Raw genomic sequence first — 55,534 nt, forward strand, 5'->3', positions numbered from 1 at the left:
AGTGCAGAGACTGGTTGGGCGAATTCTGCCGGCTCGCTGGGGTCACACGAATAGGACGGCAGCGATCAGGCACGCACTGGGGCTGGCATGAGCCCAGCAGCGCTAGCAGGCTGGCGGTGACGCACCCGGGTCGTGGCATGTGACTGCACCACCTGCTCAGCTTCGGTGACGACGTCGGCGACTGCCTGGTCGTGCATGTCGAATGCATCCGTCGCGACGTAACACCGGCTGCGAGCCGTTCCGTTGAGCGGTCCACCCGAACGTTGATTGGGGCGCATCAGCATGGCTCTCCTGTTCGTGGAAGCGTTCCTGCCGATCTTCCTCGCCGCTCGGGCGGTCGGCAACGGAGATTCGGTTGTGACCACACAACGGCGTGTTGTGTGCGGCGGCGGTTGCGACGCGCAGCGGGCGACTTCCATGCCACCGAGCATCATCGGCACGGTGCACTGGTCGGCACGGTGCACTGGTCCGTGTCGTGGTGTCAGCTCGGCGGAACCGGGCCGGGGTTCACTCGAGCGAACCTGCGTCGGGAGGAAGGGGCGGCGGCGGACTGAGTTTCCTCTGTGCCGGCTGCCGGTGCCGCGCGGGATTTCCGGGTGTCAGCGTGGTCGCGTGGGGCGGGTTGCAACGGGAGCGAGCCAGGCGGTGAGTGCGGTGGCCACGATGCTGCCAGCGCCGATGATGACGGCGAGGACGACGATCTGGAATCGTCCGGCCTCGATGGGCGAAACCCCACCGAAGACCGCGCCGACGAACGCTCCGGGAAGCGTGACCAGCCCGGTCGTTTTCGTCTGGTCCACTGTTGGCACCAATGCTGCGCCGATCGCTCGGCGGACCTGGTCGACGGTGGCCTGCCGTGGCTGCGCTCCAAGGGCGAGCCACCCTTCGACTTCGTCCCATCGGTCATCGACGAGTTCGACGAATCGCCTTCCGGATAAGGTCGAGATCGTCATTGTGTTCCCGATCACGATGCCTCCGATCGCGAGAACGTATCGCGGGGTGAGCGCGATGGCCCCGGTTCCGAAGACGAGTACGCCGGCGACCATGATTCCTGCAGCCATGCACGTCGCGACTGGGACAATGCGAGCGCGGAGCGTGCCGAGCCGTCGAGCTGAGGTAATGGCCGCGACCGTGAACATCACCAAGAGCGCGATGGTGATCAGCGCCGGCGAGCGGATGATCCCTGTCAGCAGCACGCTGATCGCAGCCAACTGCAACACCCCCCGCCCAACTGCGAATGCTGGAGCCCACGGTGAGGGTGCGCGCACTGCCAGCAACACCGCCGCCGTAACACCGACGAGAGTGACCACGCCGACGAGAGTGCGGACGGCTTCATCGGAATTGATCAACTCGCTCCTTCCACCGGCGGCCGCCACGCGCTCAGGTTGCAGGCGTACCCAGATCGGGAAGAAAAGAAGGTGTGTCCGGCCAAGGCGCGCGTCCCCTTGCCCTCGGGCAGGACCGCCCGCCTGAGCATCGTTGATTCGGTCCGCCGGATCGCCGGGAGCATGCCGACTATTGGTCACCGCCCTGTCTGCCAAAGTCGACGAGAAAGATGAAGATGCGTTGCCCATCACGCATCTCGTGCGTCATCTCCCGGATCGTACCGATCTGACCATCGCGCGTGAGCGCCTGCTGCAGCGCCGGGACCTGCACAAGATGGTTCACGTCTACGTCGAACCACTCCACATGGTGCGCGTCAACATCGGATGCCATCCAGTCATCTGCTGGTGCGCTTCGGTCCCACCCGTACTGATGCGTCTCCACTGGAGACCATTTCACGATGCGCTGCATTGTCGCTCACCGCTGCCCGATCAAGCCGTAGGGCAGTCCCGGGTGCTGCTCGGCGATTTCGGTGAGCCGGTTGTACTTTGCGACCCGTTCCCCGCGGGCGGGTGCGCCCGACTTGATCTGCCCAGTACCGGTTCCGACGACGAGGTCGGCGATGAACGTGTCCGTGGTCTCCCCGGAACGGTGGGAGACCATGCTGGCCATCCCGATGCTGGTGGCGGTGGCGATCGCACCGAGGGTCTGGGAGACCGTACCGATCTGGTTCGGCTTGATCAGTGCCGCGTTCGTCAGGTGTTGCTCGCCGCCGTCGCGGATGCGCTGGGGGTCGGTGACGTAGAGGTCGTCGCCGACGGTCTGGATCCGGTCACCGAGCGCCGCTTGCATGCGGCGGAACCCCTCATGGTCGTCCTCAGCGAACCCGTCTTCGATGCTGCGGATCGGGTACGTGTCGATGAGCTGCCGGTAGTAGTCGACCAGCCCGTCCCGGTCGAGGCTGTCGTCGAGCATCCGGTACGAGCCGTCTCCGAGGGAGAACTCGTTCGCGGCCGGATCGAGGGCGATCGCCACCTGGTCGACGCCCGGCTCGTAGCCTGCGGCGCGGATCGCGGTGACCAGCAGGTCGAGCGCTTCCTCGGGTGCAGCGATCGATGGTGCGAAGCCGCCCTCGTCGCCGAGGCCGAGGCTACCGAACCGGTCCCGTACCAGGCCCGCGAGGGCGTGGTAGACGTCCGCGCCGATGCGGACAGCGTCGGCCATCGTTGAGGCGTTGACGGGGGCGATCATGAACTCCTGGAAGTCCAGCTTGTTCGCTGCGTGCGCGCCGCCGTTGAGGACGTTGAAGTGCGGGACCGGCATCCGCGGCGTCGAGCCGGTGATCTCGGCGATCCACTGCCAGAGTGGGAGGTCCGCGGCGTGTGCGAGGGCCCGGGAGGCGGCGATGGAGGTTGCGACGACGCTGTTCGCGCCGAGCCGGCGGTACCCGGTGGTGCCGTCGAGTTCGGCGAGGGCGGCGTCGACCTGTCCGATCGCGGACCAGGACCGGCCGGTGAGCAGGCCCGCGATGTCGGTGTTGATCAGGTGGAGCGCCTGGGTGATGTCGCGGCCACCGAACGCTGTTCCGCCGTCGCGGAGCTCGACGGCTTCGTGGGCGCCGGTGGATGCGCCCGCGGGGGCGTCGCCGGTGACGGTGCGGCCGTCGTCGAGTTCGAGCAGGACGCGGACGGTCGGGTAGCCGCGGGAGTCGAGGATGCGGGTGCCGTGGACGGCGTCGATGGTGACGGGGTGGTCGCGGTGGGTGACGTACTCGCCCTGGTGGGCTCCGTGGTGGTGGATGCCGCTGATGTAGTCGTTCATGGTGACGCTCCTTCTGGTCGGGTCATGCGTCGTGGTCGTGCGGATGGAAGGGAAAGCCGCGGGGAGGCGGAGGGGACGACCTGCTGGCGATCACTCAGCGCCAGTGCCTCCCCGCGGCGGTCAAGGGGCCCGTGGATCACGGGTGTCGGGTGTGGGCTTCCTGTGCGGTGCGGATGACGGCTTCGGCAGCAGGACGGTTGGCCCACCCGTTGGTGGTGACGTGCTTGCCGTGTTCGATCTCCTTGTAGTGGGAGAAGAAGTGCTCGATCTCGATGAGGGTGTGCTCCGGGACGTCGCTGATGTCCTGCAGGTCTTCGAACCGGTCGTCGCCGGCGGGGACGGCGAGGATCTTGTCGTCGCCGCCGTTCTCGTCGACCATGCGGAGCATCCCGATCGGCCGGACCGTGATGACGACGCCCGGGAACGTCGGTCGGGGCAGCAGCACGAGCGCGTCGAGGGGGTCGCCGTCATCGCCGAGCGTGTCATCGATGGAGCCGTAGTCCTGGGGGAACACCATGCTGGTGAACACGGCCCGGTCGAGCCGGATCCGGCCGGTGGTGTGGTCGACTTCGTACTTGTTGCCGCTGCCGCGGGGAACCTCGATCGTGACGTCGAACAGCATGGGAAGGCCCGTTCCAGGATGTGGGGTGGCGGTCACAGCAGACCGCCAAGGAGGATGCCGGCGATGGCTGCCGCGACCGAGAGGACGAGCATCCCGAGACCGTTGACGGCTGCGGCGGTGATCCGGCCGCTGCGGGCGAGGCGGACCGTTTCGAAGTTGGCGGTACTGAACGTGGTGTAGCCGCCCATCACCCCGGTGCCGAGCACCGCCACGGGGGCTGCGCCGAGGTGACTGGCGGCGCCGACGATGAGCCCGAGCAGCAGCGACCCGGTGATGTTGATCGTCAACGTGCCGACGGGGAGCCGGAACTCCCGGCCGGTGTTGATCAGCCCGTCGAGGAGGAACCGGCCGGCAGCGCCCACGCCGCCACCGGCCGCGACCGCGAGGAGGATGCCGGCGTTCATGCGGACACCGTCCGGGGGCGGAACCAGCCGGCGACCACCAGTCCGACCGCGGTCGCGATCGCACCGGCTATGACGGTCAGTAGCGCGTACCCGGTGCCGGCGAGACCGTGGCCGGTGAGGAACAGTGCGGCGGTGGACTCAGCGAGGGTGCTGTAGGTGGTGAAGCCGCCGAGCACTCCCGTGCCGAGCAGCAGACGCAGGACACGGCGGCGGCCCGCGTCGGGACCGCGATGCGCCAACGCTTCCAGGAGCACCCCGAGCAGCAGCGCTCCGCTGATGTTGATCCAGAAGATCGACCAGCTCACCCCGCCGTCTGCTGGGAGCAGCGCACTGATCACGTCGCGCAGGAGTGTGCCGACCGTGCCACCGACCGCGACGAGGCCGACGTACCGCCACCGCAGGTGCACGGGCCGCATGGCCGTTGCGGGGTCGGAGACGTCCACATCCGGGTCGGAGGGGAGCTGATCATCGGGCATCGGGGTGTCCGTTCGGGTGGTCATGTTCCGCCTTCTGCCGCGACCAGCGCCGCGGCGTGGTGCGCTGCTACCGGATCCAGGAACGCCCCACCACGCGGGACGAGAGCACCCGTCGGCGTAAGCTCATACTGCAGCGGCTGCCCCGTGGGCAGGTTCAGTGCGTGCAGTTCCGGCTCCGTGAGGTCGTCGATGCACGCGCACATGGCGCGGAGCGAGTTGCCGTGCGCGACGACGAGGACGCTCCGACCCGACCGCACCATCGGTAGAAGTCGGTCCTGCAGCACGGGTCGGACCCGATCGATGACATCGGAGAGGGCCTCGGTGCGTCGGAGGGCAGCGTCTGACAGGTCGCGCAGCGCGGAACTTGACCGCAGCGCCGTCCACACTTGCAGGGACATCGCCGGTGGTGCGCCGTTCCGGGACCTGCGGATTCGGGTGTATTCGTCGTCGCCGAGCGTTCGGCGGGCATCGGTCTTGGTCATCCCGGTGAGTGCGCCGTAGTTGCGTTCGTTGAGCTGCCAGACCTTCTCCGTCGGGATGGCGATGCCGAGGGTGTCGAGGACCAGTTCCGCAGTGTGCACGGTGCGTTGCAGCGTCGACGTGAGCACCTGGTCCGGCAAGATGCCTGCTGCCTGCAGGAGCCGCCCCGCGGTCACGGCTTGCTGGACACCCTCGACGGTCAACGGTTCGTCGCGGAGGCCGGTGAAGGTGCCGGCCCGGTTCGCGGTGCTTTCCCCGTGGCGCAGCAGCACCAGCCGGCCCGTCACGACGCATCCCACGGCAGGGCGCTCTCGAACCCGACCGGAGCGTGTGGGACGACCACGACGGGACGGTGCTGCTGGTGCGTCAGGCGGGCGGCGACGGAACCGTTCAAGAACTCCGCAACCCGGCGTCGGCCCGTCTGCGACCCGACGACGATCATTACCGCGTCACGTTGCTCCGCCACCGCCGCCAACGCCCGGCTTGGATCTCCAACCCGAGTGAGGATCTCCACCCGGACCGACCGTGCTGCAGCGAGATCGTGGATGACGGCGACGTCGCGGTCGGGCAGCTGCTGCGGTTCGGTGTCCGCCGTGTCCGGATCGATCGGTTCGATGATCTCCGAACCGTCCCGACGAGTTCCTGCGTTCAGCAGCGCCGGATCCACCGCAACACACACTACCGACGCACCGAAATGCTTCGCGATCAGCGTGGCAACGCCGACAACGCTCTCTACCTGCCCGGACTGTACGCCGGCAACGATCGTGCGGGCGGAGTCTGCCTCGACCATGTCTTCTCCCTATCTCGGGCACGCTGACGCGCGCCGTGCTGAGATAGGGACTGTTGTCGACAGGTGTCGAGGTTGGGTCCGGCAAGCCCCACTACCGGGTCCGAAGACACCACCAGTATGCACCCACCACCACGCACCACGACAGGAAAGTCCCTCCGGCTTCTGCGGAAGGGGTACGGCCTCTGAACGGTACGGCCACGCGACGCATACCCCTGTGCTGATCAATCACCCAGCCGCCACAGACAGCACATACCCCCAGGGGGTACAGTGCCATTAAATCTACCTTGCACTGTGACGTGCTCAACGCTGCAGCTCGACACTCCGACACTCACCGACCTGATCGAAAGACTGATGCTCACCACCACCGCCTCCCCGCGTCGCCGGCTGCTGTTGCAGGCCGTAGCGACGTTGGCGCTGCTGCTGCTGGTCGGGTTCACGGTCCTGATGCACACGATGGCCGGCCACGAGCACCCGATGGCAGCTCCCGCCGCCACCACCGAGCACGTCCATGCCGTCGCAAACCGCCACGGGGAGCATGCCGCTCCCGCGGCCGCGGTGCTGACGGTCCTCACCGACGCCGGCTGTGACAGCGGCCTGTGCGCGCTGATGTGCTCGCTGATGGGGATGGCGTGCGCGCTGACGATCGCCCTGTTCGCATGGGCGCTAGTGCGCGCACGGACCGGCGGCGTCCTCGCGCTGCTGTCGCGACTGCTTGCGCTGGCTGACCGGCTGCCGCGCCACATCGCAGCACCGAAACCACCGTCACTGACGGCACTGCAGATCATCCGCATCTGATCCTCCCCCTGCGGGACCACACCGCCGCAGGGCGGCTCCCGCATGCCCAGAACCGGGAGGCATCCGCCTGCCCGGACCAATTGACGCATACACGGGAACGGACCTTCCATGCACACCACCACGACCACGCGCATCCTCGCGATCGCCGCCTCGCTCACCCTCGGCCTGACCCTCGCGAGCTGCTCCACCAACAACAGCAGCTCCGACGCGGGCTCGTCCGCCTCGTCGAGATCGGCCGCGTCGGCGCACAACGACCAGGACGTGATGTTCGCGCAGATGATGCTGCCGCACCACGAGCAGGCCGTCGAGATGAGCGACGTGCTCCTCGCCAAGGGCGACGGTGTTGACCCCAACGTCGCCACCCTGGCGAAGCAGATCAAGGCCGAGCAGGGTCCGGAGATCACTCAGCTCACCAGCTGGCTGCAGGGCTGGGGTGAGCCCACGGAGTCGGAGCACCCTGGGTCGGGGCACTCCATGTCCGGGATGATGTCCGATTCCGACATGACCGACCTTGACCAGGCATCCGCGAAGGACGCCGGGAAGCTGTTCCTGCAGCAGATGGTCCAGCACCACGAGGGCGCCGTCGATATGGCCAGGAGCGAAGTCGACAAGGGCAAGAACACCGACGCGGTCGCGATGGCGAAGTCAATCGTGTCGAGCCAGACCGAGCAGATCACGCAGATGAAGGACATGCTCGCGTCCAAGTGACCGGTTCTTCCCCGTTCGTGACCACCCTGTCGCGGCAGAATATGCCCGCGACGTGAAGAAGCAGGTGTATATGTTCGTGATCAACGCAGTCGGTGACGCCCTAGTAGCAGCCGGCTCGATGGGGTGGGAGATCCTCTGGCCCCTCATCCTCGGCTTCACCCTCTCCGGCATCATCCAAGCCGTCGTCCGCACCGACCAGATCACCAAGCTCATGCGCGACGACTCCCCCCGAGCGATCAGCGTCGCAACCGGCCTGGGCGCACTGTCCTCGTCCTGCTCCTACGCCGCCGTCGCCCTCGCACGGGCGCTCTTCCGCAAGGGCGCGAGCCTGTCGTCGGCCATGGCGTTCGAGGTCGCCTCCACGAACCTCGTCGTCGAGCTCGGTCTGATCCTCGCGTTCGTCATGGGCTGGCAGTTCACCGCAGCGGAGTTCGTCGGCGGACCGCTGATGATCATCCTCATCGCCCTCGGGTTCCGGCTCTGGATGCGCGGGAAGATCGTCGACGCCGCCCGCGAACAGGCCGACAAGGGCCTCGCCGGCGCGATGGAGGGCCACGCAGCCATGGACATGTCCGTGCAGGGCGACCAGGGCTTCTGGCGGCGACTGTTCTCGAGGCCCGGGCTCACGAGCGTGTCGCAGTACTTCGTCATGGACTGGGCATCCGTCATCCGCGACATCGTCATCGGCCTACTCATCGCCGGCGCCTTCGACGCCTGGGTCCCGAAGGCGTGGCTGCAAGCACTGTTCCTCGAGGGACACCCGACGCTCGCGTTCCTGATCGACCCGCTCATCGGACCGATCCTGGCGATGGTGAGCTTCGTCTGCTCCGTCGGCAACGTCCCCCTCGCAGCGGTCCTCTGGAACGGTGGGATCAGCTTCGGCGGTGTGATCAGCTTCATCTTCGCCGACCTGATCATCATCCCGATCATCATCATCTACCGGAAGTACTACGGCTGGAAAGCAGCCCTCCGCATCACCGGGATCTTCTACGGCGCCATGGTCCTCGCCGGCTACGCCGTCGAACTGCTCTTCACCCCGCTGCACCTTATCCCCACGAACCGGCACCTCACCATCGTGACGACCTCGATCAGCTGGAACTACACCACCTGGCTCAACATCGTGTTCCTGCTCGTCGCGGCGTTCCTGCTCGTCGTCTTCACCCGCAGCGGCTCATGGCCCATGCTCCGCATGATGAGTGACCACCCCGATACCCACGACCAGGCAAACGCCAAGCACAGCCAGCCCTGACCCGACCGGCCACGCCGACAGGGCAAGCTAGGCCACACAGCATTGTCGGAATCACGCCACAAAGCGTTCCCAGCCACATGCGAACCCCCGCGGCGTCCTGTCCTTCATGCCCTTCTCCGCCAAGGAGCAGGAGATCATGCGTTCGCGAGGGGTACAGTTCATCGCATCTTCCCCGATCAACACGGACAGCGGAGCCAATCAAGAGATCGGCAGGCTTCAGGTGCGTCACCTTGTCGAGAGAGGGCATCGCACCATCGCCTTCGCCCGCCTCCGCGACGCACGCCAGGACGTCTTCGGCGACGAGCGCGAGTCGGGGATTCGCGACGAGTGTCGAGACCAGGGCTTGCCTGAACCGACGATCGTGCGCCTCGGCGTGGACCGAGATGAGGCGTTGGTCGCCCTGGACGCTCTCCCGTCGGCTCCCGTCGGGATCGCCTGTTACAACGATGACGTTGCGACCGCACTTCTGTCGGCGGCAACCACTCGGGGCCGCCAGGTTCCGCAGGATATCGCTCTGATCGGCATGGATAACACGCCGATCTCGCAAGTCATCGTGCCCCGCCTGACGACGATCGACTACCCAGCATCCGAGGCCGCCCACCTCACGGTCGCCGGGTTCCTAGCCGCGCTGACGGGCGAGCCGATGCAGGAATCGGATCTCCACCTCGACATCAGGGTCGTAGAGGGCGCAACCACATAGCTGCGGCATCGGCGGTGACCTCGCCCCGCGGCACGTCGCACGCTGCCCGACGCTCGGACCCTTGACGCATCATCATCGGCCCGTCAACGTCGGTCTCGCCGACGCTTCAGTTCGGCTGCTACTTCCGATCCTCGAACGACTCGGTCCCCTCCGCCGAGACGAACGGCCTCCGCCGATCAGACCGACCCCTAGGCGGGCAGACCAACTGGGGAGGACGCCGACGAAAGTCCCACCCTCAAACGAGGCGGTTGCGCGCAGAGCCTGTCGCCGAACGGTCCTCGCGACATCCTCGGTGAGCAGGCGACCGTTTCCGCGAACAATCACGGTTGCTCGGCGGACGACAATCAAGACCATCGCGGCTGGAGTATTAAACACTGTCACGAAGCTCGTCGCCGGGGCAAGAAACGACATGATCTGGTGCAGGGAGACACGATCTGGACTCGACCGACAACACGATCGAGTAACGAGGTAGCGGCGAACCGCGAGAACATCCCGTGGAACGCCACCGTGATGGTGTTGAGCTCCACGAAGCTCCCGTGCTCACTCAAGGTGGAAGTGGCTCCGGCCGAGAACGGACTAGCGCGTCAGTGGTGCAACAAGTCGGATGCACGCCGTTGACCTACTTCCGCTTCGTCTTCGAACGGCCTGCCCTTCGGGCAAGGCGATGGCAGTCTTTGCAGCCGACCGAGCCCTCCGCCACATGATTGTCGGGGCGTTCCTGGAAGTCCCCATGGAGCGGGCAGATCACCGTGACGTAAGTCTTCTGGTCGATGAAGACGACCTTCGCGTAGTCGTACTTGTCGCCGTGCCGGTTGGTTGCACATTGGATGAAACGCTGCGTGCGCAACTCCTGGTTGGCGTTGCGGAAGCCCTTGCAGTCCCGGCATCCCTGGCCACGCTGCGGGCCCCAGGGCGTTTCGCGGACTCGGCGGTGCTCGCGCGGGGTTTGCTCGAAGGGCCCGTGGTCGGGGCAGATGATGGTGACCTTGGTATCGCCGTTGACGTAGCTGCGTTCGACGTGCGCGTAGTCGTATCGGCCTTTGTGCAGCTTCGTCGCGAAGTCGATGAACTCGGCGGCTCGTTCTTCACGGGTGGCGGTGCGGTAGTCCAAGGGGCCCTCCAGGAGTCGTAGTCCTGGAGCTATGCCGGCACGCCCGAACCAGCCGGGAAAGGCGCCGAGCACCCGTCCCTCGAGACCTGGTCGATCTTCTTCTCGGCGTTCCTTACGTCAGGGTGAGGCCGTCAGGCATAGCCGTGGCATGCCTTCGCTCCCTGCCGCCGTTCGAGCGGCGCTCCGCTCACCGAGTTCAACCGAGCACCTTGTCATGCCGAACCAGGAGTCTGTCGCGTCCGCGACCGCCCTGGGGCGACCGATGGGCGCCGCCTTCGGTCGTCCGTTCCCACGTCAAGGTCCCGTCGAGCACTGCTCGCACATCCAATGTTGGGAACGCGAGCCGCTCAGCCTCGGGGACTCAACGCTCGGGGCCAGAAGCTCGAACGCAGACAAGGGGACTCTTGTCGCGCAGCTTCGCCCGGAGCCCCTTCACGCGATGCGGAAGTATCGGAGCCAGTCGGTTCCCGCCGACAGGTGGGCCAGCATCGAGCCGTTCGTACTGGACGCTGTCGCACTCGTCGCGCCCGCGTGCGCGTACCTTGCTGAACGGCTCATGGTCGCGGTGACTCCATACGTCGACTGGGTCGTGCACGTCAACGGGATGCAGAAGGTCGCCAACGTGTTCCACCCGGTGCTGATCCGCCGGTACATCTCCCGCGACGACCTCAACCTCAAGGACAAGACACGCCGCGATTACCGGTCCTTCCTGCTCCGGATCTCGGAGGTCGTCCTCCCCCACGAAGGTCCGATCGAGTTTGCGCCGTTGAACGGGCAGTCCGTCACAGCCCCGTACACCGACCTCGAACTGAACCTGCTCGAGTCCTGGGCGCGGGGGCAGTCAACGGCACTGCGACGTCGAGGTGCTGGCGCGGTCCTTGCCCTAGGTGCAGGTGCTGGGCTGGACCCGTGGGAGATGCAGCACCTTCGACGCAGCGACGTGCACGTTGACCGTGACGGAGCGCTCGTCAACGTACAGGGCGGAACGCCGAGGTTGGTGCCCGTGCTCGAACGATGGGAGCAGCTCCTCATCGACTCCCTCACGGACGTGCCGGACAACGCATGGGTACTCGGCGGGTCGAACAAGAAAACGACCTACAACTTCGTCACACCGTTCATCAACCACACCGACTTCGGCAACGAACCGAAGCCAGTCCCGACGCGAATGCGCGCTACCTGGATCACCACGCACCTTGCTGCCGGCACGCACGCCGCCGAACTCATGGCTGCCGGCGGACTGCGCAAGCCCGAGCACTTGGTCACGTCCCTCCGGCACATTCCGACGATGAACGCTTCCGAGCACCGTCGACGGATCCTCGCCGAGGCCCGCGAAGTTCGGTAACGCCTTCAGAGGACACGGAACCGAGCCGCCCGGAGCTGCTGCTCGCGTTCCGGCAGCAGGCGGCCGCGGGCGTGCTGGGCTCGTTGCTGGGCGACCCACCGTCCGATCGTCACCTCCGTCTGGTCGGCCGCGCGACGACGCGGCGGTCGCTGATGATCAGCCCAGAACTGCTGGTGCGCGGCGAGCATCGCGGACCACTGCGCGTCCCGGGGGTTCCAGGCGAACCCCGGCACCGCTTCAAGTCGTCGAACCTGGTACGAGCAGTAGCCACCCGCAGCGCCGACCTGCCGGAAGTAGGTGAGGGCGTCGACGAGGCTCTGCTCGGCGGTGGCAGGGCGCGGACGGGTCGAGTCGGCGCGGGGCATCCGTCCGCGCCTGCCGACGAAGTCGTCAAGGTCGTGCACTCGGTCGATCCAGCGTCGCACGAAAGGTTCGACCTCGACGGCGTCATCGGTGTCGGCCAGGTAGAACGCAACGCCGCGCCGCTGGTCGAGGGTGAGCGTCAGGGCTGGCTGCGCTGCGTGGTCGGCATACTCGCCGTGGAGCGCTGCGAGCGCCGTGGTCGGGGTGGGCATGTGGTCCTCTCCGAGGCCGGCGGTCGGCCTCGGAGGGGGTATGCGCGGAACGGGCGTGATCTTGGAGGACGCGCGGGTCGCAGACGAGCGGGGTCCGCAAACAGGACCAATCCGGCCGCGAAGATCACTACGTTTTCTGAGTCCCCGAAGCAGAGAGCCGCCCGGATCGCATGCACATGGCCAGCGTCACGCGTACGACGCCGACGCTGACGCCGCATGCGCTGGCAAGCGGCGACACGCCCGGGGTGACGCGACCGTTCGCATGCGCGGCAACCCCGGCAGATCCGCGCGGGCATGCGGATCGGACGGCAGCGAGATCAAAATCTGGGACGCGTTCCCACAGCTCATCCCACTTCGCCTGCATAGGCCGGGCATGCCTAGCCAGATCCCCCGGTCACCGCGTCAGTACATCACCGCGATGCTGCGCGCCCTCCTGTCGTTCCTCACGCGCGGAGGAACACCGGTGAAGTACGTTCCGACGTTCGCGGAGGACCGATGGGACGTTGTCCGGGAATTCGTGGTCAGCGCAGTCGCCGAGGCGGCAGCGTCCATTGCTCAGCCCGCCGACCGACTCATCGTCATTGCGGCACCGTTCGTCGACTGGGTCGTTAACGTCAACGGATACCCGGCGAAGACCGCCGTCGTGTTCCACCCCGTCATCATCCGGCGCTACATCACCCGCACCGACGTCACCTGGTCGGACACCACGCGTCGCACATACCGGTCCTCTCTGATGCGCATGTCCGAGGTCCTCGTCGGCGAGGTGCCGCTGAAGTTCGCACCGACGACTCCGCAGAACACCGCAGCACCCTACGACGACCTAGACCTGCACCTCCTCGAGAGCTGGGCGACGGGCCAGTCGACCGCGGCGCGGCGCCGCAGCGCCGGCGTCGTCCTCGCACTCTGCACTGGAGCGGGGCTCAAAGCGAACGAGCTCCTCCAGACCCGCCGCCGCGACATCCTCGCTGACGCCGGCGGTGTCCTCGTCACTGTCAACCCGGGAGCCCGGACCGTTCCGCTCCTGGCCCGCTTCGAAACGCTCCTGCTCAACTCCATCGCCGAGGTCGAGCCGGAGCACTGGGTGTTCGGATCCCCGAAGCGCGTCAAGCACGGCATCAGCACGCTCACCACGTTTCTCTACGACACCGATCGTGGCAACGAGCCAGACCCCGTCACCACCCGCATGCGGAACACGTGGCTCATCACCCACCTCATCGCCGGCACCAACATGCGTGCCCTGATGACCGCCGCCGGTGTCACGAAGTTCGAGCACCTCGACCAGCTCGTCGCCCACGTTCCCGCGCCCGACACTGCTTCCTACCGTCGTCAGCTCCGTGCGGAGGTCGCACGATGACCGCGCCGAAGCCGAAGCATCACGACTTCGACGACGCCGAACGGTGGATGCAGGACGACTTCGGCATGAAGATGTCGACATACATCCGCATCGGTCAGGCCTTCCCCCTTGAGCTGGCGACGTTCGAGACCGTCCGCCTGTTCGACAGAGCGTGCATTCGAGCGCGCATCGAGCGCTGGAAAGCGGAAGACCGGACATCCGACCGAGGCCGGAAGGCGTTGATGTCGGAGACCTCCGTGCTCATGCTGATGTTCATCACGATGCGAGCTCGGCGGAGCGTCAGCATCCAGCAGATGACGGAAGTCGCGATGTCCCTGACGACGTCACAGCGTGAAGCAATCGGCATCCTGAAGTTCACCCCACACCAGGACACCCTCTACCGCCGCATCTGGGAGGCAATCAAGCGGCTCCGGAAGCTCATCGACCGACACCCCGGCCCTCGCCGCAACACTATGACCGACGCAGAACGCGCGGCGGCCATTGCGGAGCTGCGCGACCCGGTGGAGATGGCGAAGCGCGCAGCCCGCATGCTCGAACTCACGAACCAGCTGATCGAAGGATCTGTCCAGTTCCTCAACCGTGAAGTTCGCCGGCGATTCAAGGGCGCGATTGCCATCGATGCCACATTCGCGGAAGTCTCGGGCAAGCAGAAGAGTGCCAAAAACATCAAGCCGGGCGACAAGGTCTCCACGAACTACGACTGCGGTTGGTACGGCCGCCAGGGCAGCCACGACCCTGACCATGACGGTGGCGATAAGTACGCGTTCGGATGGGAGCTCGAGTACGCGGTCATGACCCGCGACCCGAACGAGACTGAGGCGAGCTATCCCCTGCTCTTTCTCTCGACCAGCGGTCACAAGCCTGGCGCTCTCACAGGGCACGGCTTGTTCCTCTACCAGTCTGCCGTCGAACGCGGTCACCCCATCAAGACCGTTGTCGGCGACCGCGCCTACTTCCCAGGAGCGAAGCCCGAGGACTTGCAGCGCCCTCTCGCGCAAGCAGGCGTCAAGGTCGTCATGGACTACAAGAACGAGGAAGAAGAGCTCGGTCAGCAAGCGTTCTACGCAAGCGCCGATGGCCGGCACAACCTGGTCATGGTCACGGGTAGCTGGCACCTGCGGTTCATGCCAGCCGCCCTCATCGACGCCGAGAAGACCTACCTCGACTACCTCAAGACCATCACGAGCAAGCCCGAGGCCGAGCGTTCCATACTTCGAGACGAAGCCCATGCGCTTCTCCGTCAGCGCCGCAAGGAGCGCTCCCGCTACCGGCTCATCCCCCGTAGCGGTTACGACGCCACCGGCGCGCGCCAGTACTCCTACCCGGAGTTCACCGACCCGAAGGTCTACGACGCAGAGTCCGACACCTGGATCGACGTTGTCATCCCGGGCAAGACCGTGAAAGTCCCTGGGGTTCTCAGCGACAAGAACGGCGACAAGAACCAGAACCACCTCAAGTACGGTCAGGAGTACGAGTACAAGTCCGATGTGTGGCGCGCCTGGTTCGGCAAGCGTAACAACGTCGAGAACGGCAATTCGTGTCTCAAGGACGCGGACCGCGAGGCGCTCGGGGTTCCGATGAAGCGACGCATGCGTGGCCCCTGGATCGTCGAGATGGCCGGCGCCATGGCAGCAGCGAGCGCCAACATCTCCCGCATCATCGACTGGCTCAAGGCCCGCCTCGCTCTCCGTGGGATGAACCGCATGAACCGCTCGAGCGCCGCGCTCTTCGAGCCCGGCCTCGAAAGCCTCACGGTCGAAGAGCACGATCGTCGCAACCCGTTCAACCGACTTGCAGAGATAGAGCAACTCAGACTCATCGCGTAGCGCACTGCTCGCTCCGAACTGAACATCGGCCCTCCTGACGGCCGCCCCGGCCGCGGTACCCCCTGCCCGTTTGTCGGGCAGGGGGTGCTGTCGTTGGCACAGAGCACCTTGGGCCAAGGGGTGCAGTCGCATTCGACGTCTCGCAGTTCGTCCCCGGGGTGCTCAATCCGGTTTTCACGGCACCAAGCTCCCCCAGCCGCGAAAAGTCTCAAACCGAACGCCGAAAACTCGGATCACCCCTCGGCTCCGCCTCCAGGATTCGAACCCGGACCTAACGGCACCAAAGGCCGTCGTGCTGCCATTACACCAAGGCGGAACGCACCCGTGGGTGCACGTCCATCCTCCCATGACCGACGAGGCTGGCCGTCCGCCCCGGCATCGGCCAAGATGGAGGGATGCCGCACCAGGACGAGGTCGACCGGATCGTCGCGGCGTGGGGTCGTGAGCGTGCCGACCTCGACTTCGGCCCGCTCGAGGTCCTGTCCCGCGTCGACCGGCTCGCGCGGCACCTGGACCGCGCGCGGCGAGCAGCGTTCGACGCGGGTGACATGGAGCCGTGGGAGTTCGACGTCCTCTCGGCCCTGCGGCGGGCGGGTGAGCCGTACGAGCTGAGCCCGAAGACCCTGCTGCAGCAAACCCTGGTGTCGAGCGGCACGATGACGAACCGTGTTGACCGGCTCACGGCGCGGGGCTTCGTGGGGCGACGGACCGACCCGAGGGACGGCCGCGGCATCCTCGTGTCGCTGACGGGCAAGGGCCGGGTGGCGGTGGACGCGGCGATCGCGGACCTGCTGGCCGCCGAACGCGACATCCTGTCCGGGGTCTCCGCCGACGAGCAGGGCCAGTTGGCCGGGCTGCTCCGCCGACTCATCCTGGGTCTCGGGGACTAGTCTCCGGCCCATGCACGCGATCACCCTGGCCGTCGCCGACGTCGCACGATCGGCGGACTTCTACCGCGCCCTGCTCGGGATCGAGGGCAGCGGCGTCATCGGCACCGAGTACCCGCCGACCGAGACCGAAGCGGGCGGCACCACGGCGATGTTCACCCTGGACGACGGTCTGATCGTCAGCGTCTACGGGCGGGACGACATGGCGAAGGACTCTGGTGTTGCCCTCGCCGACGGCCCCGCGGCGACGATCGGGCACTTCGTCGACAGTCAGGCCGACGCCGAAGCGTTCCTCGACCGGGCCCGGATCGCCGGCGCGACGATGCTCGCTCCCCCGTACACGCGGCCCTGGGGCATGTGGTCCGGGTTCTTCCAGGACCCGGACGGGCACCTGTGGGAGGTCGTCGCGAACCCCGGCGGCGGGGCTCCCGAGGACGCGAAGCCAGCGGAGTAGACCCACTCAGACCCCGAGCAGCTCCGCGACCTCGAGCCAGCGCTCTTCGAGCTGCTCGATCTCGGCCTCGTGCGCCGCGAGCTTCGCCTGCAACTCCCCGAGCCCGGCGTAGTCCGACTGGTCGTGGGTGGCGAAGTCGTCGAGCAGCTTCTTCCGCTCCCCACCGACGCGCGCGATCTTGCGGTCCAGCGCCGACATCTCCTTCTCGGCGGTGCGCCTGTCCGCACCCGACAAACCGGGCGCGGCAGGGGCAGTCGACCCGGCCACGGCACCGGCCGAGCCGGTCCCGCCAGCGGTGTCGGGCCTCCCGGCAGACGCGGCGGCAGCCGCAGAAGCGGTCCCGCCACCGGTGCCGGCCGCACGCAGCCGCATGTACTCGTCGACGCCGCCGGGCAGGTGCCGCAGGTGGCCGCCGAGCACGGCGTACTGCTGGTCGGTGACGCGCTCGAGCAGGTACCGGTCGTGGGAGACGACCAGCAGGGTGCCCGGCCAGGTGTCGAGCAGGTCCTCCATGGCCGCGAGCATGTCCGTGTCGAGGTCGTTCGTGGGCTCGTCGAGGATCAGCACGTTCGGCTCGTCGAGCAGGATGAGCATGAGCTGCAGGCGGCGCTTCTGGCCACCGGACAGGTCCTTGACCGGCGTGGAGAGCTGCTCCGCCGTGAAGCCGAGGCGTTCGAGCAGCTGCGCCGGCGTCATCTCCTTGCCGTCGGCGACGTAGCTCGTCTTCTTGCGGGCGACGACCTCGCGCACGCGGTCGTTCGCGAACTGCGCCAGGTCGGCGAGCTGCTGGTCGAGGATCGCGACCTGCACAGTCTTGCCGGTCTTCACCCGGCCGCTCGTCGGCGCGAGCGTGCCGGAGACGAGGTTGAGCAGCGTCGACTTGCCGGCGCCGTTCGGGCCGAGGATGCCGGTCCGCTCCCCCGGTGCGATGCGCCACTCGATGCGGTCGAGGATCTGGGTGCCGTCGAACGAGACGCTGACGTCGAGCAGGTCGACGACGTCCTTGCCCAGGCGAGCGGTCGCCGTCTTCGCCAGCGCGACCGTGTCGCGGATCGGCGGGACGTCGTCGATCAGGGCGTTCGCGGCGTCGATGCGGAACTTCGGCTTGCTCGTCCGGGCCGGTGCGCCGCGGCGCAGCCACGCGAGCTCCTTGCGGGCCAGGTTCTGGCGGCGCTGCTCGCTGGCGGCTGCCTGACGGTCGCGCTCGACGCGCTGCAGGATGTACGCCGCGTAGCCGCCCTCGAACGGGTCGACGACGCCGTCGTGCACCTCCCACGTGTCGGTCGACACCGCGTCGAGGAACCACCGGTCGTGCGTCACCACCACCATGCCGCCCTGGTTCGACGACCAGCGACGGTTGATGTGCTCGGCCAGCCACTGGATGCCCTCGACGTCCAGGTGGTTCGTGGGCTCGTCGAGGAACAGGACGTCCCAGTCGCCGACGAGCAGGCGCGCGAGCGCCACGCGGCGGCGCTGGCCACCGGACAGCTCGTCGACGCTGACGTCCCACGGGATGTCCGACACGAGGCCGCCGATGACGTCGCGGATCTTGGGGTCGCCGGCCCACTCGTGCTCTTCGAGGTCGCCGACGACGGTGCTGCCGACGGTCGCGCCCTCGGGCAGGATGTCGCGCTGGTCGAGGTAGCCGACGGTCAGCCCGCGGCGGTGTGTGACGCGGCCGTCGTCGGGTTCGAGGCGCTGGGACAGCAGCGCGAGGAGGGTCGACTTGCCGTCGCCGTTGCGTCCGACCACGCCGATCCGGTCCCCCTCGTCGATGCCGAGGGTGACGTTGTCGAAGACGACCTTGGTGGGGAACTCGAGATGCAGGTTCTCGGCGCCGAGGAGATGAGCCACGCGTCAAGGGTAGGCGGCGTGGCGGGGTGGTCGGTGCGGGGTGGTCGGTGCGGGCTTCGGCGGGCGGGGCGAGCTTGACTGGTCGGTGCGGGCTTCGGCAGGTGGTGCGAGCTTGACCGCTCGGTGCGAGGTTGTAGCGGCGCACGCAGCGCACAACCTCGCACCAGCCGACCGACCGCGCACGGTGCGCCGGGTGCGACGGCGCGTCGGCGCCGGCGCGTCGGCCTGGACGCGCGGGTCAGCTCGGTCGCACGGTGCGGGCTTCGGCAGGTGGTGCGAGGTTGACCGCTCGGTGCGAGGTTGTAGCGGCGCACGGAGTGGGCAACCTCGCACCAGCCGACCGACCGCGCACGGCGCGACGGTGCGCCGGCGCGTCGGCCTGGAGGCGCGGGTCAGCTCACCGGGGCCGGTCCGGCTCCGGCAGTCGGGTACGTCAGCTCGCGGGAGCGGCGTCGCCCTCGCCGGCGGCTTCCTTCGCGCGCTTCAGGCGAGCCTGCGCCTCCCAGTACTCGATCTCGCGCTCGAGTTCGGCGAGCTCCTGCTCCGTGCCGCTGATGCGCTTGGCCCCGTGGGCGCTCCGGGCATCACCGAGGGTGGCGTACCGGTCCTCGTGACGGGCGGGTTCGATGTAGCGGCCGTGGTTCCGCTCGCCCGGGGCCCAGTCGTGGCCGATGGCGAACCAGACGATGCTGCCGACGACGGGGACCAGGATCACGAGGATCACCCACGCGATCTTCGGGAGTCCGCGGATCTGGTCGTCGTTCTTGGTCAGGATGTCGATCAGGGCGAAGACCAGCAGGATGACGGTGATCCCGGGCAGCAGAACGCTCATGTTCGCGATTCTATGGAGAACCTGAGGGCTGTCGCCACGCCCCGAACGCGTGCCGGTGTTGCGATCCGGCCACGGTCAGCTGCGGGGCCGTACAGGGTCGACGTCCATGCGGTGCGGGGCTACGAGACAGCGCCGGGCAAGGACGGTGCGACGCACCGACCACGCGAACTGGGCGACCGTGAACAGACTTCCGGTCAGGTAGACCGGCCAGAAGGCCGTCTCCGCGACGGCGACCGACGACCAGACGACGAGCACCCCGGCCTGCATCGGGAGTGCGGCACCGCTCGCCAGGTCGGTCGCGACAGCGTCGACCACGATCCGTCGATCAGCCGGCGCGTCCGCCTGGCCGACCGCCGCACGGGAGACCGCACGCTGCTCACGCTGCAACAGCGACGCGACGACTTGCTCACGGACGACGGTGCGTCCTGCACGGCGTCGGAACCGGACCGCACGGATTATCTCCACCACCAGGATGAGCACCGCGATGCTGAGTCCGACGGTCGAGAGCATCAGCCGTGCGTCGGAGTCCGGGGGCAGCGCGACGCCGACGAGCACCAGCAGCGCGATCACCAGGGCCACCGCCAGGACGAACCCTCGAATGGGCACGACACGACGATCACGCGGCTGCGCGAGGTACGCGTGCGCCCGGATCTCCGCGTCGGCCCACCGCCGGTCGGCGGCCGTCTGTGCTTCGGTCACCGATCTGAGTGAACCACCTCGACCTGAGCATCCGTCACAGGGCCGCGACCCACTCGTCCGTGCCGTCGGTGAACCGCTGGTGCTTCCAGATCGGCACCCGCTCCTTCACCAGGTCGACCAGCTCCCCGCACGCTGCGAACGCCTGCGCCCGGTGCGACGACGCCACCGCCGCGGCGAGCGCGACGTCCCCGATGCCGAGCGACCCGACGCGGTGCAGCACGGCGATCCGGACGTCAGGGTGCGCGTCGGCGACGGTGCGGGCGACCTCGGCGATGACGTCGCCGGCGCTGGGGTGCCCCTCGTAGTCGAGCGCGGTGACGCCCTTGCCGCCGTCGTGGTCGCGGACGACGCCGGCGAAGGTGACGACGGCGCCGTCCTGGTCGGTGGCGACGACGGCGGAGACCTCGTCGACGGTGATCCCCCGGTCGACGACGTCAGCGAGGACGACGCGCGCACCCGGGGCCGGCGCCGACGCCGGCGCCGCGGTCATGACGCGCTCCGGGGCGCGTGGCCCTCGCCGTGCACCTGCGCGAGCACGTGGTCGACCAGCCCGTCGAGCACGGCCAGTCCGTCCGCCACCCCGCCGCGCGACCCGGGCAGCGTGACGATGAGGGATCCGCCGGTGCTGATGCCGGCGATGCCGCGGCTCAGCAGTGCGGTCGGACCGGCCCCCGCGAGCCCGCGACGACGGACCTCTTCGAGGACACCGGGCAGCTCCAGGTCGATGAGGGGCGCGACGGCCTCGGGCGTCCGGTCGGTCGGGGTGACTCCGGTGCCGCCGGTCGTGATGACGATCCGGGCCCCGGCCAGCAGTTCGGCGGTCACGGTCTCGGTGATCGCCCCGCCGTCGGGGACGATCACGGGCTCGGCGACGGTGAAGTCCCGCTCGCGCAGCCACCCCGCGATGACGGGTCCGGTGCGGTCGAGTGCCGGATCGACGGCAGCCTGCGTGGACACCACCACGACGGCGGCACGGCCCCTGGTCGGCTGCGAGGTCATCGGTTGCTCCAGTCTCCGGACCGACCGCCGTGCTTCTCGAGCACTCGGACGTCCGTGATCGAGGCCGCCCGGTCGACGGCCTTCACCATGTCGTACACGGTCAGCGCGGCGACGCTCGCGCCGGTCAGCGCTTCCATCTCGACGCCGGTGCGCGAGGTCGTGCGGACCGAGACCTCGATCAGCACGCGGTCGTCGGCACCGGTGATGTCGACCTGCACCCCGGCGATGGGGAGCGGGTGGCAGAGCGGGATGAGGTCAGAGGTCTTCTTCACGGCCATGATCGCGGCGATGCGGGCGGTGCCGATGACCTCGCCCTTCGGCAGGGAACCGTCGAGGATGCGGGCGACGACGTCGGGCCGGGTGACGAGCGTGGCGGTGGCGGTCGCCGAGCGGTCGGTGACGTGCTTCGCGGACACGTCGACCATGTGCGCGGACCCGTCGGCGCGCACGTGCGACAGCTCGGCCGCGTCGGACGGAGCGGCCGGCTCGGCCGGTCCCGACTGATCGGACGGACCTGAGTGATCGGACGTGGCGACGGGTTCGGTCATCGGAGGCTCCAGACGGTCAGGACGTCACCGGGTTCGACGGCGTCGACCCCCACCGGGACGTGGACGAGGTGGGTGGCGGCGGCGTAGTGCGCGAGCAGGTGGGAACTCGGTCCGCCCACGAAGTGGACGACCCCGTCGGCCACCCGGCCACGCCGCACCTGGTGCTTGCCACCCGGTGACTGCGCAGCCGAGGCCGCGGGCAGGTGCAGCTCGGGGCGGTCGGCCGGCAGCCCGACGAGGGGTGCGAGCAGCGGACGGAGGAAGACCTCGAACGAGACGAGCGCCGACACCGGGTTGCCGGGGAACGACACCACCGGTACCGGTCGACCGGCGAGCTCCACGCTGCCGAACGCCTGCGGCCCGCCGGGCTGCATCGCGACCGGGGTGACGGCGAGCCCGCGGGGTTCGAGTGCCTGCCGCACGACCTCGTACGCACCGGCACTGATGCCGCCGGTGGTGAGCACGAGGTCGGCCCAGTCCCCCACGGCGTCGTCGAGCGCGATGACGAACGCGTCGACGTCGTCGGGGACCCGGACCGTGCGGGACGAAGCACCGACCTCGGCGAGCGCCGCCTGCAGCGCGATGCCGTTCGCGTCGCCGATCGTCGCCGCGTCGGTGTCGGCTCCCTGCAGTTCGGAGCCGGTCGAGACCACGAGGACCCGCAGTGGTCGACGGACCTGCACGGTGGACACTCCGGCGGACGCGAGCGCGCCGAGCAGGGCTGGGGTGATCGGCGCACCGGTCGGAGCGATGGACGCACCGAGGTCCAGGTCGCTGCCGGTTGCCCGCACGAAGGTGCCCGGCACGAGGTCAGCGGGCACCGTGACGTGCCCCAGGTCGAGCGCAGCCGGGAAGGACCCCGGCGACGTGGCTTCCACCGGGAAGACGGCATCGGCGCCGTCAGGGATCCGCGCGCCGGTCATGATCGGTGCCGCTGTGCCGGCGGAGAGCGGTGCGGGGACGACCCCGGCGGGGATGGGCGCGACGACCCGGACGTCCTGCCCGGCATCGGCCACCCGGACCGCGAAGCCGTCCATCTGGCTGTTGTCGAAGGGCGGCAACGGGACCGGTGAAGCGACGGGTGCAGCGAGCACGCGGTGCCCGTGACCGGCACGGCCGTCGACGGCCAGGTCGTCGACCCGCCACGACGCAGCCCCGAGGCCCGCCAGGACCGGCGCGAGGAGCGCCGCCAGGTCGTCGCGGTGCTGACCGATCGTTCGCACAGGTGCCTCCGAACAGGGATGGTGTCGCCGCTCCCGGTTCGTCCGGGGCCGGCGTCAGTAGCGTATCCAGCGCGCAGACCGCGCCGACGACCTTTCGGAGGACCTGTGGAGAACGACGAAGCCGTGACGATCGGTGTCATCGGGGGCTCCGGCCTCTACCAGCTGTTCGAGGAGGGGACCGCCGAGGAGCTGGACGTGCCGACGCCGTTCGGCCCGACGTCGAGCCCGATCAGCATCGGCACGATGTCCGGACGTCGGGTCGCGTTCCTCACCCGGCACGGTCGTGAGCACTCCGTCGCCCCGCACCGCATCAACCACCGCGCGAACCTGTGGGCGCTCCGCTCCCTGGGCGTCCGGGCGATCGTGTCCTCGAGCGCCGTCGGTGGTCTGCACCCCGACTACGCCCCGGGCACCTTCGTCGTGACCGACCAGCTCATCGACCGCACCTTCGGCCGCGCGGACACGTTCTTCGAGGACGACGTCCAGCACCTGTCGTTCGCCGACCCGTTCGACCCGACGCTGCGGCGCGCGGCCGTCGACGCGATCGCCGCACTCGACGTGCCGTTCCGTCCGACCGGCACGTGCGTCGTCATCCAGGGCCCCCGGTTCTCGACGCGCGCCGAGTCCGTCTGGCTGCGCGAGGCCGGTGGCCACACCATCAACATGACGATGACCCCCGAGGTCCCGCTCGCCGCCGAGCTCGGCATCGCGACCGTCAACCTGTCGTTCGTCACGGACGCCGACGCCGGCCTGGCCCCGACCGAGGACGAAGCCGCCGCAGCGGCCGCCCACGCGGCCACGGCGGACGGGGCGGCCACGGCGGACACAGCGGCCACGGGCGACGCAGCCGACGACGCCGGCACACCCGTCACCCACGCCCTCGTGATGGAGCGTCTCGCCCGCGCCAACGAGGTGATCGTCCGCGCCATCGGCGGGATCGTCGGCGCGATCCCCGCCGACTTCACGCCGCGCGAACTCGTCCCGGCGAGCGCCAGCGCCAGCATCATGCAGACCCAGCCCACCGCCGCCAGCACGGGGCCCACCATGACCGCGGGCACCACCGCATGACCCGCCTGCTCGTCACCGGCGGCGCCGGCTTCATCGGCTCCGCGATCGTCCGCCGCGCGCTGGCCGACGGCCACGAGGCCCGCGTCCTCGACTCCCTCCGCGACGACGTCCACGGCGACCCCGGCGAGGTCGTGCGCGCCCACCAGCAGCAGGGCATCGAGTTCGTGCACGGCGACGTCCGCGACCGGGTCTCGCTCGACGCTGCGCTCGACGGGGTCGACGTCGTCTGCCACCAGGCCGCCAAGGTCGGCCTCGGCGTCGACTTCCAGGACGCCCCCGACTACGTCTCGTCGAACGACGCCGGCACCGCCTACGTCCTCGCCGGCATGGACCGGCACGAGATCGGCCGGCTCGTCGTCGCGAGCTCGATGGTCGTCTACGGCGAGGGCGCGTACACGACGTCCGACGGCGAGCCCGTCCGTCCGCCGGCCCGCCGCCGCGAGGACCTCGACGCCGGTCGCTTCGACCCGATCGGCGCGGACGGTCACCCCCTGTTGCCCGGACTGATCGACGAGTCCGCCGCGCTCGACCCCCGGAACGTGTACGCGCAGACGAAGGTCGCGCAGGAGCACCTGGCCTCGAGCTGGGCGCGCGCGACGGGTGGCCGGGCGATCGCGCTCCGCTACCACAACGTCTACGGACCCGGCATGCCCGCGAACACCCCCTACGCCGGTGTCGCGTCACTGTTCCGCTCGGCGCTGGCCCGCGGCGACGCTCCCCGCGTCTTCGAGGACGGCGCCCAGCGTCGTGACTTCGTACACGTCGACGACGTCGCCGGAGCGAACGCCGCCTCGATCTCCGCAACCGCTGACCTACCCGCCGACTCGTTCCGCGCGTACAACGTCGGGTCCGGCGTCGTGCACACGATCGGCGACATGGCCGCGGCGATCGCAGGCCCCGACGGCCCCCAGCCGATCGTCACGGGCGAGTACCGCCTGGGCGACGTCCGGCACGTCACGGCGAGTTCTGATCGCATCGCCGCCGAGCTCGGCTGGCGCGCCGAGGTCGACTTCGTGGCCGGCATGCGCGACTTCGCGACCGCTCCCCTCCGCAGCGCCGTCCGCTAGCCGGAACGCGTGAGCGGGTCGCTCGCCGCGAGCGACGCCTGAGAACGCGACCAGCCACCGGACGGGAGGCCCGTGGCGGCCGCGCCCGCGCCTCCCGTCCGCAGTCCCCGCCCCACGGCCGCGCTGGACGCCGTCGTCTCTGCAGCACGCCCCCTGGTGCGCGAGACGCCGCCGGATCCGGCGGCGTCTCGACGACACGACGGCGTCCTGCGACATCCCGACGAGCGACACGCGCGCATCCTGTCCCCCGTTCTGGGGACCAGGCGTGCGCTGAGCACGCGAAACGACCAGGACCCGGCAGTTTCCTGTACCCCGACGCGCGTCGTCGTGTTACGTCGAGTGCATGACAGGACAGACCCGTCGATCTGACGACCGGCACCGAATGACGGACATGAGTGTCGACGTCATCCTCCCGTGCCTCGATGAGGCCGATGCCCTGCCGAAGGTGATCGCTCGCCTTCCGGATGGCTACCGCGCGATCGTGGTGGACAACGGCTCGACCGACGGTTCGGCCGACGTCGCCCGCGCGCACGGCGCCCTCGTCGTCACGGAACCGGTGAAGGGCTTCGGCTCCGCCTGCGCCGCGGGCGTCGCGGCAGCCACCGCCGACTTCGTCGCCTTCTGCGACGCGGACGCCTCGATGGACCCCGCCGAACTGCCGCCGCTCGTCGACCGCGTCGCGAGCGGCCGCGTCGACCTGGCGCTCGGACGACGTGTCCCGACGAGCAAGGGCGCCTGGGCGCCGCACGCCCGGTTCGCGAACCGCGTCCTCGCCGTCCTGATGCACCGCGCGACCGGCTACCGCCTGCGCGACCTCGGCCCGATGCGCGTCATGCGCCGTGAGGACCTCGTCGCCCTGGACCTGCAGGACCGCCGCAGCGGCTACCCGCTCGAGATGGTCCTGGCCGCGCACGCGGCGGGCTGGCGCGTCGACGAGTCCGACATCGGCTACGCGCAGCGCATCGGCGACAGCAAGGTGACCGGGACGCTCCGCGGCACCATCAACGCGGTCCGCGACATGACCCGCCTGCTGCGCGCGTACCGCCGGGAGGCCCGCGTCCGGGTCGTCGCACCGGCGTCCGTCCGCCACGGGGCCGGCTCCACCGCCGCGACCGGTTCCGCGGTACGGCCCGACTCCGCACCCGTCGCCGCCTCGGTCGAGGGGACGCGCGCATGACCGCCGGCATCACCGTGGCCGTGGTCGCGAAGGAGTGCCTGCCCGGCAAGGTGAAGACCCGGCTGACCCCGGCGCTCTCCCCCGAGGGTGCCGCACGAGTCGCGTCCGCGAGCCTCGCCGACACCCTGTCGACCGTGCGCGCGCTGCCTGCTGACCGCCGCGTCCTGTTCTTCGACGGCGACGTCGTCCCGGAGTCGGCCGACGGCTTCGACGTCCTCCACCAGCCCGGCGGCGGGCTCGACGAGCGCCTCGGGTTCCTGTTCGACGCGATCGACGGCCCGTTGCTGCTCGTCGGGATGGACACCCCGCAGGTGTCCACCGACGCGCTCGCCCCGGTGTTCGACCAGCCCGAGCGCGACGCGTGGTTCGGCCCCGCCGAGGACGGCGGCTTCTGGTCGCTCTACCTGCAGGCCCCGACCGGCGACCTGCTCCGGGGCGTCCCGATGTCGCAGGACGACACCGGCGCCGTCCAGCTCGCACGCTTGACCGACGCCGGCCTCGACGTCGGGATCCTCGGTGAGCTGCTCGACGTCGACACGATGCCCGACGCCGAACGCGTCGCCGAACTCGCGCCGGACTCCGGCTTCACCCAGGCACTCCGTGCCGAGACCGTGGGGAGTCTCCGATGACCATGCACGCACCCGTCTCCTTCGGCGCCGGCGGCGGCGAGCCGTACGCCCGGGCACTGCGCTCGGACGGACGGCTCCGGCTGACCGACCCGGACCGCCCCGACGTCGTCACGACGATGGACGTCGGCCGGTGGAGCGCCGCGGCCGACCGGGTCGACCGCTCGCTGCTCGACGACGCCGACGGCCCCGTGATCGACATCGGCTGCGGCCCCGGGCGGATGCTCGTCGCCGCGCGCAACCGCGGCATCCCCGCACTCGGCGTGGACGTCTCGGCCGAGGCCGTGGCGATCGCGCAGCGGTCCGGTGGCACCGCGATCCAGGGGTCGGTGTTCGACGCGGTCCCCGACGAGGGGCACTGGGACACCGCCTTGGTCATCGACGGCAACATCGGCATCGGTGGCGACCCCGCCGCCCTGCTCGAGCGCTGCGGCGAGATCGTCCGCGCCGGTGGACGGGTGATCGTCGAGACGAACCCCGACCCACTGGCCGACCGGATGTACACCGCCCGCGTGGTGGACGCCGACGGCCACGAGAGCGCCGGGTTCCCCTGGGCCGAGGTCGGTCTCGACGCGCTGCACCGGCACGCGGCGGACGCCGGCCTCGTGGCGCGGCAGAGCTGGACGGTCGCGGGCCGGAGCTTCTGCGAGCTCATGGCCTGATCACGCACGTTCGTGCACTTGTTTTGCATCATGCAAGACAGTCACGTACGGTCGAGCGCATGACGAACAGCACCTTCCCGCTCGGCGGCACCTTCGTGTCCGGACTCCGCGGCCGTGACGAGCGCGGGTCCTTCACGGGCACCCGCTCCACCGACTCGGTCGGCACCTACACGGGTGCGCCGATCACCGGACGCCTCGGGCGCTTCACCGACGTGCAGCGGTCGCGTCCCGGCACCTGGACCGCCTCCACCCGCACGGCCACCGGCTCCTTCCGCACGGCGACCGGCTCCTTCCGCACCGCCTGAGCCGTGCCGTCGCCCCGGTCGGCGGACACCGCTCCGGCCGCGCTCTGCGGCCCGGGCTGTGCGCCGGCCGGACGCGTCCGGGTGCGCGATGCCAGGATGGACGCATGAACGACCGCGCCGGCACCCCCGCGACCGCAGACGACCTCGTCGACATCGACGCACTCGTCGCCGCCTACTACGACCGTGTGCCCGATGTCTCCGTCGCCGAGCAGCAGGTCGTGTTCGGCACCTCCGGCCACCGTGGCTCCTCGCTCGACTCCGCCTTCAACGACACCCACATCGCCGCGATCACGCAGGCGATCGTCGAGTACCGGCAGTCGCAGGGCACCGACGGCCCGCTCTTCATCGGACGCGACACCCACGCCCTGTCCGGCCCCGCCGAGCGCACCGCGCTCGAGGTCCTCGCAGCGAACGGCGTGCACGTCCTGGCCGACAGCGACAACGGCTACGTGCCGACCCCCGCGCTCAGCCACGCGATCATCCGCTACAACCGCGGCGGCAACCCGGACACGGCGGACGGCATCGTCATCACGCCGAGCCACAACCCGCCCCGCGACGGCGGCTTCAAGTACAACCCGCCGCACGGCGGACCCGCCGACAGCGACGCCACGAGCTGGATCGCCAACCGGGCGAACGCGATCATCGAGGGCGGCAACGCCGAGGTGCAGCGCACCGAGCACGCCACCCCCGACCGCTACGACTTCCTGCACACCTACGTCGCCGACCTCGAGAACATCATCGACATCGCCGCGATCAAGCGTGCCGGGGTGAAGATCGGCGCCGACCCGCTCGGTGGTGCATCGCTGCCGTACTGGAACCTCATCCGCGACCACTACGGCCTCGACCTGACCGTCGTGAACCCGGACGTCGACCCGACCTGGTCGTTCATGACGCTCGACTGGGACGGCAAGATCCGGATGGACCCGTCGAGCCCCTCGGCGATGGCCTCGGTCCTGGCGCACAAGGACGAGTTCGACGTCCTGACGGGCAACGACGCCGACTCCGACCGGCACGGCATCGTCACACCCGACGGCGGCCTGATGAACCCGAACCACTACCTCGCCGTCGCGATCGAGTACCTCTACGCACACCGTCCGGCCTGGCGCGACGACGCGGCCATCGGCAAGACCCTGGTGTCGTCGAGCATCATCGACCGCGTCGCCGAGTCGCTCGGGCGTCGTCTGTGGGAGGTCCCGGTCGGCTTCAAGTGGTTCGTGCCCGGCCTGATCGACGGCTCCGTCGCGTTCGGTGGCGAAGAGTCGGCGGGTGCGTCGTTCCTGCGCACCGACGGCACGGCGTGGACGACCGACAAGGACGGCATCATCCTGGCGCTCCTGGCGTCCGAGATCGTCGCCGTCACCGGCAAGACCCCCTCGCAGCTGTACGTCGAGCTGACCGAGCGCTTCGGCGATCCGGTCTACCAGCGCGTCGACGCCGCGGCCTCGAAGGAGCAGAAGGCCCGCCTGTCGAAGCTCGACGGCGACGCCATCACCGCCGAGACCCTGGCGGGCGACCCGATCACCGCCAAGCTGTCGAAGGCCCCCGGCAACGACGCGGCCGTCGGCGGCGTCAAGGTCGTCACCGACAGGGCCTGGTTCGCCGCACGGCCGTCCGGCACCGAGGACGTCTACAAGATCTACGCCGAGAGCTTCGTCGGGCAGGAGCACCTGGAGCAGGTGCAGCGCGAGGCCAAGGAGATCGTGGACGCCGCACTCGGCGCCTAGTCGACCACCCGCAGGACCCGCACTGGCGGCGGTCGAGGATCAGTCCTCGGCCGCCGCCAGTGCCAGTTCGCAGAACATCGCGTCGGCCCACGAGAACCACGGGCGCGAGAACTGCGCCGGGTCCTCGACGTCGAACGACTCGTGCATGTCGCCGGTCCCGCCGTCGGTCGCCACGAGCACGTCGAGCAGGTCCCGACGGCGGGCCGGCGACCCGGACACTAGGCCCTCGACCGCCAAGGCGATCGGCCACACCCGCTGCGGCAACGTGTGCGGGCTGCCGACGCCGGCCGCCGCGGTTCCGCTGAACCAGTACGGGTTCGCCGGTGACAGCACGAAGTCCCGCGTCGCCGCCCACACCGAGTCGTCGAGCACCGACGGCGCGGAGAGCGGCAGGGACAGCAGCGACGGGGTGTTCGCGTCGTCCATCAGCAGCACGCCGCCGAGCCCGTCGACCTCGTAGGCGTAGACGTCCTCGCCCGCCGGCCCGGCCACCACGCCGTGCTGCCGGACGCCGTCCAGGATGCTCGCGCGCAGCACGTCGGCGTCGTCCGCCAGGCCGGTGTCGGACCAGACGTCCCGCGCGATCGCGGCGACGGCGAGCAGCGCCTCGGCGGCGAACAGGTTCGCCGGCACGTTGTAGCCGTAGGTGCAGGCGTCGTCCGACGGGCGGAACCCGCACCATGTCATGCCCGTCACCGCGACCGGGGTGCCACGGCCGTCGCGCGCCAGGGTCTCGGTCGGGATCGCCCCGTCGCGCACGAACCGGTACTCGGAGGTGTCGTGGTCCTGTTCGGTCCGCCACTGCGCCACGATCGTCCGGAACACCCGGTGCGCCCGTTCGTCCAGCACCGCGGTCGACCCGGTCGACCGCCACAGGGCGTGTGCGAAGGTCACCGGGTAGGCCAGGCTGTCGACCTCGTACTTCTGCTCCCACACCAGCGGGTCGGCGTTGAGGTCGTCGGCGTCGTAGTGCGCGCCGTTCGGCTCGCGGTTGAACGAGTTGGCGTACGGGTCGTGCTCGATCAGCCGGAACTGCCGCCGCACGACCGCCCAGAGCAGCTCCGCGAGCGCCGGGTCCTCCGCCACGAACCGCAGGTACGGGGTCATCTGCGTCGTCGAGTCGCGGAGCCACATCGCCGGGATGTCCCCCGTGATCACGAAGGCACCGTCGTCGTCGAGCGAGATCGTGTCCCGCAGCGTGCGGACCAGCGCGCAATCCACGCGGTCGCCGACCTCGGTGCCGACCGCGGCCCGGACCCGGTCGGCGGCCGCCACCAGCGTCGGCGTGATCTCCTCGAGCTGCGTCTGCGTCACGACACCCATCGCACTGACTCCTGTCCGTCGGTGACGCGGACGGTCCGCGTCGACCCGGGTGGATCGAGCACGTCGTCCGTCCAGCAGTCGAGTTCGAGCGGCCGTGCACCGAGCCGGAGACCAGCGTCCCACGTGCCGAGCGCATCGAGTCCGAGCGCGTACGCGGTGTCGACGGTCCCGCCGGCGGGCACGTCGACCGTCACCAGGGCGAGCAGTCGCCGTCGCCGCGGACGGACACCGGGTTCACGCCGCCGCCCCCACAGGGGCACCGAGACCCGACGGTGCGCGTCCGACGTGTTGCGCACCGTCACCGGGACGATCACCGTCCCCCCGGCCAGGAGGCGCACAACAGTCACCGCGTCGCTCCCCTCCGCCAGACGGACGTCCACCCCGCCACCCGGCCCGGGTGCACCGGTCACGGTCGAACGGCTGGTCACGTCGACGTAGCCGCGTGCCGTCTCGAGGCGCTCGTCGTGCGCCACGGGCAGGACACCGTCGGCGCCGGGCCACGTCGCGGGGAGTCGCCCCTCGGCCGGGGCGCCGAACAGCACGTCCGCGACGGCTCGACCACCGGAGGGCCCCGGGAACGGCACGACCAGCACGCTGTCCGCCAGGGCGAGCACCTCGGTCAGGACCCGCGGTCGACCGTCGACGACGACCGCGACGACCGGCAGGCCGCTCTCGCGGGCGGCGCGGAGCACGTCGAGCTGCGCCTCGGGCACGGCGATCGAGGCCAGGTCGACCCCCTCGCCGTTCGTGGTGTCCGGGGCCGGACCGCTGACGGCGCCGTTGTCCTCGAAGCCGTCGTCGTACGCGCGACGGCTCGAGCCACCGAGCACCACCACGGCCACGTCGGCGCCGAGGAGCGCCGTGCGGACCGCGAGGAGCCCGTCGGGGCCCGGCAGGGGCTGTCGGAGCCCGCTGCCCCGGGCGGTGCGGATCCGGGCGGGGCCGAGCCGGGCCTCCAGGGCGGAGCGGACGGTGGACGCACCGGGGTCGTCGGGCGGCCGCGGCGGTGAGTAGTCGCCGAGCAGGGCGTCGACGTCGTCGGCGTTCGGGCCGACCACGGCGACGACGGCGTCGGGTGCGATCGCGGGCAGCGCTCCGCCCAGGGCGACCACGGCGCGGCGGGCGGCACGCTCGGCGAGGGCGACGGTCGTGCGCTCCGGTGGCTCGGCGCGCGTCGTGGTCGCTGCTGGTGCTGGTGTCGTTGGTGGTGCGGGTGTCGTAGGTGGTGCTGGTGTCGGCGTCGCGAGCAGGCCGACACGGCGCTTGAGGGCGAGCACCCGGTCCACCGCCTGGTCCAGGTCGTCGGTGCTGATCAGGCTCCGGTCCAGTGCCTCGTCGAGGTGCGTGTACGCCTCGTCCCACAGGCTCAGGTCGACCCCGGCACGGAGCGCGAGCGCAGCCGCCGAGGCCGGGTCGGGAGCGACGTCGCGCAGTCGGTCGATGGCGGTGCCGTCGGCCATCACGAGCCCGTCCCAGCCCCAGGTGTCGCGGATCGTGGTGGTGAGCAGGTCGCGGTTGCCGCAGCACGGCACCCCGTCGACGTCGTTGTACGCCGCCATGAACCCGGCGACGTGTTCGCGTGCCGCGGCGAGCGCCGGCGGGAGGTGCACCTCGGCGAGCTCACGGCGGCCGATCGGGGCACCGGAACCGTTCCGCCCACCGATGCCGGCGCCCTGCCCGGCCAGGTGCTTCGCGACGACCGCGACGTGTCGGTCGTCGATCGGGCCCGGGCCGCCGCCCTGCATCCCCCGGACGGTGACGGCGACCATGATCGCGGCGAGCGCGGCGTCCTCCGACCAGCACTCCTCGCTCCGGCCCCACCGGGGGTCGCGCAGGACGTCGAGCCCGGAGACGAGGGCGACGTGGGTGCCGCGGGCGCGGACCTCGGCGGCGATCGCGGCCGCGAGGTCCTCGACGAGCTGCTCGTCCATCGCGGCGCCGAGCGCGAGGTTCACGGGCACCGTCGTGCCGCCGAGGGCCTGCAGTCCGTGCGGCACCTCTTCCACGAAGAGCGTGGGGACGCCGCCGTCACTGTGCGCGACGATGTGGTCCTGCACGGCGGCGTAGGCCTCGGCGGAGCGTTCGGGCGGGATGCCGTTGCCCCAGTGCACGCCGGACCAGGGGTCGGCGCGGAGCACACCGTAGACCGCGCCGATCCCGCCCCACCGGTCGACCTCGGCGCGCAGGACGTCGGTGATCCGCGGGCGGCCGTCGACCCAGCGGACGGCCTCCCAGCCCTTCAGGCGCTGGTTGAGCTGGCCGATGCGGGCGCGGACGTCGAGGCTGGTCGCGGTCTGGTGGCCGGTCGGGTGCGCGGTCGGGTGCTCGGTCGAGTGCTCGGTCATCCCTTGATCGCTCCGGAGACCAGGGCGCGCTGCATCTGGCGCTGCAGGATCGAGTACACGAGGTACACCGGCAGCAGCGTGAACAGCGTGCCGGCCATGAGCATCCCGTAGTCGGTGCCGGCATCGACCTTCAGCGTCGGAAGCGCCACCTGGATCGTCCGCTGTGCGGTGTCCGGACCGATGAGCACCAGGGCGTACAGGTACTCGTTCCAGAACGACAGGAAGTTCAGCAGCAGCACCGTGGCGATGCCCGGGATGCAGATCGGCAGGTACACCTGTCGCATCACCTGCCACGCCGAGGCGCCGTCCATCGACGCGGCCTCCTCCAGCTCGCGCGGGATCGTCCGCATGAACTGCGTCAGGATCACGACGGCCAGGGGCATCGCGGTCGCCGGCAGCAGGAGCACGAGGAACGTCCGGGTGTGGAACAGCCCCATCCCGGCGGCGAGCAGGAACGTCGGGAACAGCGCCGCGAACGACGGGATGAGGAACCCGAGCGAGAACAGTCCCTCGACGATCCGTCCGGCGCGGCCGGTGGCCCGGGCGAGGGCGAACGACGCCGGCAGCGCGAGGACGAGGGTCAGCACGAGGGCCGCCACCGTCGTGATCGCCGAGTTCGCGATGGCCGGTCCGAGCGAGGCCTGGCGGATCGCCTCGGTGAAGTTCGACAGGTCCCACGACGCGGGCAGCGCCAACGGGGACTCGAAGATGCCGTCGTTGTCCTTGAACGACGACACCACGAAGTAGTAGAAGGGCAGGATCAGCAGGGCGGCGTAGATCCACGCCACGGTGCCGCTCGTGATGGAGCCGATCCGGTCTCGCAGCCGGATGCCGGCGGTGGGCTTCGCCATGGTGGTCTCCCGGGGTCTGTCGGTCAGGGGCGGTCAGTGGGTCTTGCGCAGGACACGGCGGATGACGAACATCCCGGCGAGTCCGAGAACGAACAGGACGACGCCGACGGCCTGGCTGTAGCCGAGGTCGGTGTCGACGAACGCCTTCTGGTACACGAGGTACGACAACGTCGTGGTCGCGGTGCCCGGGCCGCCCTGGGTCAGCAGGAGCACGTTCTGCGCCGAGCTGAAGAGCATCGACAGGAACTGCAGCATCGCCACCACCCCGATGAAGTCGCGGGCGATCGGCCAGTACACACCCCACGCCAGCCGCCACGATCCGGCGCCGTCCATGCGGGCGGCCTGCACGACCTCGGTGTCGACGCCGTCGAGCCGGCTCGCGATGAGCACCGCCGAGTACCCGATGCCGGCCCACAGGTCGACGACGATGAGCGCGCCGAGGGCGGTCGCGGGGTCGGCCAGCCAGGCCTTGCCGCCGATGCCGAGCGTCGCGAGCACCCCGTTGACCAGGCCGTCGGGGTTGAGCATCGCGTAGAACATCATCGCCGTCGCCGGTGCCGAGATCAGCGCCGGGATGAAGAGCAGGTAGCGGAGCACCTTGTGCCCGCGCGGCTTCTGCACGACGTGGAAGGCGAGCAGGAACGCCAGCACGATCATGATCGGCAGCCCCACCACGATCTGCACCGTGCTGTTCCGGACCGCGGCCCAGAACGTCTCGTCGGAGAACAGCACCCGGAAGTTGTCGAGCCCCGCGAACGTCGGTGAGACGAGCATGCCGGGCCAGCTCAGGAAGGCGATCACGATCATCGCGACGACCGGCCCGATCATGAACAGGCCGTACCAGACCAGCGCCGGGATCGCGAAGGTCGGGAAGCTGCCGCGGGTGCTGCCGACGGCGCGGGATCCGCGGCGGGCGGGCCCGGGCGGGGTCGACGCCGACCGGACGGGTGGTTCCTCGACGAGCACTGCCATGGGGAGCTCCTTCTCGCAGGGTCGGATGGGTCAGGCGGCCGTGTAGGCGCGCTCGAAGAGGTCGATGATGCGGTCGGCCGAGGTGCCTGAGCCGTACGCCAGGCTGGTCGCACGGATCATCGGCTCGTACGCCGAGTCGGGCACGAGCAGGTCGGGCAGCATCACCGGGGTGACCTGGTCGTCGGTGAGCTTCGACGCCTGGGCGACGAGCGGGAAGTCGCGGCTGACGGTGTCGGTGATCCGGCTCATGTCGCGGCCGGAGTCGAGGACGAACTCGGTCGTCACCGCCGACGAGTACAGGTACTGCACGAACGGCTTGATGAGGTCGAGCTTCGCCCGGCCGTTCTCGCTGATCCAGATGCCGTGCCCGTTGTAGCTCTTGATGACGCTCGGGTGCGCGATGGCCGTGTGCTGTGAGGGGACCGGCCAGCCACCCACGGTGACCTCCTTCGCGCGTTCCTTCGACACCAGCGCCAGGGCGGAGGACATCGCGGGGACGATGGCGGCCTTGCGCGTGGTGAACTGCGTCAGTTCGGAGTCCGAGGTGAAGCCCTGCACCGAATCCACGAAGACCCCGGCGTCGCGGAGCTCGACGAAGTGCTCGACCCCGCGGACCGCACCGGCGCTCTCCGAGATCCTGCCCGTGGAGAAGACCTTCGCCGCTTCGTCCTGGGACACGAACCCCTGGATCACCTGCATGAGGAGCTTCTGCCCGCTCCAGTCCGACCCGCCGACGGTGACCGGCCCGATGCCGGCGGAGCGCAGGCGGTCGGCTGCGGCGATGAGCGCGTCCGAGGTCGTCGGGATCTCGCTGACACCGGCCTGTTCGAGCAGCGCCGTGTTGAACGACACCGGCCAGTTCGTCCGGGTGAACGGGAACGCCCGGAGCCGACCCTGGTCGTCGGTCCACTCCTCGAGCGCCTCGGGGATGATCTTGTCGCGCAGGTCCCACTCGTCGAGGTACCGGGAGACGTCGATCGTGGCGTCCTCACCCGTCCAGGACAACGTCCGTCCGACCATGTTCACGATCGCGACGTCGGCTTCCTTGCCGGCGAGGGAACTCGTCTCGAAGACGATCGGCAGGTCGGACCCGTTCGACAGCAGGGCGACCTTGCGGTCCGTGCGGCGACGGTAGGCGGCGACGACGTCCGTGAACGTCTGCGCACCCGCGACCGCGCCGCTGAGCTGGGTGTGCACGCTCAGCGTGCCGGGGCCGCTCGAGGCTGGGGTGAGGGCGCTGCACCCGGCCAGGATCGGCGCGAGGATGCCGGCGCCGAGCCCGGCCCCGATGAGGGTGCGCCTACTGATGCCGTCCGTCACGGTGCCTCCCTGGCAGTGGATGGTGGAGCGATCACGATGCATTTGGTACAGCGGTGTACTTCAGGTGACGAGCAACGTATACCGCTTTACACGACGTGGTCAAGCCTCTACGCTCGACGGCATGAGCGACACCACCGCCGGAGCCGTCGACCGACGCCGCGTGACCATCGCGCAGGTCGCCAAGCGCGCCGGCGTCTCGACCTCGGCGGTCTCGCACGTGTTCAACGGGCGGCCGAACGTGTCCGCCGCCACCGCGGCCCGCATCCGCAAGGCCGCCGACGACCTGAACTGGCGGCCGAACCTGGCGAGCCGCAAGCTCTCCGGCAACGCGGGTCGCAGCCTGGGACTGGTCCTCGCCCGCTCACGCGACACCTTCCAGCGCGACCCGTTCACGATGCGGCTGATCGCCGGCCTGACCGAACCCCTCGCCGCGATCGGCTGGTCGCTGTCCGTGACCCTCGTGCAGGCCGACGACGAAGCCGCCGTCTACCGGCAGTGGTGGACCGAGCAGCGGGTCGACGGCTTCCTGCTCGTCGACGTCCGGACCGACGATCCCCGCATCCCGATGCTCCAGCACCTGGCGGCCCCGGCCGTCATGCTCGGCGCACCGATCCCCGGCAGCACCGTCCCGGCGGTCACGGTGGGTGACGCCGACGCGACCGAGTCCCTGCTCGACCACCTCGGTTCGCTCGGGCACCGCCGGATCGCCCGCGTCGGGGACGGCCCGGCGCTCGCGCACACCGGCGCCCGCGACGCCCGCTTCACCGCCGCAGCCGCGCGCCGGGGCGTGGACGCGCTCGTGCTCGGGTGGCGAGCCGACGCCGAGGACCCGGTGGCCGACCTGCTCGCCCGACTGGACCGCGCCACCGCGATCGTCCTGGACGGCGAGGCGATCGCGGCCGAGGTGATCGCGCACGCCCCCGAGCTCGGCGTCCGCGTGCCCGAGGACCTGTCCGTCGTCGCGTGGGAGGACTCGTGGGTCTCGTCGATCGTGCGCCCGTCGCTGACCGCCCTCGACGCCCCCGTCGAGGAGTCCGCCCGCACCGCCGTCGCCCTGGTCGAACGACTCGTCCGGGGTGACGAGGTCACCGATGCCGAGGTCGGCGGGCGCGCCCTGCACGTCCGCGGCTCGACCGGCCCCGCCCCAGCCGCCGCCACCGTTCCCTGACCGAAGGAGACCGATGACCACCGCCACGCGCTTCGGCGTGAACTACGTGCCCTCGACCGACTGGATGTTCCAGTGGCAGTCGGTGGAGGAATCAGCGATCCGCCGCGACCTCGAGGCGATCGCCGCCCTCGGCCTCGACCACGTCCGGCTGTTCCCGCTGTGGCCGACCCTGCAGCCGAACCGCACGCTCATCCGCCGACGGGCCCTCGACGACGTGGCCCTGGTGGTCGACATCGCCGCCGAGTTCGGGCTGGACGCCAGCGTCGACGTCGTCCAGGGGCACATGTCCGGCTTCGACTTCGTCCCCGCGTGGCTCGTGAACTGGCACGACGGCAACATGTTCACCGACCAGCTGGCGATCGACGCGCAGGCCGCCCTGGTCGCCGCCGTGTACGACGCGGTGCGCGACCGCCCGAACTTCACCGGGCTGACCCTGGGCAACGAGCTCAACCAGTTCCAGCCGCCGAACCCCGCCGCGATGCCCGCCGACACCGCGCAGGTGACGCACTGGCTCGAGTCCCTGCTCGGCGCACCCCGCGACAAGGACCCGCGGCACGTCGTCACGCACTCCGAGAACGACCACCTCTGGTACCGCGACGGCCACCCGTTCGTGCCGGCGCACGCCAGCCGGCTCGGAGACGTCACGACCGTGCACTCCTGGATCTTCAACGGGGTGGCCGGTCGGTACGGCGCACTCTCCGACGAGTCCGTCCGGCACGCCGAGTGGATGATCGAGCTCGCCCGCGCCTTCGCCACCGACCTCGAGCGACCCGTCTGGCTGCAGGAGGTCGGGGCGCCCGACCGGCACCTCGCCGAGTCCGAGATGCCCGAGTTCCTCGAGCGCACGGTCGCCGCGGCCCTCACGTCCGAACGCCTGCACGCGGTCACGTGGTGGTGCTCCCACGACGTCTCCCGCGACCTGGGCGACTTCAAGGACCTGGAGTACTCGCTCGGTCTGCTCGACGTCGACAACCGCGTGAAGCCGCTCGGCCGGCGCTACGCCGAGGTCGTCGCCGACGCACGGCGCTCGTCCCCGATCCCGACCCCGCGGACGAGTGCCGTGGTGGTCGACGTCGACGAGGCCGACCTGCCGATCCGTCGGGCGGACCTGGCACCGGGCGGCCCGGTCTTCGAGCGCTGGCACCGCCTGCGCGCCGCCGGCGAGGCCGTGACCGTCGTGACGAGCCGGACCGCAGCCGACCCCGCGGCGCTGGCGGCACGCGGTGTGACCCGGGTCGTGGAGACCGCAGCGATCTGACGGGGCCGAGCCCGGGCCTCCTGGCCGTGGACCGGGATCGTCACCGAGCCCGCGATCCGGGCGTACCGTGACTGCCGATCCACACAGGAAGCCGCTCCTGAGCAACCGAGCACTTGCGGCAGATGTAACTTTGCAGGCAGCGCAAAAATCGTTTCGCCAGCGCATCGGTACCAGGAGACCCTGCTCATGACCCAGACGGCGACCGCACCCGCGGCCCCCACCACGGCGTCCAACGTCGTGATGAACCACCGACAGATCCTGTTGGTGATCTACGGCCTGATGGCCGGGATGTTCCTCGGAGCCCTCGACCAGACGATCGTCGGCACCGCGATCCGCACCATCGGTGACGACCTGCACGGCCTCGACCAGCAGGCCTGGGTCACCACCGGGTACCTGATCGCCTCGACCGTGACGACGCCGATCTACGGCAAGCTCTCCGACATCTTCGGTCGGCGGCCGCTGTTCATCACGGCGATCGGCATCTTCATCGTCGGGTCGTTCCTCGCGTCGTTCTCGACCTCGATGCTCATGCTCGCCGGGTTCCGTGCGCTGCAAGGTCTCGGTGCCGGTGGCCTGATGTCCCTGCCGCTGGCGATCATGGGCGACATGCTCGCCCCCCGCGAGCGGGCGAAGTACCAGGGCTACTTCCTGGCCGTCTTCGGCATCTCGTCCGTGATCGGCCCGCTCGTCGGTGGCGTCTTCGCCGGCGCGAGCGAGCTGCTGTTCATCTCCGGCTGGCGCTGGGTGTTCCTGATCAACGTGCCGATCGGCGTCATCGCGCTGTTCATGGTGCTGACGTTCCTGCACCTGCCGAAGTTCGGTGACCGTGGCAAGCCCCGGATCGACTGGTGGGGTGCGACGCTCGTCATCGTCACCCTCGTGCCGTTGCTGCTCATCGCCGAGCAGGGTCGCGAGTGGGGCTGGAGCTCCCCCGGCGCCTTCGCCTGCTACGGCATCGGTGCAGCCGGCCTGATCGCGTTCATCATCGTCGAACGGGCGATGGGCAGCGACGCGATCCTGCCGATGAAGCTGTTCGGCTCGCGGGTGTTCTCGATGTCCGCGATCTTGTCGGTGCTCGTCGGCTTCGGCATGTTCGGCGCGATGCTGACCATCCCGCTGTACCTGCAGATCGTGAAGGGCGTCACCCCGACCGAGTCCGGGTTCGCGATGCTCCCGATGGTGCTCGGTCTGATGATCTCGTCGATCGCCTCGGGCCAGATCATCTCGCGGACCGGCAACTACCAGGTCTTCCCGATCACGGGCACGGCGTTCACGGCCATCGGCTTCACGGTCCTGACCTTCCTGACCGCCGACCGCCCCCTCTGGTTCCTGATGCTCGGCATGTTCGGCATCGGCCTCGGGCTCGGGCAGCTCATGCAGACGCTGACCCTCGCGGCGCAGAACTCGGTGTCCCCGCGGGACATCGGCGTCGCCACCAGCGCCGCGACGTTCTTCCGGCAGATCGGCGGCACCATGGGCACGGCCGTGCTGCTGTCCGTCCTGTTCACCCTGATGCCGACGAACATCACCGCGGCGATGCAGAACGAGACCGACCTGAAGAGCGCCCTCAACGCCGCGCTCACCCCCTCGGTCGCGAACGCGTCCGAGAACAAGGGCGTGATGGACCAGATCTGGACGAAGATCGTCGATCCCGTGCAGAAGAACGTGCAGGACGGCCTGAACGACGGCGCCGTGCAGGCGAAGGAAGCCGCCGACGCCGCCGTCACGAAGCAGGTCACGGCCGCCGTGCAGCAGCAGGTCGCGGCCGGCAAGCTCCCCGCCGCCGCAGCCGACACCGTCATCGCCCAGCAGGTCGACGACGCCAAGCCGGCCGCCGAGCAGCAGGCCCTCGAGACAGCTGCGGCCAAGGCCAACGCGACCGTCGTCGACGGCACGCTGCAGGTCGACTACTCGGACAAGGCACAACGCGAGAACGTCGTCGACGAGGTCGCCCCGACGCTCATCAAGCAGCTGAAGAGCGGCGACTCGAGTGCGAGCTCGTCCGGTTCCGCGGCGACGAGCGACACCTCGTTCCTGAACGGCGCGGACAAGCGACTCACCCGTCCGTTCCTGGTCGGTTTCAGCGACTCGGCCGTGCGCGTGTACTACGTCGGCCTCGCGGTGATCCTGCTCGCGTTCGTGCTGACCTGGTTCTTCCGGGTGCCGCCGCTGCGCAAGACATCGGCGCTGCAGGAGCAGGCGGACGCCGCACGGACCGCTGACGCCGACGCTGCGGCAGCCGGTGCGGGCGCGGGTGCGGCCGGCGCCGGATCGGGTTCGGCTGCGATCGCGTCGTCGGACTCGGTGCCGACCTCGCCCGACGTGCCCGCCCAGCCCCGGTCAGCACGCGCGGCCGGATCGTCAGACGTGTCGGTGCTGCCGAACGACGTCGCCACGGATGACACCCGTGCTCCCCTGCCCGACGCCACAACGCACGGCGCGCACTCGGCGGCTGCGCCCGTGGACGAACCTCCGACGACGACCGGTGCCATCCGGACCCGGGCTGCACACGCTGCCCCGGTGGTGGACGCCGGTGCCCCTGCGACCGGGGCCGACGCTGCGGAGGCGAGCCGGGCCTCCCGGCTGGACGACGCGGACGACGCGCACCCGCACGGGCGGCACTCGGCCGAGTAGGCGCGGGCGCAGGCAGGCGCAGGCGCAGGCCTGCCCTGCCGACTCGGAACGACAGGGTCGACGTCGCACGACGTAAACCTTGTCGTCTCCGCGCGCGTGCAACTGTTGCGGGCGCGCGGTTGCGTCATCCTCGATGTCGTACGACGTCGAGGATGTCGCACTGCGCGCGCGCCTCGGTGCGTGTGCATGTTCCGACGATCCACGGGTCGATCACCTCGTGGAACGTCGCAGCATGCGCCCGCATCGTGTGCGTGTGCATGTTCCGACAGGACACGCGTCGATCACCTGGTGGAACGTCGCACGATGCACCCGCATGCACCCACGCGCGGCCGCCACCACCCACGCGCACCCGAGCGCACACCCACGCGCCGCCGCCGCGCCCGTCAGCCTGCCGCGCCCGTCAGCCCGCCGGCACCTCGCCCGCGCGACCATCCGGGGCCGCACCCGCCACCTCGAACGAGGCCGCCGGCAACCGCTTCCGCATGACCTCCACCGCGGCGGGGTTGTCGTCGACGAGCACGTACCGCCGCCCGAGCGCCGAGGCCACCGCGCCGGTCGTCCCGCTGCCCGCGAAGAAGTCGAGCACCCAGTCCCCCTCGCGCGACGAGGCCTGCACGATCCGCCGCAGCACCCCCTCGGGCTTCTGCGTCGGGTAGCCGGTCTTCTCCTTGCCGGTCGGCGACACGATCGTGTGCCACCAGACGTCGGTGGGGAGCTTGCCGCGCTCGCGCTTCTCCGGTGTGACGAGCCCCGGCGCCATGTACGGCTCGCGGTCGACCGCCGACGAGTCGAACCAGTACTGCGACGGGTCCTTCACGTAGACCAGGATCGTGTCGTGCTTGGTCGGCCACCGCGACTTGGACTTGGCGCCGTAGTCGTAGGCCCAGACGATCTCGTTCAGGAACGACTCGCGGCCGAACAGCGCGTCGAGCAGGACCTTGGCGTAGTGCGACTCGCGGTAGTCGAGGTGCAGGTACAGGGTGCCGTCGGTGGTGAGGAGTCGCCAGGCCTCGATCAGCCGGGGCTCGAGGAACGTCCAGTAGTCCTCGAACCGGTCGTCGAACCGCATCAGGTCACCGCGGACCCGCTCGTAGGTCCGTCCGTGGAACCCCATCACCGGCCCGTCGGCGCTCGGTACTGCGGACGAAGCATGCCGCCGCTGGTACCGCCCCGTGTTGAACGGCGGGTCGAGGTACACGATGGTGAACGTCTCGTCGGCGAGCGCCGGGGTCACGTCGAGGGCGTCGCCGAGGACGACTCGGTCCGGGCCTCGGTCGTCTCCCGTGTGCACGGGACCATTCTGGCGCAGCCAGCGGCGACGCACCGGTCCCCCCGCAGAAAGCGCAGCCAGCGCGGCCAGCGGCGACTCGGCCTCGCGGCGTAGCCTCGGCGCATGGCAGCACCCGAGGTCCGCAACGACACCGACAAGCAGCAGTACTCCCTGGTCGAGGACGGCGAGGTCATCGGCTTCGCGGCGTACGAGGTCGACGGCGACGAGATCCGCTTCGTCCACACCGAGGTCGACCCGTCGCACCGCGGTGGCGGGCACGCGTCGATCCTCGTGCAGCACGCGCTCGACGACGTGCGCGACGGCAGCCTCCGGGTCGTGCCGCAGTGCAGCTACGTCCGCGCGTGGATCGAGCGACACCCGGACTACCAGGAACTCACGACGCGCTGACGAGAGCGGCGAGCGAGCGCCGTCCGGTCAGTACGACCGCTCGTGCGTCCCGACGCGCGCTTCGTGCCGACCGGCGCTCCGCACCGTCGGCACCTTGATGAGCACGCTGCCGCTGAGCAGGTCGTGGTCGTCGTCCGCCGGTGACGGTGCCTCCTTCGGGAGGCGCGACTGCCGTTCGTACTCGGCTTGCGTTTCGTGGCGGGTCGGCGCGAACACCTCGTCCAGCATCCCGCCGATCCCTCCGGATCCGCCGCTGCGCGTGGACTTGTTCGACAGGTCGATCCACCCCACGCGATCGGCGATCCACACCACGACGGCCACGGCGGCCACCGCCCCCAGGAAGATCAACCAGTTCACGCGAGCGACGCTACGTGGACGATCCGGCCACGACATCAGCCGCGCGGGGGATTCTCATGATCCGCACCTGTGGTTCATGGACTCGGTCGTCACACTGGTCGAGCGGCGGCCGGAGCGTCCCCCCTCTGCTCCGGCCGCCCACCACGAGCTCGCTCAGGGGCAGTGCCCGCTCAGGGCACGCGCTCGAGCCACTCCTTCGTCGCGAACTTCGTGCGCACGAGCTCCTGCGCCTTCTCGCGCTCGGCATCGGTCACCGCGCCGGGAGTCGCCCCGTACAGCTTCGTGAACGTGCCGACCAGCCGGTCGATGATCTCGGCGCGGGACAGCCCGGTCTGCGAGCGCAGCGGGTCCACGCGCTTCGCGGCCGACGTCGTCCCCTTGTCGCTCATCTTCTCGCGCCCGATCCGCAGCACCTGGACCATCTTCTCGCCGTCCATGTCGTAGCTCATCGTGGCGTGGTGGAGCAGGGATCCGGTGCCGAGGCGCTTCTGCGCAGCGCCGCCGATCTTGCCCTTGGCCGAGGTGATGTCGTTGAGCGGCTGGTAGTACGCGTCGATGCCGAGGGACTTCAGCGCCTCGATCACCCACTCGTCCAGGTAGGCGTAGGAGTCCGCGAACGTCATGCCCTGCACCAGGTCCGCGGGGACGTAGAGCGAGTAGGAGATGATCGCGCCGGCGTCCATGAACATCGCGCCGCCGCCGGAGATCCGCCGGACGACCTGCACGCCGAACTTCTCGGCACCGGCCGGGTCGACCTCGTTCTTCAGCGACTGGAACGACCCGATGACGACGGCGGGCTGGTCCCACTCCCAGATGCGCAGGGTCGGACCGCGGCGCCCGGCGCCGACTTCTTCGGTCAGCACCTGGTCGAGTGCGAGGTGCTCGTTCGGGCTGATCGGGCCTTCGTGGATGACCTGCCAGTCGTAGTCCTGCCACGACGACGCTCGGGACAGCGCGCGGCGGACGGCGACCCCGACGGACTCGGGTGTGAAGCCGAGCAGCACGGCGTCGGCGGGGAGCGCGGCACGCACGGCCGCGGCGATGCCGGCGGCGTCGGTCGTCGACGGCAATCCGTTGACGGCCGCGTCGATGAGCGGCAGCGCATCGTCGGGTTCGAGGAAGAAGTCGCCGGCGAGCCGGAACTCCTGGATGTCCCCGTCCACCACGTCGAGGTCGACGACGACCAGTTTTCCACCTGGGACCTTGTACTCACCGTGCACGCGTCGAGCCTACGCCCGCCACCTGTCGGACTGGAGGCGCGGGTCGGCGCCGCCACGGGCCTCCCGTCCGCCAGCCGGTACCGTCTCAGGACGCGCGCGCCGTCACCCGGTCCAGCCACGCGACCAGGTCGGCCACGACCTCGTCACGGTTCGTCTCGTTATAGACCTCGTGCCGCGCGCCCTCGTAGACCTGCACCGTGACGTCGGACAGTCGTCCGCGCCGCCGGTAGGCCTGCGCCAGCCGCTCGACCGACCGCGGCCCACCGAGGGCGTCGTCGGACCCGACCTGCAGCAGCACGGGCAGGTCGTGCGGGATCCCTCGCCGCGGGACCCCGAGCAGCCGGAGCGTGTCGGGTAGGCCGAACAGGCCGATGACGTCGGCCTCGACCGCGAGCGGGTCGACGGACATCGCGTCGATGATCTTCCGGTCGCGGGTGAGCCACTCGAACTTGGTCGGACCGGAGCCCGCGTGCCGCGCGTTGAGGTCGCCGCTGTTCATCCAGCCGGGCAGCCGGTAGGCGGTGGCGGAGAGCACGACCCCGTCCCACGACTCCGAGGAGCTGTTCACGATCCGCTGCGCCATGAGCGAGCCCCACGAGTGCCCGAGCAGGACCAGGGGCACGCCGGGGGTGTCCGCCCGGGCGACCTCCCCCATCTGCTCGACGACGGCGATCGCGGCGCGCAGTCCGCCGGGGCCGAGCCGACCGAGCTTGGCGTGGTCGCCGTCCCACTGCCCGAGGCCGGTGCGCCCGTGCCCGCGGTGGTCGTTCGCGTGCACGGTGTACCCGGCACGCACGAGGTCCTGCGCCAACGGCTCGTACCGCAGCCCGTGCTCGCCGACGCCGTGCGCGATCTGCACGATGCCCTTGGGGCGCGCCGCTCGCCAGGTCGAGTAGACGATCTCGACGCCGTGGGCGTCGGTGAACGAGGCGTCGCCTCGCGCTGCGGAGAAGGTGGGCACGTGAGCATCCTCGCAGAACTCGGTCGCCCGACACCTGTTCATCCGGCGTTCACGCAGGGGCTTCGGGGCGGGCCTACCGTCCCCGGCATGGACGTCCTCGTCATCGTCGTGCTCGTGATCGTGGTGGCCCTCGTGTTCGACTTCACGAACGGGTTCCACGACACCGCCAACGCCATGGCCACGTCGGTCGCCACCGGGGCGCTCAAGCCCCGGACCGCCGTGCTCATCTCCGCCGTCCTCAACGTGGTCGGCGCGTTCCTCTCCACCGAGGTCGCCAAGACCGTCTCGCAGGGCATCATCCGCGAGGGCCAGGACGGCGTCCACATCTCCCCCACGATGATCTTCGCCGGGCTGGTGGGCGCGGTTCTCTGGAACCTCGCCACGTGGTACCTCGGGCTGCCCTCGTCGTCGACGCACGCGCTGTTCGGTGGGCTGATCGGCGCATCGATCATCGGCGCCGGGCTGAACTCGGTCGACTGGGCGACGGTGGTGTCGAAGGTCGTGCTGCCGGCGCTGCTCTCCCCGGTCATCGCCGGGGTCATCGCCCTGGTGGCGACCTACCTGGCGTACGTGCTCACGAAGAACGCCACGACGCACGGTGCGGCGACGGGCTTCCGGCACGGGCAGACCGTCTCGGCATCGCTGGTGTCGCTCGCGCACGGCACCAACGACGCGCAGAAGACGATGGGTGTCATCACGCTGACGCTCATCGCCGCGAACTACCAGGACAGCGGGACCGGCCCGGCACTCTGGGTGATCCTGGCCTGCGGACTCGCGATCGGCCTCGGTACCTACACGGGCGGCTGGCGGATCATGCAGACGGTCGGCAAGAAGATCTCCGACGTGCAGTCGCCGCAGGGCTTCGCGGCCGAGACGAGTTCCGCCGCGACGATCCTCATCTCGTCACACCTCGGATTCGCCCTGTCGACGACGCACGTCACCAGCGGTTCGGTGATCGGGTCCGGGCTCGGCAAGAAGCTCGCCGACGTGCACTGGTCGGTCGTCGGCCGCATCGTCGTCGCGTGGGTGATCACGTTGCCCGCGGCCGCGGTGGTCGGCGGGTTGGCGACCTGGCTCGCCTCGACCTCGGCGGTCGGCCTCGTGCTGGTGGCGGTGCTCGCCCTGGGCGGCGGGCTCACGTTCTACGTCCTCGCCAAGCGCAAGCCGATCTCGCACGACGACGTCGCCGCCGGATCGACCGAACCCACCGACCAGGCCGAGCCGCAGCCGGCCGGCGCGCAGAACTGAGGGGAACGACGATGGAGATCGACTTCACGAGCATCGGCCTGGTCGCGGGCGTCGGCTTCGTGGCCGCGGTGGGCATCGTGCTCGTCTACACGCTCGGCCTGCGGCTGCTCGGCACCGGGCAGCCGCTCGACACCGGCGGCGAGCGCACCCAGTACTCCGAGGAGACTCCGCGGTCCGGGCACACGCCGCCGGCAGCACTGGCGGGTGCTGTCCTGTGCTTCGCGGTCTGTGCGGCGGCTGTGCTCGCGGGCATCTGGCTCACAATCCCCCAGTTCCACTAGGACGTTCCTTCCCATCGCCCCCGCGGTGGGAAGCGGAAACGGGCGTACCTGGTCGGGACTTCCGACCAGGTACGCCCGTTTCGACCAGGTACGCGACCGACCTCAGTGGGCGCTGTAGCCGCCGTCGACCAGGTGGTAGCTGCCCGTGATGAACGAGGCCTTGTCGCTCAGCAGGAACAGCACGAGCGCGGCGACCTCCTTGTCGGTGCCGAGACGCTTCGTGGCGTGTTCCTCTTCCAGCGCCGAGATGGCCTCGGGCGTCATGGCGTTGCGGAGCAGCGGGGTGTCGATGAAGCCCGGGCCCACGGCGTTGGTGCGGACACCCTGCGCCGAGTACTCGAGCGCGGCGACCTTGGTCAGGCCGGCCAGGGCGTGCTTCGACGCGACGTACGCGGCGTTCTGCGCGATGCCGACCGTGCCGAGCACCGACGCCATGTTCACGATCGAGCCACCACCGGCGGCGACCATCGCGGGCAGCTCGTAGCGGAGCCCGTAGAAGACACCGTCCAGGTCGACCGCACGGACGCGGTCCCAGGCGGCGATGTCGTAGTCGCCGATCTTCTGCGGGGCGGCGCCGATGCCGGCGTTGTTCACGGCGAGGTGCAGCGCGCCGTGGGTGTCGACGGCGTACTGGACCATGCGCTCGTTGTCGGCGGCGACGGCGGAGTTGGCCTCGAACGCGCTGGCGGTGCCGCCGGCCGCCGTGATCTCGGACGCGACCCGCTGGGCAGCGTCGAGGTTGATGTCGGTGACGACGACCGTGGCACCCGCCGCGGCGAGCTCCTTCGCGACGGACTCGCCGATGCCGCTGCCGCCACCGGTGACGATGGCGACCTTGCCCTCGAACTCGGACATGATTCCTTCTCTCTGAACAACACCTGTTGTCCAGGACAACGGTACACCCGAAAACCAGTTCGTTCACTGAACTAATGAGCTAGGCTAACGACCTGTGACCGACGCCACCGACCTCCGCATCGCCGTGAACCGGCTGTCCCGGACGCTCCGCGCGCAGAAGGCCGACACGACCGTCACCGACGCCCAGTTCGCGGCGCTCGCCCGGCTCCACCGCGACGGCGCGATGACCCTCGCCGACCTGAGCCGCCAGGACGGCGTCACCCCACCCTCGATGACGAAGACCATCGCGGTGCTGGTCGAGCGTGGCCTGGTGTCCAAGGGCGGCCACGACGACGACCGCCGCAAGGTCGTCCTCTGCGCCACCCCCGCCGGAGCCGCGTTCGTCGAGGAGACACGGCGCCGCCGTGACGGCTGGCTCACCCCGCGGCTCGCCGCACTCACCCCCGTCGAGCGCGCCACCCTCGCCGACGCCACCGAGATCATGAGGAGGCTGGCCCAGCAGTGACCGCCATGTTCCGCTCCCTCGCCGGACGCAACTACCGCATCTGGTTCGCCGGTGCCCTGGTGTCGAACGTCGGTACCTGGATGCAGCGCACCGCCCAGGACTGGATCGTCCTGACCCAGCTCTCCGACAACGACGCCGTCGCGGTGGGGATCACGATGGCGCTGCAGTTCGGCCCGCAGCTGCTGCTCCTCCCCCTGACCGGGCTCGCCGCCGACCGCTTCGACCGTCGCAAGATGCTCATGCTCACCCAGGCGCTGATGGGCCTGCTCGGGCTGGGCCTCGGCGTCATGGTCCTCACGCACACCGCGACGCTGCTCGCGCTGTACGGCTTCGCCCTCGCGCTCGGCATCGTCGCCGCGTTCGACACCCCGATCCGGCAGGCGTTCGTCTCCGACGTCGTGCAGGGCGAGAACGTCGCGAACGCCGTCGCGCTGAACTCCGCCTCGTTCAACGCCGCCCGCCTGATCGGTCCCGCGGTCGCCGGCGTGCTCATCGCTGCCATCGGCTCCGGCTGGGTGTTCGTCATCAACGCCGGCTCGTTCCTGGCGGTCCTCATCGCGCTGCGCTTCGTCGACCCCGCACAGCTCGCCGAGCGGGTGCACGCCGGCCGTGGCAAGGGGCAGATCGTCGCCGGCTTCCGGTACGTGCGGACCCGGCCGGACATCATCGTCGTGCTCTGCATGATCTTCGTCGTCGGCACGTTCGGCGTGAACTTCCCGATCTTCACCTCGACGATGGCGCGCGTCGAGTTCCACCAGGGCGCCGGCGAGTTCGGCCTGCTCAACTCGGTGATGGCGATCGGATCGGTGTTCGGCGCGCTGATGTCCGCCCGCCGGGACAAGCCGCGGATGCGCACGCTGGTGCTCGCGGCCGGAGGCTTCGGCCTGGCGTGCACGGCTGCCGCCCTCGCACCCACGTACTGGACGTTCGCGTTCGTCCTGGTGTTCGTCGGACTCGCGGCGCTGACCTTCATGACCACCGCGAACGCCCTGGTCCAGACCACGACGAAGCCCGCGATGCGCGGCCGCGTGATGGCGCTCTACATGGCGATCTTCGCCGGCGGCACCCCCATCGGCGCCCCGATCGTCGGTGCCATCGCAGACGCGTGGGGTCCCCGCTGGGCCATCGCGGTCGGAGCGGCGTCGGGCTTCGTCGCGCTCGCCATCGCCATCGTCTGGCTCGTCCGCTTCCAGCGCCTCCGGCTCCGGTACGACGCGGACACCCGCCTGCACCTCGCGGTCACGCACGCGATGCCGGTGGTCGGCACTCGCGCCTCGCGTGCCGCGCTCCGCCAGGAGCTCGAGCGCGAAGAGGCCGTCGCCGACCGCTCCAGCGCCGTCTGACGCGTCCGGGCAGCGTCCGTCTCACGAAAGCGACAGATCTCCGCGACGCGGCAGCCTCCATCTCGCGAAAGCGACAGATCTCCGCGAACTGTTGGCGGGTCTCTGACGCTTTCGCGTGGCGGACGGGAGGCACGGGTCGGGCCCGCCACGGGCCTCCCGTCCGTCGCCGGTCCGGTCCAGGGCCGCGATCAGTGCGCGGGTTCGGTCACCGCGAAGACGCGCTCGTCGAGCGCCGCCGCGACACGATCCGCAGCGGCCGCGAGCCGGTCGCCGGCATCGCCGACGATGCCGAGGGCCGCGTCCGCCGGGACGGCCTCGAGCCGGTCGCGGGCGGCGGAGAACGCCGCGACCTCCTCCGCGACACAGGACGGTGCCACGTCGGCCAGGCACTCGGCGGCCCGTCGGACCGTGAAGCGCAGCGACCGAGGACTGTGCTCGTCGAGGAGCAGGAACGCCGCTGCGTCGTCCGGCGCCGGATGGTGGTCCCGGCCACGCAGGAACGCCTCGCCCGCACCGCAGGCCCGGAGCGCCGCCGTCCACGAGGTGACCGAGTCCGGTTCGAGCAGCCCGGAGGCGAGCAGCCGGGCGGTCGAGGCGACCCGGGTCAGGGAGCGGCCCAGGGTGAAGAACTCCCAGACCTCGTCGCGACTGGCGTCCCCTTCGACCACGCCGATCGCGAGGGCGCTGCGTTCCCGAGCCCAGCCGAGGAACTCGTGCGCGCGGCCCGGGGCGATCTTGCGTGGCATGCGCGAACGGGTGACGTCGAGGCAGTCCCAGAGTTCGCTCGAGACGACCTCGCGGGCTCGACGGGCGTGGTCCCGCGCGACGGCGACCGCGGCGGCGATGGACGCCGGCTCGTGCCGGTCCAGTGCCAGGGCGTCGATCGTCGCGGACCGGTCGGCGTCGTTCGCCGGTCCGGCGGTCCCCACCACCGAACGGAGCTCCGCGGCGACGGCCCGGTCGTCCTCGACCGTGCCGGGTTCGCGGCGGGCGACGTAGACGTCGAGCAGGCGTGCGACCACGTCGGTGCGCTCGACCGCGCTCCCCACGTGGAAGACGTTCCCCGCGAGTCGGCTCAGCACGGCTGCTCCTGCATCCCCAGAACCTAACGAGCGGGCGTTGCGGGAGTGTTTCGAAGCCGCGTCACGGGTGTTGCAGTGTCCGATGTCCGCGCACGGGCCTGGGTCTCCGCCGCGATCACGGCCCCTCGCTAGACAATCTAACTAGAGCGTCTAGCATTGCAGGATGACTTCCGAGGTCCTGACCAGCACCGCGGGGTTCTGGTACGAGGACTCCCCGGTCACCGCCGTCGACGTCCTGAACGCCCTGCGCCGGTACCGCACCGCCGAGAGCGCCGCGCAGCGTCGGGCTCGCGAAGCCCTGGGCATCGGCGAGAACGCCCTGCTCGCGCTGCGGGTCCTCATCGACGCCGAGCACGACGGCCGGACCGTCAACGCGAAGGACCTGGCCGAGCGCCTCGAGATCACGGCGGCGTCGACCTCGGCGCTCGTCGACCGACTCGTCCGCAGCGGCCACGTCGAGCGGCACCAGGACCCGATCGACCGCCGCGGCGTGATCCTCACCGCGACGGGGACGTCGATGGGCCACGCCCTGCGCGTGATCGAGGAACTCGACGCCCGTGCCCTCGAGGTCACCGAGCACGTGCCGACCGACGAGATGGCCGTCGTCGTGGACTTCCTCGACGAGATGGTCCGCGTGGTCGACGAGGTCGACGCGGGCGCCCGCACGCTCCGCCGCGCGTAACCTGCTGTCCATGGACCCTCGCGGCACGCACGACCCCGAGGACGACATGCCGTTCGCCGAACTCGACTCCCGGGCCCGCGCCGACGCCGCACTCCGACGGATCCAGGGCGGGGCCGATCCGGCGCGCGAGGCCTTCGACCTGGCGAACACCATGAACGACGAGGCCGTGGGACGGCTCACGGCACGGCTGCGACGGTTCCTCCGCCGCGGCTGACGCGTCGACTGACGCGTCGGCTGACGCGTCGACTCGCGCGTCGATTCAGAAGGCGGTGCCGACCGCCGCGATGTCGTCGCCGCCGTGCCCAGCCGCACTCGCGTCGGCGTAGACGCGACCGAGGGCGTCGAGGAGTGTGGTGGACACGTCGTTCGCCCGCGCGGCCTCGGCGATGAGGCCGATGTCCTTCCGCAGCCCGTCGAGCGCGAACTGCGCCGGGAACTCCCCCGCGATGATCGCCGCGCCCTTGGTGTGCGCGTAGGCCGAGTCGCTCGCGCTGCCGTCGATCGCGTCGAGGAACAGCTGCGGGTCGAGCCCGAGCGCCGCGGCGAGGGCGAGCGACTGCCCCGTGGCTGCGGTGATCGAGGCGATCCAGGCGTTGGCCGCGAGCTTGAGCGCGGTCCCGTCGCCGACTCGCTCGCCGGCGCGGACGGTCTTCGCGCCGATCGCGTCGAGCACCGGGACGACGCGGTCGACCTGGTCAGCGGGGCCGGCCGCGAGCATGGTGAGCTTCCCCTGCTCCGCCGGGGCCTTCGTGCCGAGCATCATCGCCTCGACCAGGGTGATGCCGTACTTCGCGGCGAGCTGCACGACGGTCTCGGTGCCGTCGACGCCGATCGTGGACGCCTGCACCCACACGGCGTCGGTCGGAGCGTCTCCGGCGGCCTGTTCGAGCACGTCGACCACGGCGTCGGTGTCGAAGAGGGTCAGGAGGACCACCTCGGCGTGCTCGACGGCGGCACCCGGGTCCGTGGCGACCGTCGCACCGTGCTCACCGAGCGGTGCGGCCTTGTCGGCACTCCGGTTCCAGACCGTGACCTGGTGCCCCTCGCGCAGCAGTGATCCCGCCACGCCGGCACCCATCGCCCCGGTTCCCAACACCGTCACTCGCACGTGCGTCTCCGTCCTGCCAGGGCGCGGTGCCCGGCGTTCCCGACGCTACGCGCTCGACCGTCGTCGCTGTCAGAGGAGCCCGCGGGCCTGCAGCCAGGCGGCCGGGTCGACCGGGACGCTGTCGACGATGACCTCGAAGTGCAGGTGTGCCCCGGTGGAGACGCCGGTGTTGCCGACGGCGCCGAGGCGTTGGCCGGCCGAAAGGACCTGACCGGGTCGCACCCCGATCGTCGACAGGTGGCCGTACCGGGTCTGGGTGCCGTCGGCGTGCTGGAGCAGGACCTGGTTGCCGTACCCACCCAGGACCCCGGCGGAGACGACACTGCCGGGCATCGCGGCCACGACGGTGGTGCCGATCGGAGCCGCGAAGTCGATGCCCTGGTGGTTCGTCGAGCAGGCGGAGCACCCGGTGACCCAGCGCGAGCCGAACCCACCGGCGGCCGGCACGCTCCCAACGGTGGGGCGGGCCGCCGCACCCGACGAGCCAACGGCGGCCGCGCGGGCCTGGGCGGCAGCGGCCCTGCCGATCGAGAAGCCGTCGCGGTCGACGGAGAGCCGGGCGGAACCGTCGGCGACGAACTGCTGCACGCCGAGCACGGGACTGCTCGGCGACGGGGTCGATGCCATCGCGGTCTGCGGGGAGCCGACGGCGACGAAGAGACAGGTCACCGCGGCGGTCGCCGTCGCGGGCAGGGCGCGCCGGACGGAACTGCGGAAGGAGGAGGGGGAAGCCGGGGTGGCGGAAGGGGGAGCCACCACCCCGGCGGCTCTGGGGGCGTCCGGGCGCATGCCGTGCCCGGCACGGCGCCGCACGGACGCTTCGGGTCGGCGGGTGCGGGAGCGGTTCGCGGCCCGCCGTTCGGCACCGCGCGGGCGCAGCGGGAGGCCGTCGGTGGGCGTCGTCATCGCTCGGGGACCGCCGGGCTCAGACGCGGACGACGCCGTCGCGGGCGATCCGGTCGAGTTCGGTCGCGACGGCGTCGACGACTGCACGGGTGATGGCGTCGGCGACCGTCTCGACCAGGACGAGCTGCTCGGGCTGCACACGGAGCTCGGTGACCACCGACGGGGTGACGCGGACCGTGATGTCGTCGATCGCGGCGACGAGAGCCGCGGGCACGAGGGTCGAGTCGCCGGCACGGACGGGAGCGGTCATCGGTGAGGTCGGGGCAGGCGCCGCGGCTGCTCGAGCCGGGGTCGGGATCCGGGTCGTGCTCGTGGCCGGCGGCTCTGACTGGTCGCGTCGCTGGGCGATGGAGTCGAAGAGCGGGGTGGAGGACATGCTGCTGACCGTCCGATCTGAGTCGTGGTTGCGGGCCGTTGTCGGGCGACCCGTCGGGGATCCGTGCCGTGCGGACGTCCCTCATTCAACCATTGATATTTCAGATGTGCAATAGTGACCGGACAAATCCGTTCAGTCGGGATCGACGGCCGCCGCGGTGGGGTCATCGGGCTGCAGCGCCCGCTTGACCCGCTCAACGATCGTCGCCGGCGGGTTGTTGTAGGTGTTCGCCGGCTCCTGACCGCTGAGCTCCTGGATCGCCGCCATCACCGCATCGGTCGCGTGCCGGCGTGCACGTCCGGACGAGGCCTCGCCGAACGCGGACAGGTCGATCGGCTTCCCGAACTCGATCGTCACCTTCGCGAGCTTCGGCAGCTTCGAGCCGACGGGCTGCACGTCCTGCGTGCCCGTCAGCGCCACGGGCACCACGGGCGCTCCGCTCGTCAGGGCCAGCCAGGCCACACCCGTGCGGCCCTTGTAGATCCGGCCGTCCAGGGAGCGGGTGCCCTCCGGGTAGATCGCGAAGGCCTCGCCCTCGTTCAGCCGCGCGAGCCCCAGGTCGAGCGCCTGCTGTGCCGCGGCCCCCGCACCACGCTCGACGCCGATCGCGCCGATGCCGCCGAAGAACGCCCGCGACACCGCACCGCGGAACCCGGTGCCGGTGAAGTACTCCTGCTTCGCCAGGAAGGCGACCTTCCGCGGTGCCATCAACGTGATCGCCGGTGAGTCGATGAAGGAGCGGTGGTTGCTCGCGAGGATCACCGGTCCGCGCTTGGGCACGTTGCGGCGTCCGATGATCTTCGGTCGCCAGAGCATCCGCGCGAGCGGTGTCACCACGGCGCGACTCAGCACGGTGGCGAACTTGGTCGAACCGGACACCGGGCCTCCTCGTCGTGACGGCGAACTCCCGAGTGTAATCACGCCTGCGAGCAGTACATGCCCACGGCGGCATGCACGTCCGGAGCCGGAGTCAGTCGGCCTCGGACGCGACGACGTCGAGCACCGCGCGGCCGTACCGCTCGAGCTTCGCGGCACCGACCCCGGAGATCTCGGCGAGCTGGTCGACGTCGGCCGGACGCACCGCTGCGATACCGCGGAGTGTCGCGTCGTTGAACACCACGTACGCCGGCACACCCTGCTCGCGCGCCTGCGCAGCACGCCAGACCCGGAGCGCTTCGAACAGGCCGACCGCCTGCTGGGGCATGTCGGTGACCACGGTCCGACGAGAGGACCGGCTCGCCCGCGGCGCCTTCACCGGGTCGCGACGCATCCGCACCTGGACCTTGCCGGTCAGGACCTCGGCGCTCGTCGGACTGAGGACGACCGTGCCGAAGCCGTCGCCCGAGACCGCGGCGTAGCC

59 protein-coding genes and 1 tRNA gene (1 of these 60 running past the window's edge) are annotated in these 55,534 nt (G+C 70.2%); 26 read left to right on the forward strand and 34 right to left on the reverse strand.

All coding sequences use genetic code 11. The features are described from left to right. Window positions 1–599: 599 nt before the first annotated feature. From EDF42_RS07685 to EDF42_RS07715, 8 genes are all read right to left on the reverse strand, one after another. The gene (locus EDF42_RS07685; protein ID WP_395865292.1) at window positions 600–1,376 is read right to left on the reverse strand and encodes an ABC transporter permease; all 777 of its coding nucleotides are present in this window, start codon (window positions 1,374–1,376) and stop codon (window positions 600–602) included. Between the two features lie 139 nt (window positions 1,377–1,515). Next, on the reverse strand, window positions 1,516–1,794 hold the full coding sequence (locus EDF42_RS18890; protein ID WP_131845087.1) for a hypothetical protein: 279 nt from the start codon (window positions 1,792–1,794) through the stop codon (window positions 1,516–1,518). Window positions 1,795–1,800: 6 nt separating this feature from the next. Next, the gene (gene eno / locus EDF42_RS07690; protein ID WP_123340877.1) at window positions 1,801–3,144 is read right to left on the reverse strand and encodes a phosphopyruvate hydratase; all 1,344 of its coding nucleotides are present in this window, start codon (window positions 3,142–3,144) and stop codon (window positions 1,801–1,803) included. A 136-nt stretch (window positions 3,145–3,280) separates the two neighbouring features. Beyond that, window positions 3,281–3,766, reverse strand: a complete 486-nt coding sequence (locus EDF42_RS07695; protein ID WP_123293728.1) for an inorganic diphosphatase — start codon at window positions 3,764–3,766, stop codon at window positions 3,281–3,283. 32 nt (window positions 3,767–3,798) lie between these two features. After that, window positions 3,799–4,170, reverse strand: coding sequence for a CrcB family protein (locus EDF42_RS07700; protein ID WP_123293727.1), 372 nt, complete (start codon window positions 4,168–4,170; stop codon window positions 3,799–3,801). Then, window positions 4,167–4,670: a CrcB family protein gene (locus tag EDF42_RS07705; protein ID WP_235035968.1), complete on the reverse strand. Its 504-nt coding sequence runs from the start codon at window positions 4,668–4,670 to the stop codon at window positions 4,167–4,169. Before EDF42_RS07705 ends, EDF42_RS07700 begins: the two co-directional genes overlap by 4 nt. Then, complete coding sequence (locus EDF42_RS07710) at window positions 4,667–5,413, reverse strand: 2,3-diphosphoglycerate-dependent phosphoglycerate mutase (protein ID WP_123293726.1); 747 nt, start codon at window positions 5,411–5,413, stop codon at window positions 4,667–4,669. Before EDF42_RS07710 ends, EDF42_RS07705 begins: the two co-directional genes overlap by 4 nt. Next, window positions 5,410–5,916 carry a universal stress protein gene (locus EDF42_RS07715; RefSeq protein WP_123293725.1) on the reverse strand — a complete coding sequence of 169 codons (507 nt, stop codon included), beginning with the start codon at window positions 5,914–5,916 and terminating at the stop codon, window positions 5,410–5,412. The genes EDF42_RS07710 and EDF42_RS07715 overlap by 4 nt, the downstream gene beginning before the upstream one ends. Before the next feature lie 351 nt (window positions 5,917–6,267). Here EDF42_RS07715 and EDF42_RS07720 point away from each other — a divergent pair, with 351 nt between their 5' ends. The 4 genes from EDF42_RS07720 to EDF42_RS07735 all read left to right on the forward strand — a co-directional run bounded on the left by EDF42_RS07720 (window position 6,268) and on the right by EDF42_RS07735 (window position 9,368). Next, window positions 6,268–6,711 carry a hypothetical protein gene (locus EDF42_RS07720; protein WP_123340876.1) on the forward strand — a complete coding sequence of 148 codons (444 nt, stop codon included), beginning with the start codon at window positions 6,268–6,270 and terminating at the stop codon, window positions 6,709–6,711. A 108-nt stretch (window positions 6,712–6,819) separates the two neighbouring features. Continuing rightward, entirely contained in the window at window positions 6,820–7,419 is a 600-nt protein-coding gene (locus tag EDF42_RS07725) for a DUF305 domain-containing protein (protein ID WP_123293723.1), read from the forward strand. A 52-nt stretch (window positions 7,420–7,471) separates the two neighbouring features. After that, window positions 7,472–8,668 (forward strand): permease, encoded by a 1,197-nt coding sequence (locus tag EDF42_RS07730; RefSeq protein ID WP_200849224.1) that lies wholly within the window; start codon window positions 7,472–7,474, stop codon window positions 8,666–8,668. A 106-nt stretch (window positions 8,669–8,774) separates the two neighbouring features. Beyond that, the gene (locus tag EDF42_RS07735; RefSeq protein WP_123293721.1) at window positions 8,775–9,368 is read left to right on the forward strand and encodes a substrate-binding domain-containing protein; all 594 of its coding nucleotides are present in this window, start codon (window positions 8,775–8,777) and stop codon (window positions 9,366–9,368) included. Window positions 9,369–9,987: 619 nt separating this feature from the next. On the opposite strand, the gene EDF42_RS07740 is transcribed toward EDF42_RS07735, so the two are convergent. Then, window positions 9,988–10,479 (reverse strand): hypothetical protein, encoded by a 492-nt coding sequence (locus EDF42_RS07740; RefSeq protein ID WP_123654332.1) that lies wholly within the window; start codon window positions 10,477–10,479, stop codon window positions 9,988–9,990. Between the two features lie 214 nt (window positions 10,480–10,693). On the opposite strand from EDF42_RS07740, the gene EDF42_RS07745 reads away from it, so the two are divergent. Continuing rightward, window positions 10,694–11,821, forward strand: a complete 1,128-nt coding sequence (locus EDF42_RS07745) for a hypothetical protein (RefSeq protein WP_123654333.1) — start codon at window positions 10,694–10,696, stop codon at window positions 11,819–11,821. A 5-nt stretch (window positions 11,822–11,826) separates the two neighbouring features. Here the strand turns inward: EDF42_RS07745 and EDF42_RS07750 are convergent, their stop codons facing one another. After that, window positions 11,827–12,396, reverse strand: a complete 570-nt coding sequence (locus EDF42_RS07750; protein WP_123293718.1) for a helicase associated domain-containing protein — start codon at window positions 12,394–12,396, stop codon at window positions 11,827–11,829. A gap of 517 nt (window positions 12,397–12,913) precedes the next feature. Between EDF42_RS07750 and EDF42_RS07755 the strand changes: the two genes are divergently transcribed. Both EDF42_RS07755 and EDF42_RS07760 read left to right on the forward strand, forming a co-directional pair. Then, a complete protein-coding gene (locus tag EDF42_RS07755) occupies window positions 12,914–13,750 on the forward strand; it encodes a site-specific integrase (protein WP_148067652.1) in 837 nt (278 codons plus the stop codon). Then, window positions 13,747–15,576 carry a hypothetical protein gene (locus EDF42_RS07760; protein WP_123293716.1) on the forward strand — a complete coding sequence of 610 codons (1,830 nt, stop codon included), beginning with the start codon at window positions 13,747–13,749 and terminating at the stop codon, window positions 15,574–15,576. Before EDF42_RS07755 ends, EDF42_RS07760 begins: the two co-directional genes overlap by 4 nt. 244 nt (window positions 15,577–15,820) lie before the next feature. Here the strand turns inward: EDF42_RS07760 and EDF42_RS07765 are convergent. Next, window positions 15,821–15,892: transfer RNA gene (locus EDF42_RS07765), tRNA-Gln, on the reverse strand. Between the two features lie 79 nt (window positions 15,893–15,971). Here EDF42_RS07765 and EDF42_RS07770 point away from each other — a divergent pair. Beyond that, complete coding sequence (locus EDF42_RS07770; RefSeq protein ID WP_123340195.1) at window positions 15,972–16,466, forward strand: MarR family winged helix-turn-helix transcriptional regulator; 495 nt, start codon at window positions 15,972–15,974, stop codon at window positions 16,464–16,466. Window positions 16,467–16,476: 10 nt separating this feature from the next. Then, the gene (locus tag EDF42_RS07775; RefSeq protein ID WP_123671924.1) at window positions 16,477–16,917 is read left to right on the forward strand and encodes a VOC family protein; all 441 of its coding nucleotides are present in this window, start codon (window positions 16,477–16,479) and stop codon (window positions 16,915–16,917) included. A gap of 6 nt (window positions 16,918–16,923) precedes the next feature. On the opposite strand, the gene EDF42_RS07780 is transcribed toward EDF42_RS07775, so the two are convergent. The 7 genes from EDF42_RS07780 to glp form a co-directional block, all read right to left on the reverse strand. After that, entirely contained in the window at window positions 16,924–18,771 is a 1,848-nt protein-coding gene (locus EDF42_RS07780) for an ABC-F family ATP-binding cassette domain-containing protein (RefSeq protein WP_123671925.1), read from the reverse strand. Window positions 18,772–19,204: 433 nt separating this feature from the next. Beyond that, window positions 19,205–19,603: a PLDc N-terminal domain-containing protein gene (locus tag EDF42_RS07785; protein ID WP_123340192.1), complete on the reverse strand. Its 399-nt coding sequence runs from the start codon at window positions 19,601–19,603 to the stop codon at window positions 19,205–19,207. Window positions 19,604–19,678: 75 nt separating this feature from the next. Further along, a complete protein-coding gene (locus EDF42_RS07790) occupies window positions 19,679–20,302 on the reverse strand; it encodes a hypothetical protein (RefSeq protein ID WP_123671926.1) in 624 nt (207 codons plus the stop codon). A 34-nt stretch (window positions 20,303–20,336) separates the two neighbouring features. After that, window positions 20,337–20,792: a molybdenum cofactor biosynthesis protein MoaE gene (locus EDF42_RS07795; RefSeq protein WP_123671927.1), complete on the reverse strand. Its 456-nt coding sequence runs from the start codon at window positions 20,790–20,792 to the stop codon at window positions 20,337–20,339. Next, complete coding sequence (locus tag EDF42_RS07800) at window positions 20,789–21,301, reverse strand: molybdopterin-binding protein (RefSeq protein WP_123340190.1); 513 nt, start codon at window positions 21,299–21,301, stop codon at window positions 20,789–20,791. Before EDF42_RS07800 ends, EDF42_RS07795 begins: the two co-directional genes overlap by 4 nt. Next, complete coding sequence (gene moaC, locus EDF42_RS07805; RefSeq protein ID WP_123671928.1) at window positions 21,298–21,849, reverse strand: cyclic pyranopterin monophosphate synthase MoaC; 552 nt, start codon at window positions 21,847–21,849, stop codon at window positions 21,298–21,300. The genes EDF42_RS07800 and moaC overlap by 4 nt, the downstream gene beginning before the upstream one ends. Then, complete coding sequence (glp, locus tag EDF42_RS07810; protein ID WP_123671929.1) at window positions 21,846–23,072, reverse strand: gephyrin-like molybdotransferase Glp; 1,227 nt, start codon at window positions 23,070–23,072, stop codon at window positions 21,846–21,848. Before glp ends, moaC begins: the two co-directional genes overlap by 4 nt. Window positions 23,073–23,177: 105 nt before the next feature. Between glp and EDF42_RS07815 the strand changes: the two genes are divergently transcribed. The 7 genes from EDF42_RS07815 (at window position 23,178) to pgm (ending at window position 29,701) form a co-directional block, all read left to right on the forward strand. After that, window positions 23,178–24,140 carry an MTAP family purine nucleoside phosphorylase gene (locus tag EDF42_RS07815; RefSeq protein ID WP_123671930.1) on the forward strand — a complete coding sequence of 321 codons (963 nt, stop codon included), beginning with the start codon at window positions 23,178–23,180 and terminating at the stop codon, window positions 24,138–24,140. After that, window positions 24,137–25,207 (forward strand): NAD(P)-dependent oxidoreductase, encoded by a 1,071-nt coding sequence (locus EDF42_RS07820; RefSeq protein ID WP_123671931.1) that lies wholly within the window; start codon window positions 24,137–24,139, stop codon window positions 25,205–25,207. Before EDF42_RS07815 ends, EDF42_RS07820 begins: the two co-directional genes overlap by 4 nt. Window positions 25,208–25,598: 391 nt before the next feature. After that, entirely contained in the window at window positions 25,599–26,384 is a 786-nt protein-coding gene (locus EDF42_RS07825; protein ID WP_311316781.1) for a glycosyltransferase family 2 protein, read from the forward strand. After that, window positions 26,381–27,013: a DUF2064 domain-containing protein gene (locus tag EDF42_RS07830; protein WP_123340185.1), complete on the forward strand. Its 633-nt coding sequence runs from the start codon at window positions 26,381–26,383 to the stop codon at window positions 27,011–27,013. The genes EDF42_RS07825 and EDF42_RS07830 overlap by 4 nt, the downstream gene beginning before the upstream one ends. Beyond that, a complete protein-coding gene (locus EDF42_RS07835) occupies window positions 27,010–27,672 on the forward strand; it encodes a class I SAM-dependent methyltransferase (protein ID WP_123671932.1) in 663 nt (220 codons plus the stop codon). Before EDF42_RS07830 ends, EDF42_RS07835 begins: the two co-directional genes overlap by 4 nt. A 59-nt stretch (window positions 27,673–27,731) precedes the next feature. After that, window positions 27,732–27,977 carry a hypothetical protein gene (locus EDF42_RS18895; RefSeq protein ID WP_123293701.1) on the forward strand — a complete coding sequence of 82 codons (246 nt, stop codon included), beginning with the start codon at window positions 27,732–27,734 and terminating at the stop codon, window positions 27,975–27,977. Between the two features lie 104 nt (window positions 27,978–28,081). After that, entirely contained in the window at window positions 28,082–29,701 is a 1,620-nt protein-coding gene (gene pgm / locus EDF42_RS07845; protein WP_123671933.1) for a phosphoglucomutase (alpha-D-glucose-1,6-bisphosphate-dependent), read from the forward strand. A gap of 39 nt (window positions 29,702–29,740) precedes the next feature. On the opposite strand, the gene EDF42_RS07850 is transcribed toward pgm, so the two are convergent. The 5 genes from EDF42_RS07850 to EDF42_RS07870 are packed head-to-tail and all read right to left on the reverse strand — an operon-like array spanning window position 29,741 to window position 36,512. Further along, window positions 29,741–31,024, reverse strand: coding sequence for a glycoside hydrolase family 125 protein (locus tag EDF42_RS07850; RefSeq protein ID WP_123671934.1), 1,284 nt, complete (start codon window positions 31,022–31,024; stop codon window positions 29,741–29,743). Next, window positions 31,012–33,369, reverse strand: coding sequence for a glycoside hydrolase family 3 protein (locus tag EDF42_RS07855; RefSeq protein ID WP_123671935.1), 2,358 nt, complete (start codon window positions 33,367–33,369; stop codon window positions 31,012–31,014). The genes EDF42_RS07850 and EDF42_RS07855 overlap by 13 nt, the downstream gene beginning before the upstream one ends. Next, window positions 33,366–34,220 (reverse strand): carbohydrate ABC transporter permease, encoded by an 855-nt coding sequence (locus EDF42_RS07860; RefSeq protein ID WP_123293697.1) that lies wholly within the window; start codon window positions 34,218–34,220, stop codon window positions 33,366–33,368. The genes EDF42_RS07855 and EDF42_RS07860 overlap by 4 nt, the downstream gene beginning before the upstream one ends. A gap of 33 nt (window positions 34,221–34,253) precedes the next feature. Further along, complete coding sequence (locus EDF42_RS07865; RefSeq protein WP_123671936.1) at window positions 34,254–35,192, reverse strand: carbohydrate ABC transporter permease; 939 nt, start codon at window positions 35,190–35,192, stop codon at window positions 34,254–34,256. A gap of 30 nt (window positions 35,193–35,222) precedes the next feature. Next, a complete protein-coding gene (locus tag EDF42_RS07870; RefSeq protein WP_123671937.1) occupies window positions 35,223–36,512 on the reverse strand; it encodes an ABC transporter substrate-binding protein in 1,290 nt (429 codons plus the stop codon). Window positions 36,513–36,633: 121 nt separating this feature from the next. Here EDF42_RS07870 and EDF42_RS07875 point away from each other — a divergent pair, with 121 nt between their 5' ends. From EDF42_RS07875 to EDF42_RS07885, 3 genes are all read left to right on the forward strand, one after another. Next, on the forward strand, window positions 36,634–37,680 hold the full coding sequence (locus tag EDF42_RS07875; protein WP_123671938.1) for a LacI family DNA-binding transcriptional regulator: 1,047 nt from the start codon (window positions 36,634–36,636) through the stop codon (window positions 37,678–37,680). Window positions 37,681–37,693: 13 nt separating this feature from the next. After that, window positions 37,694–38,938, forward strand: coding sequence for a glycosyl hydrolase (locus EDF42_RS07880; protein WP_123671939.1), 1,245 nt, complete (start codon window positions 37,694–37,696; stop codon window positions 38,936–38,938). A 186-nt stretch (window positions 38,939–39,124) separates the two neighbouring features. Then, a complete protein-coding gene (locus tag EDF42_RS07885) occupies window positions 39,125–41,572 on the forward strand; it encodes an MDR family MFS transporter (RefSeq protein ID WP_123671940.1) in 2,448 nt (815 codons plus the stop codon). 400 nt (window positions 41,573–41,972) lie between these two features. Here EDF42_RS07885 and EDF42_RS07890 read toward each other — a convergent pair whose 3' ends face one another. After that, window positions 41,973–42,863, reverse strand: coding sequence for a site-specific DNA-methyltransferase (locus tag EDF42_RS07890; RefSeq protein WP_185040822.1), 891 nt, complete (start codon window positions 42,861–42,863; stop codon window positions 41,973–41,975). A gap of 102 nt (window positions 42,864–42,965) precedes the next feature. Between EDF42_RS07890 and EDF42_RS07895 the strand changes: the two genes are divergently transcribed. Next, complete coding sequence (locus EDF42_RS07895) at window positions 42,966–43,250, forward strand: GNAT family N-acetyltransferase (RefSeq protein WP_123293692.1); 285 nt, start codon at window positions 42,966–42,968, stop codon at window positions 43,248–43,250. Window positions 43,251–43,277: 27 nt separating this feature from the next. On the opposite strand, the gene EDF42_RS07900 is transcribed toward EDF42_RS07895, so the two are convergent. From EDF42_RS07900 to EDF42_RS07910, 3 genes are all read right to left on the reverse strand, one after another. Next, window positions 43,278–43,607, reverse strand: coding sequence for a hypothetical protein (locus EDF42_RS07900; protein WP_123671941.1), 330 nt, complete (start codon window positions 43,605–43,607; stop codon window positions 43,278–43,280). Between the two features lie 170 nt (window positions 43,608–43,777). After that, entirely contained in the window at window positions 43,778–44,827 is a 1,050-nt protein-coding gene (locus EDF42_RS07905; protein WP_123340174.1) for a biotin/lipoate A/B protein ligase family protein, read from the reverse strand. A gap of 85 nt (window positions 44,828–44,912) precedes the next feature. Further along, entirely contained in the window at window positions 44,913–45,788 is an 876-nt protein-coding gene (locus tag EDF42_RS07910) for an alpha/beta hydrolase (protein ID WP_123671942.1), read from the reverse strand. 87 nt (window positions 45,789–45,875) lie between these two features. Here EDF42_RS07910 and EDF42_RS07915 point away from each other — a divergent pair, with 87 nt between their 5' ends. Further along, on the forward strand, window positions 45,876–47,036 hold the full coding sequence (locus tag EDF42_RS07915) for an inorganic phosphate transporter (RefSeq protein WP_123671943.1): 1,161 nt from the start codon (window positions 45,876–45,878) through the stop codon (window positions 47,034–47,036). Window positions 47,037–47,047: 11 nt separating this feature from the next. After that, on the forward strand, window positions 47,048–47,317 hold the full coding sequence (locus EDF42_RS07920) for a hypothetical protein (protein ID WP_123293687.1): 270 nt from the start codon (window positions 47,048–47,050) through the stop codon (window positions 47,315–47,317). A gap of 102 nt (window positions 47,318–47,419) precedes the next feature. Here the strand turns inward: EDF42_RS07920 and EDF42_RS07925 are convergent, their stop codons facing one another. Next, entirely contained in the window at window positions 47,420–48,172 is a 753-nt protein-coding gene (locus tag EDF42_RS07925) for an SDR family NAD(P)-dependent oxidoreductase (RefSeq protein ID WP_123671944.1), read from the reverse strand. 94 nt (window positions 48,173–48,266) lie between these two features. On the opposite strand from EDF42_RS07925, the gene EDF42_RS07930 reads away from it, so the two are divergent. Next, window positions 48,267–48,677: a MarR family winged helix-turn-helix transcriptional regulator gene (locus EDF42_RS07930; protein WP_111085532.1), complete on the forward strand. Its 411-nt coding sequence runs from the start codon at window positions 48,267–48,269 to the stop codon at window positions 48,675–48,677. Further along, window positions 48,674–50,020, forward strand: a complete 1,347-nt coding sequence (locus EDF42_RS07935; protein WP_323749192.1) for an MFS transporter — start codon at window positions 48,674–48,676, stop codon at window positions 50,018–50,020. The genes EDF42_RS07930 and EDF42_RS07935 overlap by 4 nt, the downstream gene beginning before the upstream one ends. Window positions 50,021–50,208: 188 nt before the next feature. Here the strand turns inward: EDF42_RS07935 and EDF42_RS07940 are convergent, their stop codons facing one another. Then, window positions 50,209–51,102, reverse strand: coding sequence for an alpha-E domain-containing protein (locus tag EDF42_RS07940; protein ID WP_185040824.1), 894 nt, complete (start codon window positions 51,100–51,102; stop codon window positions 50,209–50,211). A gap of 163 nt (window positions 51,103–51,265) precedes the next feature. Between EDF42_RS07940 and EDF42_RS07945 the strand changes: the two genes are divergently transcribed. Beyond that, the gene (locus EDF42_RS07945; protein ID WP_123671946.1) at window positions 51,266–51,784 is read left to right on the forward strand and encodes a MarR family winged helix-turn-helix transcriptional regulator; all 519 of its coding nucleotides are present in this window, start codon (window positions 51,266–51,268) and stop codon (window positions 51,782–51,784) included. A 10-nt stretch (window positions 51,785–51,794) separates the two neighbouring features. After that, window positions 51,795–51,998 (forward strand): hypothetical protein, encoded by a 204-nt coding sequence (locus tag EDF42_RS07950; protein ID WP_123671947.1) that lies wholly within the window; start codon window positions 51,795–51,797, stop codon window positions 51,996–51,998. A gap of 45 nt (window positions 51,999–52,043) precedes the next feature. On the opposite strand, the gene EDF42_RS07955 is transcribed toward EDF42_RS07950, so the two are convergent. The 5 genes from EDF42_RS07955 to recQ all read right to left on the reverse strand — a co-directional run. Beyond that, the gene (locus EDF42_RS07955; protein WP_260235250.1) at window positions 52,044–52,892 is read right to left on the reverse strand and encodes an NAD(P)-dependent oxidoreductase; all 849 of its coding nucleotides are present in this window, start codon (window positions 52,890–52,892) and stop codon (window positions 52,044–52,046) included. A gap of 69 nt (window positions 52,893–52,961) precedes the next feature. After that, complete coding sequence (locus tag EDF42_RS07960; protein ID WP_123671948.1) at window positions 52,962–53,798, reverse strand: M23 family metallopeptidase; 837 nt, start codon at window positions 53,796–53,798, stop codon at window positions 52,962–52,964. Between the two features lie 19 nt (window positions 53,799–53,817). Continuing rightward, window positions 53,818–54,174 carry a hypothetical protein gene (locus EDF42_RS07965; protein ID WP_123340165.1) on the reverse strand — a complete coding sequence of 119 codons (357 nt, stop codon included), beginning with the start codon at window positions 54,172–54,174 and terminating at the stop codon, window positions 53,818–53,820. A gap of 132 nt (window positions 54,175–54,306) precedes the next feature. Further along, window positions 54,307–55,053, reverse strand: a complete 747-nt coding sequence (locus EDF42_RS07970; RefSeq protein WP_123340164.1) for a 1-acyl-sn-glycerol-3-phosphate acyltransferase — start codon at window positions 55,051–55,053, stop codon at window positions 54,307–54,309. 91 nt (window positions 55,054–55,144) lie between these two features. Next, on the reverse strand, window positions 55,145–55,534 hold the final stretch of the coding sequence (recQ, locus tag EDF42_RS07975; protein WP_123340163.1) for a DNA helicase RecQ. 1,464 nt of this gene lie beyond the right edge of the window; only the last 390 of its 1,854 coding nucleotides appear in the window; its start codon lies beyond the right edge, outside the window; it ends in the stop codon at window positions 55,145–55,147.

The organism is Curtobacterium sp. PhB172, assembly GCF_003752545.1.
Taxonomy (GTDB): Bacteria; Actinomycetota; Actinomycetes; order Actinomycetales; family Microbacteriaceae; genus Curtobacterium.

What these genes read in the sequence shown, in the direction of transcription:
- EDF42_RS07700 (WP_123293727.1), bottom strand. Translation starts at nt 4,170, where the DNA reads ATGAACGCCGGCATCCTCCTCGCGGTCGCGGCCGGTGGCGGCGTGGGC.
- EDF42_RS07920 (WP_123293687.1), top strand. Translation starts at nt 47,048, where the DNA reads ATGGAGATCGACTTCACGAGCATCGGCCTGGTCGCGGGCGTCGGCTTC.
- EDF42_RS07860 (WP_123293697.1), bottom strand. Translation starts at nt 34,220, where the DNA reads ATGGCGAAGCCCACCGCCGGCATCCGGCTGCGAGACCGGATCGGCTCC.
- EDF42_RS07945 (WP_123671946.1), top strand. Translation starts at nt 51,266, where the DNA reads ATGACTTCCGAGGTCCTGACCAGCACCGCGGGGTTCTGGTACGAGGAC.
- EDF42_RS07855 (WP_123671935.1), bottom strand. Translation starts at nt 33,369, where the DNA reads ATGACCGAGCACTCGACCGAGCACCCGACCGCGCACCCGACCGGCCAC.
- EDF42_RS07745 (WP_123654333.1), top strand. Translation starts at nt 10,694, where the DNA reads ATGCCGAACCAGGAGTCTGTCGCGTCCGCGACCGCCCTGGGGCGACCG.
- EDF42_RS07830 (WP_123340185.1), top strand. Translation starts at nt 26,381, where the DNA reads ATGACCGCCGGCATCACCGTGGCCGTGGTCGCGAAGGAGTGCCTGCCC.
- EDF42_RS07760 (WP_123293716.1), top strand. Translation starts at nt 13,747, where the DNA reads ATGACCGCGCCGAAGCCGAAGCATCACGACTTCGACGACGCCGAACGG.
- EDF42_RS07865 (WP_123671936.1), bottom strand. Translation starts at nt 35,192, where the DNA reads ATGGCAGTGCTCGTCGAGGAACCACCCGTCCGGTCGGCGTCGACCCCG.
- EDF42_RS07875 (WP_123671938.1), top strand. Translation starts at nt 36,634, where the DNA reads ATGAGCGACACCACCGCCGGAGCCGTCGACCGACGCCGCGTGACCATC.
- EDF42_RS07800 (WP_123340190.1), bottom strand. Translation starts at nt 21,301, where the DNA reads ATGACCTCGCAGCCGACCAGGGGCCGTGCCGCCGTCGTGGTGGTGTCC.
- EDF42_RS07785 (WP_123340192.1), bottom strand. Translation starts at nt 19,603, where the DNA reads ATGAGCGTTCTGCTGCCCGGGATCACCGTCATCCTGCTGGTCTTCGCC.
- EDF42_RS07705 (WP_235035968.1), bottom strand. Translation starts at nt 4,670, where the DNA reads ATGACCACCCGAACGGACACCCCGATGCCCGATGATCAGCTCCCCTCC.
- EDF42_RS07850 (WP_123671934.1), bottom strand. Translation starts at nt 31,024, where the DNA reads ATGGGTGTCGTGACGCAGACGCAGCTCGAGGAGATCACGCCGACGCTG.
- moaC (WP_123671928.1), bottom strand. Translation starts at nt 21,849, where the DNA reads ATGACCGAACCCGTCGCCACGTCCGATCACTCAGGTCCGTCCGATCAG.
- EDF42_RS07895 (WP_123293692.1), top strand. Translation starts at nt 42,966, where the DNA reads ATGGCAGCACCCGAGGTCCGCAACGACACCGACAAGCAGCAGTACTCC.
- eno (WP_123340877.1), bottom strand. Translation starts at nt 3,144, where the DNA reads ATGAACGACTACATCAGCGGCATCCACCACCACGGAGCCCACCAGGGC.
- EDF42_RS07835 (WP_123671932.1), top strand. Translation starts at nt 27,010, where the DNA reads ATGACCATGCACGCACCCGTCTCCTTCGGCGCCGGCGGCGGCGAGCCG.
- EDF42_RS07695 (WP_123293728.1), bottom strand. Translation starts at nt 3,766, where the DNA reads ATGCTGTTCGACGTCACGATCGAGGTTCCCCGCGGCAGCGGCAACAAG.
- EDF42_RS07770 (WP_123340195.1), top strand. Translation starts at nt 15,972, where the DNA reads ATGCCGCACCAGGACGAGGTCGACCGGATCGTCGCGGCGTGGGGTCGT.
- EDF42_RS07960 (WP_123671948.1), bottom strand. Translation starts at nt 53,798, where the DNA reads ATGACGACGCCCACCGACGGCCTCCCGCTGCGCCCGCGCGGTGCCGAA.
- EDF42_RS07820 (WP_123671931.1), top strand. Translation starts at nt 24,137, where the DNA reads ATGACCCGCCTGCTCGTCACCGGCGGCGCCGGCTTCATCGGCTCCGCG.
- EDF42_RS07965 (WP_123340165.1), bottom strand. Translation starts at nt 54,174, where the DNA reads ATGTCCTCCACCCCGCTCTTCGACTCCATCGCCCAGCGACGCGACCAG.
- EDF42_RS07950 (WP_123671947.1), top strand. Translation starts at nt 51,795, where the DNA reads ATGGACCCTCGCGGCACGCACGACCCCGAGGACGACATGCCGTTCGCC.
- EDF42_RS07925 (WP_123671944.1), bottom strand. Translation starts at nt 48,172, where the DNA reads ATGTCCGAGTTCGAGGGCAAGGTCGCCATCGTCACCGGTGGCGGCAGC.
- EDF42_RS18890 (WP_131845087.1), bottom strand. Translation starts at nt 1,794, where the DNA reads ATGCAGCGCATCGTGAAATGGTCTCCAGTGGAGACGCATCAGTACGGG.
- EDF42_RS07750 (WP_123293718.1), bottom strand. Translation starts at nt 12,396, where the DNA reads ATGCCCACCCCGACCACGGCGCTCGCAGCGCTCCACGGCGAGTATGCC.
- EDF42_RS07725 (WP_123293723.1), top strand. Translation starts at nt 6,820, where the DNA reads ATGCACACCACCACGACCACGCGCATCCTCGCGATCGCCGCCTCGCTC.
- EDF42_RS18895 (WP_123293701.1), top strand. Translation starts at nt 27,732, where the DNA reads ATGACGAACAGCACCTTCCCGCTCGGCGGCACCTTCGTGTCCGGACTC.
- EDF42_RS07735 (WP_123293721.1), top strand. Translation starts at nt 8,775, where the DNA reads ATGCCCTTCTCCGCCAAGGAGCAGGAGATCATGCGTTCGCGAGGGGTA.
- EDF42_RS07775 (WP_123671924.1), top strand. Translation starts at nt 16,477, where the DNA reads ATGCACGCGATCACCCTGGCCGTCGCCGACGTCGCACGATCGGCGGAC.
- EDF42_RS07915 (WP_123671943.1), top strand. Translation starts at nt 45,876, where the DNA reads ATGGACGTCCTCGTCATCGTCGTGCTCGTGATCGTGGTGGCCCTCGTG.
- pgm (WP_123671933.1), top strand. Translation starts at nt 28,082, where the DNA reads ATGAACGACCGCGCCGGCACCCCCGCGACCGCAGACGACCTCGTCGAC.
- EDF42_RS07715 (WP_123293725.1), bottom strand. Translation starts at nt 5,916, where the DNA reads ATGGTCGAGGCAGACTCCGCCCGCACGATCGTTGCCGGCGTACAGTCC.
- EDF42_RS07720 (WP_123340876.1), top strand. Translation starts at nt 6,268, where the DNA reads ATGCTCACCACCACCGCCTCCCCGCGTCGCCGGCTGCTGTTGCAGGCC.
- EDF42_RS07880 (WP_123671939.1), top strand. Translation starts at nt 37,694, where the DNA reads ATGACCACCGCCACGCGCTTCGGCGTGAACTACGTGCCCTCGACCGAC.
- EDF42_RS07795 (WP_123671927.1), bottom strand. Translation starts at nt 20,792, where the DNA reads ATGACCGCGGCGCCGGCGTCGGCGCCGGCCCCGGGTGCGCGCGTCGTC.
- EDF42_RS07885 (WP_123671940.1), top strand. Translation starts at nt 39,125, where the DNA reads ATGACCCAGACGGCGACCGCACCCGCGGCCCCCACCACGGCGTCCAAC.
- EDF42_RS07825 (WP_311316781.1), top strand. Translation starts at nt 25,599, where the DNA reads ATGAGTGTCGACGTCATCCTCCCGTGCCTCGATGAGGCCGATGCCCTG.